Consider the following 57118-nt stretch of genomic DNA (forward strand, 5'->3'; position numbering starts at 1 on the left):
AGATCGGCTGGGACCGCGAGCACATCGGCTCGCACGTGGTCCGCCGCAACACCATCTACGACTGCGGGCAAAACGGCATCGTCGGTCACCTCGGCTGCGTCTTCTCCACCATCGAGGACAACCACATCCACCACATCGCGCTCAAGCGCGAGTTCTACGGCTACGAGATCGCCGGGATCAAACTGCACGCCGCGATCGACGTCGAGATCCGGCACAACCGCATCCACGACTGCTCGCTGGGCACCTGGCTGGACTGGCAGACCCAGGGCACCCGGGTCTCCCGCAACGTCTACCACGACAACAACCGAGACCTGTTCATCGAGGTCAGCCACGGGCCGTACCTGGTCGAGCACAACGTTCTCGGCTCGCCGGCCGCACTGGAGCTGTGGAGCCAGGGCGGGGCGTTCGTCAACAACCTGATCTGCGGGACGCTGTGGCTGATGCCGGTGATGGACCGGGCCACGCCGTACCACCGGCCGCACAGCACCCAGGTGGCCGGCTACGCGTTCATCGTCGGCGGCGACGACCGGTGGGTCGGCAACCTGTTCGTCGGGGGAGAGCCGGCGGCGGCGTACCGGAACGCGCCGCCGGAGGGCTCGACGCCGGCCCACGCGGGCACCGTGGGTTACGACGGCTACCCGGCGTCGTTCGAGGAGTACCTGCGCCGGATCGACGAGCAGCCGGCCGGCGACCACCAGCGGTTCCTCAACGTCAAACAGGCGGTGTACGCGCGGCGCAACGTCTACGCCGCCGGCGCCCGCCCGTTCGCCGGCGAGACCGAGCCGCTGGTCCTGGACGGCGGGTCCGCCGCGGTGGTCGCCGACGGCGACGAGGTGTACCTGGTCAGCGACCTGCCGGCGGGGATCGGCGACGCCGTGCTGAGCCCGGTCGGCGGCCGCGACCTGGAGCGGGTCCGGTTCGTCGACGCCGAGTTCGAGGAGCGCGACGGCGGCCCGGCGGTGCTCGCCACCGACCTGACCGGCGTGGTCAAGGACCTGGGCCGGACCTACCCGGCCGGCCCGCTCGCCGACCTCGCCCCGGGAAGCAGCCGCGTCCGCGTCTGGTGACCGCGGTCAGGCGGACTTGCCCTTGGCCTTGCCCTTCGGCTTGGGCTTGTCCTTTCCCTTGGCCTTGTCCTTGGCCTTCGGTGCTTTCCGGGGCTCGGCCGGGCCCGGCGCGGCCGCCGTTCGCGGCGGCCGCTTCGCCGGGTCCAGCCGGACGGTGCGGGTGACCGGCTGGGCCGGGGTGACCGGGCTCTCCGCCGAGGTCTCGGTCTGGCAGGCGGCGCAGCTGCTCGGGGGAGCCGCGGCCGTCGCCGGTGACGGGGTGCGCGGGTCGTCCGCACTCCACGCCACGAGGCCCGCTGCGACCAGGGCGGCGGCCGCGCCGGCAGCGGCCAGACCGCGCCGGCCGGGCCGCCGGGTCCGGCCGGCGCGCACCGGCTGGGTGGCGGTGCGGTGCGGCCGGCGCGGCCGGTCGCTCACCGGCGCGACCGTGGGCGCCGCCGTGGTGTGCAGCAGCGAGGCGGGCGGCAGACCGGCGATCTCGCCGAGCACGTGCGCCACCTCCGCGGCGGTCGGCCGCTCACCCGGCGCCTTCGCCAGGCAGCGCGGCACCAGCCGGGCCACCGGGGACGGCAGCCCGGGCACGTCCGGCAGCGGGGCGGGCTCGGCGTAGTAGTGCGCCTTCAGCATCTGGGTGGCGGTCGAGGCGTCCCACGGCATCCGCCCGGCCAGGCTCTGGTAGAGCAGCAGGCCCAGGGCGTACACATCGGTCGCCGGACGGACCGGGCCACCCTTGATCCGTTCCGGGGCGAGGTAGGCCGGCGTGCCGAGCAGCTGGCCGTCGGTGCCCTCCATGACGCCGACCGCGGCTGAGATGCCGAAGTCGACCAGCTTCACCCCGCCGGACCCGACCATGACGTTGCCCGGCTTGACGTCGCGGTGCACCACGCCGCGCTCGTGCGCCGCGGCGAGGGCCGCCGCCACCTGGGCGCAGATCAGCACCGCCAGCCGCCACGGCAGGGCGGCGCCGCTGAGCAGCTCGGTCAGGGTCCGGCCGTCGACCAGTTCCATCACGACGTACGGCAGCACCGTGCCGCGGTAGGTGGTCTCGCCGTAGTCGTGCACCGCGACCACCATCGGATGCCGCAGACCGGCCGCCGCGCGGGCCTCGGCGTGCAGCTGGTGCAGCAGGTTCGCGTCGGCGGCCAGCTGCGCCGAGAGCACCTTGACCGCGACCTCCCGGCCCAGCACGTCGTCCTCGGCCCGCCACACCACCGACATGCCGCCCTGGCCCAGGCGTTCGAGAAGCCGATACCGTCCGTCGATCAGCAGTCCGTTCTCCACGACACCTGCCGATGCCCACCGGCCGCCCGCTCAAACCCCGGTGGGGGGCGACCGCCATCGCGATCGAGGCCGGGTTCATGCTGGCCGCCTGCTACGCCGCCACCCGGAACCTGTGGGTCCCGATCGGTCCGCACTTCGGCTGGAACTTCGCCGCCGGCGGCGTCTTCGGCGTCGTGGTCTCGGGTAACGGCGAGTCGAAGGGCCTGCTCGAAGCCTCGACGTCGGGGCCGGTCGCCTCAGCGGTGGCGCCTTCGGGCCGGAGGGCAGCCCGTACACGGTGCTGGCCGGCGTGGTCCTGACCGTGGTGTTCCGGTGGCTGGCCAAACGCCGCGGGCACCTCGTCCCGCGTCGGCGCCGCGCGGCGCAGGCCCCGGCGAGCGCTACAGTCGCCCGGTGATTCCGCTCCGGAGACTCCCGGACCGGTGGCGGCGGTGGCCGGTCACGGCCCGGGATCTGCCACCCCGGGCGAGACCGAGGTGCTCCGGCTCCTCGCGGAGGGCCTGTCCAACAGCGAGATCGCCGCCGCCCTGGTGATCAGCCACGAGACGGTCAAGACGTACGTGTCCCGCATCCTCACCAAACTCGACCTGCGCGACCGGGTGCAGGCCGTGGTGTACGCCTACCGCCGCGGCCTGGTGACCTGACCGGTCAGAGCGCCGCGCGGACCCGGTCGGCGAGGGTGGGCCACAGCGGGGCGGCGGCGCCGATGGTCAGCTCGGTGGAGAAGTCCGCGCCGTGGCCGCCGAGGACCACGCCGGCCTCCCGGGCGATCAGCGCGCCGGCCGCGATGTCCCACAGGTTCGTGTCCAGGGCCACGCCGCCGTCGAGCCGGCCGGCGGCCTGGTAGACCAGATTCAGCGCGGCCGGGACCCGGCGGATGTCGCCGCACACCGGCAGCAGCGCCCGGACCACCTTGGCGGCACGCTCCTTGGTCGCCGGGTTCGGCTGGAAGCTGACCCCGATCAGCGCCCGCTCCAGCGGCGGGCCGGCCGAGGCGGTGATCGGCTCGCCGCCCAGCAGGGCGCCGCCGCCGTCGACCGCGCTGAACGTCTCACCGGCGGCCGGGTCGTGCACCACCGCGAGCCGGGCCTGCTCCTGGTGGTAGAGCGCGATGCAGACCGACCACGGGCCGGTACGGCTGATGTAGTTGCGGGTGCCGTCCAGCGGGTCGATCACCCAGGTCCACCCGCTCGTACCGGAATGGCCGTGTCCCTCCTCGGCCTGCACCGCGTCGGCCGGGAAGGCGGAGCGGACCGCGTCCACGATGAGCCGCTCGCTGGCGATGTCGACATCGGAGACGACGTCGTTGACGTGCGCCTTGGGCGCGCCGACCCGCAGGGTGTCGCGCCGCTCCAGCTGCAGCCGGCCGGCTCGTACCGCGAGGTCGGCGACCAGCTCGCGGGCCGCCGAGAGATCTCGATCAGTCACCGCCGAAGACTAGCCGAATGGGCACTCGGAAGTGCCTTCTGTCCGGCTTCGGCGGGCGGACCTAGCGTCGATCGCATGACCGAGTACCGCGTGCACACCTACACCGCCGCCGAGGCGGGCCTGTTCGTCAACAGCTACCTGGTCGAGTCGGCCGAGGGGGTGGTGCTGGTCGACGCGAGCCTGCTGCTCTCCGACGCCCGCGCGCTCGCCGCCCGCCTCGAAGCGCTGCACAAGCCGCTGCTCGGCGTCTTCGTCACGCACGCGCACCCGGACCACTTCAACGGCCTGCCGACGGTCGCCGGCGACGACGTGCCGGTGTACGCGACCGCCGCGGTGGCCGACACGATCGACCGGATCGCCGAGCCGAAGCGGGCGCAGTGGCAGCCGGTCTACGGCGCGGAGTGGCCGGACAAGCACCGGGTCCCGGACCGCCGGCTCTCCGACGGGGACCTGGTGCAGCTCGGCGGCCTGCGGTTCGAGGTGCACCAGGTCGGCGCGGCGGAGAGCCACGCCGACTCCTATCTCGTCCTGGACGACCAGGCCTTCATCGGTGACCTGGCCTTTCACCGGGTGCATCCGTACACCGCGGACGGGCACACCGGCGACTGGCTGGCGGCGCTCGACCACCTGGAGGCCGAGCTGGCCGGGCGGACGCTGCTGCCCGGGCACGGCGCGCCCGGCGACGCCGGCATGCTGGCCGACCAGCGGCGGTACCTGATGATGTACCGCGAGGTGGTGGCCCGGCTGGCCGGCGGCGCGCCGCGGCTGACCGACGCGCAGCGCGAGGAGCTGACCGCGACGATGTGCCGCTTCCTGCCGGGCGCGCCGCTGACCTGGATGATCGGGCTCGGCGCCGACGCGGTCGCCGCCGAGCTCGCGGCCTGAGCCCGCCGCGCACGGTCCGGCTGGGCCGCACGGGTGTCTCCGAGGTGCCGAGACACCCGTGAGAGCCAGCCGGGACCGTGCGGCTCAGGGGACCGTGACCTGCCGCCACGTCCGGCCGTCGTCGGAGAGGCAGAGCTTCTTCTCGGAGAACACCACGTAGCGGCCCGCCCCGTCGTGGGTGATCCGGTTGGTCAGCGGCTCCTGCAGTTCGTCGGGGAAGCCGGGCAGCGCGACCGCCCAGTACTGCCGGTCGTCGTAGACCTGGAAGGTCCCGCCCGCCCGGACGGCGTGCGCGCCGTCCGCGGTGACCGTGCCGGGCTCGATCGTCTCGGGCAGGGCGAGGCCGGTCACCGGCTGCCAGGTCAGGCCGCCGTCGGTGGTGCGGTAGGGGTCCTGTCGCCGATCGTCGCGGTAGAGCAGCGCGTAGCCGGTCGAGCCGGAATCGGCCGCCACGGTCGGCAGGTAGATCTGGGGGACGAAGTCGGGCTGCGGCTCGATCCGCAGACCCCCGGCGAACACGTGGGTGTGCCAGCTCCGGCCGTTGTCGCCGCTGACCGCGACCGCGGGCTTGCGGGTGACCGGGTCCAGCCCAGGAATCCACATCCGGCCGCCGGCTGGCACGCTGACCGCGTCGGTCCAGCTGTCCTGGAAGGTGAATCCGGCCGGCTGGTGGGCCAGTGGCGCGAACCGGCCGGTCGCCGGGTCGACCGCGTAGACCCGGCAAGAGTCCTCCCGGCCGACCAGGCGACAGTCGACCGGCTTGGTGCCCGCGGGCGCGGCGGCCACCGGTTCCGGATCGACCGTCGCCGGCCGCCAGGTGCGGCCCCCGTCCTTCGAGGTCCAGAGCAGCTCCATGGTGGCCGGGTCGGGGGTGGCCGGCGGCGAGGAGTCCTCCGTCAGGATCCGGGAGTCGCGCCAGGCGAGCAGGCCCTTGCCCAGCACCACCAGGTCGGTGACCAGGTTCGGCGAGGCGGGCACGGCGCGGCGCTGCCAGGTGGCGCCGCCGTCCGGGGAGGCGTACAGCTGCCGGCCGCAGTCGACGCAGCGCTCGACCACGGCGTACAGGTCGTCCGGGCCGGTCGACACCACCTGGGCGAGCCGCGGGAAGTCGGCGGGCGGGCCGGGGTCGACCGGCGGTGGCGGATCGGACGGCGAGCCGGTCGCGACCGCGTACCCGAAACCGGTCGCCAGCAGCACGCTGAGCACCGCCGCCAGGCCCGCCCCGAGCGAGCGGCGGCGGTGGCGCGCCGCGCGCTGCCGGATCACCGCGAAGTCCGGTTGGCGCACCGCCTGCTCGGCGTAGGCGCGCAGGTCGTCGAAGCGGGTGTCAGGCATGGCGGGCCTCCTTCGCGAGCGGGGGTTGGTTGTCGTCCGCGAGCAGGCGGGCCAGCGAGGCCCGGCCGCGCGACAGGCGCGCTTTCACGGTTCCTTCCGGTACGCCCAGCGTGGCCGCCACCTCACCGACCGGCAGATCGGCCAGGTAGTGCAGCACCACCGCCTCCCGGGTCGGCGGGGCGAGCCGGCGCAGCGCCGCGAGCAGCGCCACCCGGTCGGCGGACAACCCGGGCACGCTCGCCGCGGCCGGCTCCACCCGGCCGGCCCGGACCAGCCGGTCGAACAGCCACCGGCGCCGGTACCGGCTGCGGGCCACGTTCAGCGCCACCACCCGCAGCCAGCGCTCGGTGTCGTCGGCGCCGTGGAACGCCCGCGGCGCGCCGAGCGCCCGGGCGAACGCCTCCTGCACCGCGTCCTCCGCCTCGGCCAGGTCCCCGACCAGGCCGAACACCTGCGTCACCAGCCTCCGGTAGAAGACCTGGTACGCCTGGCGCACCGCGTCTTCGGTATCCACACACGCTCCCGGGGTCGATGGTCTTTCCTAGAGGACCGACAGCGCGACCGTACGGTTGCATCCGATCCGGACATCGCCTGGGACATAGGTTGACCGCATGAGCTTCGACGTGACCGCCCTGCGGGGCCACTTCCCCTCCCTCGACCACGGGCTCGCCTTCTTCGACGGCCCGGGCGGCACGCAGACCCCGCGTCCGGTCGCCGACGCGATCGTGGCCACCCTGACCGGGCCGCTCTCCAACCGCGGCTCGGTCAGCGTCTCCGAGCTGAACGCGGAGCGCGCCGTCACCGAGTTCCGGGCCGCCTACGCCGACCTGCTCGGGGTGCCCGCGCAGGGCATCGTGCACGGGCGCAGCGCCACCCAGCTGACCTACGACTTCGCCCGCCACCTGGCGAAGACCTGGCGGCCCGGCGACGAGGTCGTGGTCAGCCGGCTCGACCACGACAGCAACGTGCGCCCGTGGATCCAGCAGGCCGAGCGGGCCGGCGCCACGGTCCGCTGGATCGAGTTCGACACCGTCAGCACCGAGCTGGACCTGGACTCGCTGCGCCGGGTGCTGTCGCCGCGCACCCGGCTGGTCGCGGTGACCGCCGCGTCCAACCTGGTCGGCACGGTGCCGCCGGTCCGCGCGGTGGCCGATCTGGCACACGAGGCCGGCGCGCTGGTCTACGTGGACGGCGTGCACTACGCGGCCCACCACCGGGTGGACGTGGCGGAGCTGGGCGCCGACCTGTTCGTCTGCTCGCCGTACAAGTTCCTCGGCCCGCACTGCGGGGTCCTGGCCGGCGACCCGGAGCTGCTGGAGACCATCCGGCCGGACAAGCTGGTACCGTCGTCGGACTCGGTCCCGGAGCGGTTCGAGTTCGGCACCCTGCCGTACGAGATCCTGGCCGGCGCCACCGCGGCGGTCGACTTCCTGGCGGCGATCGACCCGGGCGCCGGGGCGACCCGGCCGGAGCGGCTGACCAGCTCGCTGGCCGCGGTGCACGGGCACGAGTCGGCGCTGCGCCGCCGGGTCGAGGACGGCCTGCACGACCTCGGCGACGCGGTGACCCGGTACTCGCGGGCGGCCGAGCGCACCCCGACCCTGCTGATGAGTTTCGCCGGCCGGGACGCCCGGGACGCGCAGGTGCACCTGGCCGGCCGTGGGGTGCTGGCGCCGGCCGGGTCGTTCTACGCCTACGAGCCGTTCACCGCGATGAAGCTGGAGGCGCCCGCGCTGCGGGTCGGCCTGGCCCCCTACAGCACCGCCGAGGAGGTGGATCGGCTGCTGGCCGGGCTGGCCGCTTTCCTCTGAGGAACGACGGGTGGAGGATGGGTCGTGATGCTCGCGCCTATGGAAGCCGTCCGCCGGCTGATGGATCTGCGGCACCGCGGCCGGGCGGAGGACCTGCCCCGGGTGCTCGCCGATGCCGCGCCGCTGCTCGACGCCGAACACGCCACCGTGCTGCTGGTCGACTACGGGCAGGTGGCACTGCATCCGCTGCGCGGCACCACGGTCGACACGGCGGTCTCGCTGCCACTGGAGGACTCCCTCGCCGGCCGGGCGTTCACCAGGGCCGAGCCGCAGTGGCTCGACGAACCCGGCGGCGGGCTGCTCTGGCTGCCGCTGCTGCACGGGGCGGAGCGGCTCGGCGTGCTGGAGCTGCGCCTCAAGATCGATCCGGATGACGTCACCCGGCACGACCTGGAGGTGATCGCCGCGCTGGTGGCCGAGCTGATCGCCAGCCGGCGGTTCTACGGCGACGCGGTGGAGCACACCCGGCGGCGGATGCCGATGCAGCTGGCCGCCGAGATCATCTGGAACCAGCTGCCGCCGCTGACCTTCGCGGTCGACGGGACGATGGTCACCGCGGTGCTGGAGCCCTGCTACGACGTCGGCGGGGACGCCTTCGACTACGCGGCCAACGACGACGTGCTGCACGTCGCGCTCTTCGACACGGTGGGCCACGGGATCAGCGCGAGCGCGCTCACGACGCTGACGCTGAACACGTACCGTAATGCTCGTCGCTCGGGATTGTCGCTGACCGACACCTGCCGCTCGATCGACAAGTGGATCCGGGCGCAGTACCCGGGGGCCTTCGTCACCGCGCTGCTGGCCGAGCTGGACATGGCGACCGGCGCCTACCGGCGGATCAGCGCCGGGCACCCGGCCGAGCTGTTCCTGCGCGACGGGCGGGCCCGGCAGCCGCTGCCCACGCCGACCACGCTGCCGCTCGGCCTCGGGCACATGCTGCGCCGTCCGCCGCGGGTGGTCGAGCAGCAGCTGGAGCCGGGCGACACGCTGGTCCTCTACACCGACGGGATCACCGAGGCGCGGGACGCCTCCGGGAGCCTCTTCGGCACCGAGCGGCTCAGCGCGTTCCTGCTGGACGCGCTGAGCCGGGGGACACCGTCGCCGGAGGTGATGCGCCGGCTGATCCAGGCGATCGTCTCCTACGAGGACGGCGAGCTGCGGGACGACGCTACCGCGGCGATGCTGCAGTGGCGGCGGCACTGACCGGCCGGCGGTCGCGGCGGCGCAGCCACGACGCCCAGGTGGGCGCCGCCGAGTAGTGGTGCCACCGGACGAGCATCAGCGCCACCATCGCGACCAGCATCAGCGCGTGCCCGGCGGTCATCAGCGCCGCGCCGCTCACCAGCGGGGCCAGCAGCACGAACGGCGCCACCATCGCCAGCGCCATCTCGCCGATCATGCGCCGGTCGTGGCCGCGCACCGCCATCCACGCGGCCATCCCGGCGGCCATGTCGACGCCCATGGCCAGCGCCATCGCCACCGGCCGGCCGTGGGTCAGCCCATGCCACAGCGGGCCGAGCAGCACCATCCCGGCGACCATCGCGACCAGCATCTCGACCAGGTGCCGCAGCCAGAACCGCAGCCGCGGGCGGCGGGCCAGGCCGGCGCGCAGCAGCACCCAGCCCAGGCCGCCGAGCGCCGCGGCCAGCGCCAGCAGCAGCGCCGGCCACCACGGGACGGCCGGCCCGGACAGCTCACCCGGCCGGTACTCCAGCGACTTCGCCACCCAGCGGGCGGTCGGCACGTCGGTGGTGGCGGCCAGGTCGCGCAGCGTGCCCTCGAACGGGAACTCGTCGCGCTGGTGCACGTAGACCGGCTGCCAGGCCGGGTCGACGCCGCGGGCGGCGGCCTGGTGGCCGGGCACGATCAGCCGGTCGTGGCCGGTGACCTGGCCGGAGCGCGGGACGAAGGTGAGCCCGTGCCGGGACCGGATCGGCCGGCCGTCGGCGGTGACCGGGGTGAGCTGCGCGGTGTAGGACATCTCGGTGTAGGTGCGGAACACCGACGCCAGCTCGATCTCGCCGACGCCCGGGGTGAGCAGCACCCCGGCCTGCACCTGCCGGCGGAAACCGACGTTGAGCAGCGCCACCGTGTCGGCCGGGCCGGGGTGGGCGGCGTCGATCGGCGCCGGGCCGCCCGGGTGGTACGTGCTCCACCGCACCGCCGCCGCGGCCTGCCCGGCCACCGCGGCGCCGTGGTCGCGCTCCAGGATGCGCAGCGCGCCGTCCACCCCGGAGAGCACGCCGGCCGTGGTGATGATCCGGCCGTCGTCGACGTAGCGGGTGCCGCGCTGCCACCGCACGTCCGGGTACTGGCGCTCCAGGCCGTACTGGGCGAGCCAGTGGCTGGTCGCCGGCCGGCCGGTGAGCAGGCCGGTGCGGGCCAGCAGCCCGGCGCCAGCGCAGACGCTCATGATGCCGGCGCCGTCCGCGTACCGCCGCCGCAGCCAGTCCACCGCCGACCGCAGCCGCGGCCCGTCGGTCTCCTGCACGGCCGGCACCACGATCCAGTCGGCCCGGTCCAGGTCGGCGAAGGTCCGGTCGGGGACCACCTCCAGGCCGCCGGTCAGCGGCACCGGGTCGCGGCTCTCGGCCACGGTCAGCACGGTGTAGCGGCCGGCGGACGCCAGCGTCTCGTAGGGCGCGAGCACGTCGGCGGCGTTCGCCCCGGCCGCGCCGAGCAGCACCGCGACGGTCGGCCGGGCGTCGGTGGTGGTGGCCGCGGGCGACGGCACGGCCAGCGAGCGCGGCGCCGGGTAGACGGCGTCGACCACGCCCCGGGCGTGGATCACGCCCACGGCGGTCGCCGAGAACAGCCCGGCGACCAGAACGGCGAGAGTGCGGCGGATTCGCATGCCGACGATGCTCCCGGCCGGCCGGGTCATGCCGCCCGTGCCGAAGGTCATGGTCCCGGTCATGATCCACATTGACTATGTGATCGCCGCAGGTGAAAGTGCAGGCGTGGAGCGTTTCCTGTGGATGCTGACCGCCGGGGCGTACGGCGTCCTGGTCCTGGAATCCGTCGCCCACCCGAACCCCTGGCCGGCGATCGTGACCGGCGCGCTCTTCTCCGCGCTGGTCATCCTCGGCTCGTGGTGGCTGCCCGGCCGCGCCGCGGGCTGGCGGGCCGGCTACCTGGTCCTGCAGGGTGTGCTCGGCCTGCTGATGTTCGGCGCCGCGCACGCCTCCTGGGGCGGCACCCTGCTGCTCATCGTGCTGGTCGTGCAGGCGGTCCTGCTGCTGCCGCTGCCCGCCGCCGCGGTGGTGGCGGTCGCCGTGCCGTTCGGGCACGTCGGCATGGACTGGGGCGCCGGGTTGCGGGAGGGCTCCGGGATGCTCGTGGCCGCGCTGTTCGCGCTGGTGGTGACCTGGTTGCTGCGCCGCGAGCAGCAGACCCGCCTGGCGCTGGCCGCGGCCAACGAGCAGCTCGCCGAGCTGGCCACCACCCGGGAGCGCAACCGGGTCGCCCGCGACATCCACGACGGCCTCGGCCACTACCTGACCACCCTGCAGATGCAGATCCGGGCCGGCCGGGCGCTGCTCGCCCGCGACCCGGACCGCGCCGACGAGATGTTCGCCCGGGCCGAGGAGCAGGCCAGGGAGGCGCTGTCCGAGGTGCGCCGCTCGGTCGCGGCGCTGCGCGCCCCGCGCGCCGACGCCCCGCTGGGGGAGCGGTTGCAGCGTCTGGCCCGGGAGGCCTCCGAGTCCGGTCCGTCCACCCATCTTGAGGTACGCGGTCAGCCCCGTGACTTGTCGCCGCAGGTCGAGGAGGCGCTCTTCCGGGCCGCGCAGGAGGGCCTGACCAACGTCCGGCGGCACGCCCACGCGTCCCGGGCGCACGTCCTGCTCGACTACGCACCGGCCCAGGTGCGGGTGGTGGTCGGCGACGACGGCAGCGGCGGCCCACCCGGCGAGTCCGGCGGGTTCGGGCTGACCGGGCTGCGCGAGCGGGTCGCCGAGCTGGGCGGCGCGGTCGCCCTCGACTCGGTGCCCGGCCAGGGTTCCACGCTGACCGTGACGGCCCCCGCGTGATCCGGGTGCTGCTCGCCGACGACCAGCGGCTGTTCCGGGAGGCGCTGGCGCTGCTCCTGTCGGTGCAGGACGACGTGCGGGTGGTCGGCGAGGCCGCGGACGGCGCGCAGGCGGTCGAGCTGGCCGCCCGGCTGGCCCCGGACGTGGTGCTGATGGACCTGCGGATGCCGGTGATGGACGGCGCCACCGCGACCCGCCGGCTGCGCGACGAGCAGCCGGCGGTCCGGGTGATCGCGCTGACCACGTTCGACGACGACGCCGACGTGTTCGCCGCGATCCAGGCCGGCGCGATCGGCTACCTGCTCAAGGACGCCTCCTCGGAGCGCCTGATGGAGGCGGTCCGGGCCGCGGTGCGCGGCGAGTCGGTGCTGGAGCCGGGCGTCGCCGCCAAGCTGGTGTCCCGGGTGGCCCAGCTGCCGCCGGCCGTGCCGGACCCGCTGGTCGCCCCGCTGACCGGCCGCGAGCTGGACGTGGTCCGGCTGCTGGCCGGCGGCCGCAGCAACAAGGAGATCGCCACCGCGCTGTTCCTGGCCGAGGGCACGGTCAAGAACCACGTCACGAACGCTTTGGCCAAGCTCGGCGCCCGCGACCGCACCCAGGCCGCCCTGCGGGCTCGCGAGCTGGGCCTGCTCTGACCCGGCCCTGCTCAGCGCGGCCCTGCTCAGCCGGTCGTGCTCAGCCCGGCCCTGCTCAGTGCGGCTCAGGCCCGCTCGTCCCGGTATCCGTCGAGGCCGATCTGCACCACCCGCCGCAGCCCCTGGACATCCTCGGCGACCAGGCGCCCGGCCGTCTCCGGACGACCGGTGTCCGGCCGGGCCAGCCCGAACCCGATCATCTGCTCGGCGCACTGCCGGACCCGCTCCCGCCGCCGCGCGTCCGGCCGGATCCCCAGCCGGAGCACCCGCGTACCGAAATCCTCCAGGTCGACCTCCTGGTGCTCGGCGAGCTCGAACGCCAGCCGCCGCCCCACCGACCGCAGCGCCTCCGGCGTGAAGCCGTGCGCGGTCACGTGCCAGGCGAGCCCACCCGGGCACCGGTAGACGCCGGCCGCCTCCTGGAACACGCGCTCGTCCGCCGCGGCGGCGGCCAGCGCGCCGGCCTCGTCGCGGTACCGCTTCTTCCCGCAGGCACAGTTGTAGCGTCTGCCCGGCATGCCGGTCTCACCTCCGCTCTGTCGTCGCGCCCCCGGGATTGCCGGATTGACGAGGGTGGTCAGAATCGTCGGGTGAATTCACCGTCCGCACGCCTTCAGGCGGCCGCCGTTCTGGTGGCCGGCGCCGCCCTGCTCGCCGCCTGCGCCCGGCCCGCACCCGGTAACGGTAGCCCGAGCCCGGAGCCGCGCAGAGGGCTCGGCGATGTTCCGGCGGCCGAGCTCGGCTTCGTCCGGCATGCCGGCGCCGTGCAGTGGGCGTCCGCGAGCGACTGGATTCCCCCGGGCGAGGGTCTGCGGACCCTTCTCCCGATCGGCGGCTGCGCTCTCGGGCTGGGCACCTATCAGAACGGTTTCCGCGCGGTCTCGGCCAACTGGACCGGACCCGGCACCTGCGACCGCCTCGCCCTGGATCCCGCACCGGACGGAAGGACCGGCGGCGACGGGCCACCGGACGCCTCCAGCGGCTGGCCCGGCGGCGGCATCGGGGCGGACCGGGCCGTGGTGGAACGGGACGGGTCGATCCTGACTGCGAACAGTTCCGGCCTGGCCCGCCACCACCCCGGAGGCGAGGTGGAGCAGCTGGCCCGGGGCGACTTCTCCGAGCCCGGCTTCGAGGGGCAGGGCACCCGTACCTCGGTGCGGAACCTGGCCGTGACCGGTGCCGGCACCGTGGTGCTCGACGCCGGGCGCACCACGCCCGACCGGACAGCGCCGGTGCTGCTCGTCTCCCGCAACGGCGGCCGGACACTGACCCCGGTGAGCCTGCCCACCTGGACCTCCGGCGCCGAGCCGCAGCCCACGATCAGCGTTCTCGCGGCATCCGGTGAGACGATCGTCGCCCTCGGCAGCGGCCCGCGGCGTGCGGCCGTGTGGCGTTCCACCGATGGCGCCCGCACCTGGGAAGTGGCGACCGCCGAGGACCTGCCGCAGCATCTGCTCCTCACCCGCCTGGTCCGGGCCGGGCAGCGCTGGCTCGCCTTCGGCGGTGTCGACTACGAGTCCGGTGAACAGGACACCACCCTGGTGCTGAGCAGCAAGGACGGACTGCACTGGGGCACCGGGGCCAGCACCGGCATGGGTGTGGGGCGGCTGCAGGACGTCACTGTCGGCCCGGGTGGCACGCTGGTCGCCGTCGGCGCGATCGACGACGCGAGCCGACGCGACCCGGACCAGCGTCCCGAGTACTGCGGTGTCGTCTGGATCGGCGACGGCGACACACGGTGGAAGCGAGGCGAACTCGGCTGCGGCGACTCGCCGCCGCAGGCGGTCACCACGCTGCGCGACGGGCGGGTGCTGATCGCCGGGAACCGGGACCTGTGGCTGCGAGCCGCCGGCCCGACCGGATAGCCGTCCCACCCGCCCCCGCGCAGACACCGGCCGTGGCAGGAGCCGGGGCAGGATCGCGGGTCATGGCGGGGCCTCGGCGAACACGCTGCCGGCGGCATGCCCGACGATCGATCGGGCCGTCACTCCAGCGCCGCTTGCGCCTCCGCCACGATGGTCGGTGCGACGGTACTGGCCAGGACGTGTTGCAAGGCCATCCGGTAGGCGACGTCGAAGGCTTCCGGGGCGGCTACCGCCACGTCGGGCTCGACGCCGGTGCCCTCCCAGTTGGTGCCGGTGATCGGGTTGATGGCGCGGGCCGCCGGGACCGTGATTTCGAGGGTCGGCGTGATCGGGAAGACATCCGTCGGATGAGCGCCTCCCTTGGTCGTCTCGCCGACCAGGACGGCTCGTTTCTGCGCCTTGAGGTTGTAGCAGATCTCCTCGCCGGCCGAGAAGGTCGATTCGCTGGTCAGCAGGTATACCGGCCGGTCCAGATACCGCTCGCCGGGCAGCCACGCATGGCTCCAGAACTGACGAGTGTGACCGGTTGCACCTTCGTAGATGCTGTTGAGATGCGTTTCCCCGTCCGGGAAGAAATAGCTCGTCCACAACACGGCGCCGTCGGGAGACCCACCCCGGTTCTTACGAAGATCAACTATCAGCGCGTGCGTCGGTGACACCAGCTCCATGGCCGCGACGATCGCGCGCCCACCGACGCCGGCCGAGGTGACGAACCGTAGATCGAGCAACCCGACGTTGCCGTCCAGCCGCTCCACACGCGCGATGCCGTAGTTGGTGAGTCGCTGCTGCTCTCGCCAGACCGCTTCCATCTCCGGCTTGGTGAGCGCCTCGCGCACGTCCTCGGTACGTGTCCGCACCCGCAAATGCTTGTCCTGACAGACTTCGAACAGGTCCGCCGTCAGCCGCTGGCCGAGGGCTTCTTCGTCCAACCGGTCATACTCACCGGCGGCGAGCCGGCTGCGGACGCACTCAGCCGCCTCCTGAGCCCGGTCGGCAAAAATGTAGTTGCCGCACAACAGTTCCAGCGCTTTCTCCACGAGCTTCGCCGACATGGACGCACCATATTCGACATTCAGGTATTCCGGGGTCCCGTCCGCTCGTGGTCCGTGGTGACGTGGAACGTCTCGGGCACGTCTTCCGCAGGCGCGGGCCCGACCGGCAGCGCGGGTTCGCGGTGCTCTGGTCATGCGAGGACTCCCGCGGGCTCAGGTTGTCGCTGAGCCCGCGGGAGCCGGAGGCAAACCGCTATGCGTAGTCCTGCGACTCGGCCAGCACGGCCACGAACATGTCGCGCCTGGTCTCCAGGTCGGCAACGATCCGGATCCCGTAGGTCGCCACCACCATGTCGATGTCGACGTAGTAGTACGGATCCGCCACCTTCGTGTAGCCCAGGATCACGTGCCGCTGGTAGCCGACGTCCCGCTTGCCCTTGGTGAAGAACTCCCAGCGGAGGTTCGGCGAGCGTTTGATCATCGTGTCGCCGAGGAACAGGCTGATGTCGTTCACGACGGCGTACCAGATGTTCTCGAGTCGGTCGACCCGGGCGTCGCCAGCGACGTTGTCGCGGAACCAGTCGTCCAGCCGCTGAATGCCGTCGTCGCTGTCGTCGAGGGTCACGCCGTTGGCAGCCAGGAGCCGACCGAGCGATTCCTTCCGGTCGTCCTTCGCGGCCATCAGCCGGTCGAAGGCTTTGCGTGCCTCGCGCCGGGGCAACTCGTGCAGCGGCCGGGTCACGCCAGGATCAAACGGGGTGTACCCGTCCCATGCGACGCTCATCGGATCACGAAGGGAATCTTGGCGTTGTTGAGGGCGTCGCGCAGCGGGCCGGTCGGCCCCTTCGCCCCGGTGAAGGGGCTGGCCCGGAACTCCCAAAGCACATCATTGACTCGACTCCCCGTCATGTTCAAAAGTTCGACATCCCTGGCGATCTCCTGCTTGATCTCAGGAGTGAGCGAGATGCGGCCGACCTTCGACTCGATCGCGAGACCTCGTGCCGTCAGCACGTCGATGCGCCTGATTCCGCTCGGTGCCCTGAGCGCCACCTCACGCAGCGACCCCGGGTACCGCGCCGCGATGTTGTCCGATGCCGCATCACCGACAGCCTTGTTCTTGGCGACCTGAGAGGCGTTACTGTACCGGACCAGCCCGGCGCGCAGGTTGCTGAGGGCGGCCCGGGCATACCCGGTCGACATGGCGTTGACCCTGGGCAGAAGGGCTTTCCCGGCGGACGCCAGGAGGGACTGGCCGGCTCCGAGCAGCTTGCCGGCGGCTGCCTTGACCGGTGAGGTGAGCTTGCCGATCCCGGACTTGAGAAGGCCACCGGCCTTGCTGGTGAGCCGGTTGACGGCGGGAATCTTGTTGACGTACTTGCCGGCGGCGCCGAGCAGAGCCCCGGTCACGGCGCCGGTCGCCGTCTGCTTGGCCAGTCCCGCCCAGGAGAACTCGCCCTGCTTCTGGACCTTCGTCTTCCAGGCGTACGTGGCGGCTGACGCGGCGGCCCCGCCGACGGCGGCGCAGCCGACCACCCCGGCTCCGCCGGTGGCAACGGTGCACGCGGCGCCGGCGGCGATGCCGGCGGCGACACCGACGATGTCGGCCTGGTGCTTGTCGACGAACTCAGCGGTCGCCTTGTAGGCCGTCGAGACGCCGTCGCCGATCGACTTGAGCGCTCCGCCGATCGACCACAGACCGTTCGGGTCGGTCATGACCGTCGGGGCGCCGTCGGCGTACAGATACGACGAGATGGCCGCCTGGCCGTCCGCACGGGGGGCCGGGTCCTTGGAGTTGAACCGTCCCGTCGACGGGTCGTAGTTGCGGGCCTGCAGGTGATAGGCGTCGCCGAGCGCGGCGGTGTCGGCGTAGCCACCGGCGAAGCGCAGCGGGTTGGCGGTGGCCCCCGGGTCCGGTGCGGTGGTCAGCCCGCCCCGGGTCGGGGAGACTCGCGGCTGGCCGTACGGGTCGTAGTCGTACAGGGCCTGGACCGCGCCGCCGGGTGCGACGAGGGCGGAGGTCCCGTTGAGCCAGTCGTGCACATAGAGCGACGTGACGTTCCGGTCGCCGTCGAGCAGGGCCAGGTTCTCGCCGTCCGGGCCGGTCACGAAGCTACGGACGACCGCGGCCGCGCCGTCACCGGTGGCTTCGCGTTCCGAGGTGATCTGCGGATCGTTGATGTCCCAGTCGGACGTCCGGGTCAGGGCCGTGGCTCCGGTGCCGATGGTCGTGGTGATCCGGTTGCCGTCGGTGTCGTACCCGAAGGTCGCGGTCTTGCCGTTGACCGTGGCGCTCGCTTGGGTGTGGTCCAGGTTGTAGGTGAAGGTGTCGGCGCCGGCGCGGGTCTGATTGCCCTCGTTGTCGTACTGGTACTCGGTGACGCCTGCCCCGGCGCCGGTGACGGTGCGGGTCGTGAGCTGGTCGGTGGTGTCGTACTTGTAGACGGCGCTGTCGGACCCGGCCGAGCCGGTGCGCACCTGGCTGGTGCGGTTGCCGACCAGGTCGTACGCGTAGGAGATCTTGCCGGTGCCGGCCCGCGCGCAGTCGGTGGTGCCGTAGCAGGCCGCGGTCAGCCGGTCGGCGGCGTCGAAGGTGTAGGCGACGTCCTCGGTAACGTCCCCCCGGGTGGTGCTGATCCGGGTCGGGTTGCCCACCGGGTCGAGGGTCAGCTGGAACTTGCCGAGCGCCTTGTCGCCGTCGCGGGTGTCGATCCCGGTGAGCCGACCGGCGTTGTCGAAGGTCCGCTTCTCGACCGCGTCACCGGGCAGTTCGGTGCTGGTGCGGTGCCCGGTGGCGTCGTAGCCGAACGTCCACGTCCGGCCGGCCTGGGTCAGCGACGTCATCCGGTCGTCGCCGTCGTACTCGGCGGACATGGTGGTGCCGTCGGGATTGCCGCGGGACGTCAGGTTGCCATTGCTGTCGTAGGAGTAGCTGTACGTCAGGTTGCCGCGCTTGACCTCGCGCAGCTGGTCGTTGTCGTCGTACTTGCGAGTGCTCGCACCGGCCGGGTCGGTGGTGCTGATGACCCGGCCCTTGCTGTCGTAGCCGAAGGTGTAGACCGGGCCCGTGGTGCCGAGCTGGCGCTTCACCATGCGCCCGAGCTGGTCGAACTCCTGGGTGATGGTGCGCTTGGCGCGCTCCGGGTCGGCCGACGGGTTGAGCGGGTTCGGTTCGGTGCGGGCGGTGACGATCGCGGTGAGGTTGCTCTCGGCGTCGTAGCCGTACTCCCGCAACCGGCCCAGGGAGTCGAAGGTGGAGGTCACCCGGTCGAGCCGGTCGTACGTGGCGGACTGGGCGTTCCCGTGGGGATCCGTGCGGGACAGCACGTTGTCGTTGGCGTCGTACTTGTAGATCGTGGAGCGGTTGTTGATCGAGTCCGGCGCGGTCACCGAGACGACGCGGTCCAGGTCGTCGAACGTGTAGCTGGTGACGTGCTGATTGGCGTCGACATGGGAGACGATCCTGTTGTTGGCGTCGAAGACGTCCTTGGTGACGTTGCCCAACGGGTCGGTGACCGTGGTCCGGTTGCCGGCCACGTCGTAGCCGAACTTCGTGGTGAAGTCGCCGGCGTCAGCACCGTCGACGTGCCCGCGCGGCTCGACGGCGGTGATCAGCCGGTCGTCGTCGTCGTAGGTCATCGTGGTGACGCCGCCGGTGGCGTTGACCTGCTTGACCACATTGCCGGAGTCGTCGTACTCGACCTTGACGACGTTGCCGTTCGGGCCGCTCTGACTGGTCGGCTCGCCGTTGTCGTCGTACTCGAAGCTGGTGGATCCCTTGTTCGGGTCCTCGACGGTCGTCAGATTGTCACCGTTGTCGAACGTCCCGCTCGTCTGACTGCCGTCCGGTTCGATCGCGGTGGTGTTGCGGTCCAGTTCGTCGTAGCGGAGGTCCTGGGTGACCGTGCCGCCGCCCGGGGCGGGATGCCGCGATCGCAGCAGGTTGTCGTTCTGGTCGTAGAAGTAGGTGGTGGTGAAGTCCGCCTTCGTCGCGCCGGCCTGATTGCCTCGCGGCGAGACGCTGGTCTCCAGCAGGCCCTTCTTGTTGTACGAGAGGGTGGTCAGCCCGCCGAGGGCGTCGGTCTGCGAGGCGCGCCGCCCGGCGTCGGTGTAGCCGAACTTGGTGATGTTGCCGAGCTTGTCGCTCCGCTCGACGAGCCGATTGGCGACGTCGTAGGTGTAGTGGAGCTTCTCGCCGAAGGGGTCGATGTCGTCCGAGAGCCGTCCGAGCTCGTCGTAGCGCTTGTAGGCGGTCTTCTTGCCCGGCATGGTGACGCTGGTCTGCCGGTCGGACTCGTCGAACGTGTACGTCGTGGTGTATTTCGCCTTGTCGGCGCCCCCGTTGACGGTGCCTCGGGGATCGGTTGTCGAGATCTTGCGGCTGGACTTGTCGTACCCGAACTCGTACCGCCGGCCGCTGGGAGTGATCTTCGCGATCTGGTTTCCGTCGTTGTCGTACTCCCAGGTCGTGGTCTTGTCACGAGGGTCGGTCTCGGAGATCTTCAGACCGCGGTTGTCGTACTTGTACGTCCACGAGTTCTTCTTCGCGTCCGTCTTCTTGGTGATCTCGTGGAACTCGTTGTACTCGGCCTTCCAGGTCTTGCCGTTGCCATCGGTGAACGACGTCGGCTCGTTGTCCTGGTAGGTGGCCTTCTCGGTGAACGAGAACGGTTCCGGAGCCGTGCGCCCGGTCGCGTTGCCGTCGGCGTCGTAAGCCGACTCGTCCTGGTTCCCGTTGCCGTCGACGGTCAGGTTGGTGCCACCGTTGGCGTCGTAGCGCACGTGGTGCACGTCGCCGTTGCCGTTCTGGGTGTACACGAGATGGTTGTTCTTGTATCCGTCGTGGTAGACGATCCCGTCGGCGTCGGTGGTGGTCGCCTCACCCTTGGCCGCGTCCCATCCGAAGGTGGTGGCCTTGCCGAAGACGTCGGTCTGCTTGGTCACCCGGCCGGTGGCGGGGTCGTAGGTGGTGGTCGCCTGCACCTGCCCGCGCGGGTCCACCACCTGCCAGAGCCGGCCGGTGGCGTCGTAGCGGTACTGGGTGGTGCGCCCGTTGGGCGCCTGCGCGGTGATCATGCGCCGGCCGTCGTAGTCGAACTGCACGAAGCGGCCGTCCGGGAGGTCGACCCGGCGGATCAGGCCGATGTCGGTGCGGTACGTCACCTTGATCACGCGGCCCGCCGCGTCGGTGATGGTCGACAGGAAGCCCCCGCTGTACGCCAGCTTCAGGCCGTGGCCGCGGGCGTCCAGGATCGAGAGCGGCTTGCCGGCGGAGTCGAAGGTGAGCGTGTTGTGCTCCGGGGTCGTCAGCTTCCACCCCGAACCCGACCGCGCCAGCTTCGACCGCACACCGGCGGGCCGCCGATAGGTGCCGTCGTCCTGACGGGTGTAGACGGCTTGGGCGCCGTCCTCGGCGCGTACCACCGCGCCGTCGTCTGTGCTCGCGACCGAGACGTCGTACTGCCAGGACCAGCCCAGCCCCAAGTGGCCGGCCGTCTGGTTGGCGGAGTTGTACCACCGGCCACCCGAGAACGGGACCGCGTACGACTCCAGGGAGAGATCGGCCTCCGTGCGCGAGTACGCGCCGGTGCCGGTGTTGACGCCGAACCCGCGCACCTGCTGCCCAGCCGACGAGCGACCCAGGACGTCCTCGCAGGCGCACGCCGAGGCCTGCGCGGCCGGGATGGCCGGCGGCAACTCCACGCGGCGGGGCTGGGACTGGTTCGACGGCGGTGAGGTCACGCTCGTGCCGTCCGGATACGTCGCCGTGATCGACACGAAGTACTTCTTGTCCGCGTCGAGGGTCCACCCGTCGGCGGACCCGAACGCCCGGCAGTACCGCCGCGGCGAACCACACACCGCCAGGTCGCTCGGAGTCAGCGTGGTGGACTTCTGCTCCGTGCCGGTCTCCGCGTCGAACACCGACGCCTGCCACGACGTCAGCGACGCGTCCTGCACGTCGAAGTACACGATCAGCGACGTGTCACCCATGGTGAAACCGCGCCGCAGCACGAGACTGTCGGCGCCCACCACCGCAGCCGAGGCGCCGGACACCTTCGCGGTGGCGGTCTTGGCCGACTGTCCGAACTTCGCCTTCGCGTCCGGCCGGGCGACCGCCCGCCAGGCCGCGTCGGTCAGTGGGATCGCCGGTCCGCCGGGTCGGACGTGCGGCGGCTCCACCGGAGGCCGTTGCCCTTGCGGCAAACCGTGGTTCGGCTCAGCGGAGGCCGGCAGCGGCCGTTCCGCGGCCGCCGGGCCGTTTGTGGCCACCGGCGGGACGGCAGGTGTCTGTGCCGCCTGCGCTTGATCGATCGGTGCTGCCGCCACCGCCAGCACGACGGCCAGCAAGCCCGCCGCGATTCTGTTTCCGGGCAGCACTTTTCCCGATGCCAACATGATTTCCCCCGTAGGAATTGGCGACATGGCATGCCGGCCGCTCCGGGCCACCAGCCACCGCTTACGTCCAAATAGGACAGTCGCAAGAGAAATGGACAAATGCCGAATGGCGCCTACAGCAAGTGGAGCGGTGGTGAGCCAGCGTCCTCGCGGTCAGCTTGTCGGCTTGCGGAGGCGGGTCTTCTTACTGGCCCGTGGCGGCTTGCTGATCGGCTCGTTCGCAGAAACCCCCGTTTCCGCGACGTCCGTGAGTCGGACGTGCGTAGCGAAAGGTAGCGAAACATTTAAGATCATTCATACCGTGCCGGGTGGGGTGAACGGATGAAACTTGCGGCCCGTCGACTGGTGTTGGGAGCGCTCCCACCTCGGTTACACTGCCGCCCGCCGGCACCGCCGGTACCGCCGGCACCCCGACAGATCCGCTCTACCTCGAGTGCGAGGCCGACTTCGACCCGGTCCGCGTCGCCGCAGCGCTCGGCGACGTCGGTGAGGCACCGGCCGGGAATTCCGGGGGCGCCGACTGGGCGTACCCGCCCACCGAAGTGCTGCTCGTGCCGGCGGCGGCTGGGCACGAGGTGCTGGCGCTGGTCCCTGCCGAGATCATCGCCATCATCAACAACTGGAGCGGTGGCCCGTCCCACCCCGATCTTGAGTACCTTGACCACATCCTGGTTCTGCAGCACTGGGAGCGGCGCTGGGATGCCCAGCTTTACGGCCGGGTCGGGGGCACGCTGGAGCTCGCCGTCGAGCGCCCGCCGCGCGACCCGTTTTCCGGCGCGGTCTGCACGATCGAACAGTCCTCCTACTGCTACGACTTGGCGCAGACTCTCGGCGACGTATACGACGTGGCCCGTCGGCAGGCGTCGGCCGCGCGCTCGACGTTCTGGTGGGATTGACCTAGGCCACCCGTAGCCCGGGAACCCGAGACGCGACCGGAGGGCTGAGGCTAGCGTCCGGCATGCCGGCGGCGGCGATTAGATCGGCCGCCGGCCACGCGCGGCCGGCACCGTCTGGGTCCCGTCAACGAGAAAGAGATCCGGTCTTGCGCTCGGGTCCGGACGCCACGGCGCCCGGACCCCTCCTGCGGCACGGCTGCCGGTCCGACGGGAGAGCGGCAGCCGCAACCGTGTTCACCGGCCTGGCCCGTCGCTGGGCAGGCCGTGGTGGTCAGTCGGGCGACTGCCCGATGGACAGCTCCTCATCGACAGGATCATCGCCGGCGGTCATGCACGAAGTGGCTCCGGCAGCGGTCTTCTCTCGCAGCAGGTAGGTGATCGACGAGGCAGCGGAGGTCGGTTATGGTGCGGTCCGGCAAGAAACGATCGACGAACGGGCGCGGCCGCGATCTGGGTGTCACGACCGTACTGATCAACGCGGTGTTCGCCGGCGTGGGCGGCCTGTACGCGCTGACCCACTCCACCGCGGTCACCCTCGCCGCCCTCGTGGCGGTCGTCGTCCTGGTAGGACTGACACTGCTGCTGACACATCGGGTACCGGCCAGAAAATCGCCGGCGGCCATGCACGGTTCGGCGCCTGCCGCAGTCCTACTGTCATCGGGGCAACGGAAGCCCCGCCGACCAGCGGAGGGACCTTTGGAAGCGGAGGCCCGGCCAGGAGGTTTGCCGGATTGGTTCGACGATTTCTACCGGACCAACTTTCGTGCCCTGGTCTACACCGCGCGCTTCGCGCTGTGGACCAGAGGACTCGACGAGAGTGAGGCGGAGGACATCGTCCAGGAAGTGCTCACTCGGAAGATCAAGAACGGGAGTTGGTCCGACATCGAGAAGCCGCTGCCGTACTTCCGCCGCGCCGTGGTGCTGCGGGTGATCAGCGAGGCGGAGTCGGGCAGCCGCAAGGCGCAGCCGTCCGACGCGATTCACGACCTGCCCGGAGATCGTCCGCCGGGCCAGGACGCCTGGATGGACGAGGAGTGGATCAGAGATCTGCTGAGCACCCTGACACCGGCTGAACGTGAGGTCATGAGCCTCGTCCTGGACGGTTTCAGAGGCCCGGACATCGCCGCTCTGCTGGGTGCCAAGGAAACAACCGTCCGGTCCACGACCCGCAACGCACGTAACAAGCTCAAGGCGCAGGTGCCGCCACAGTCGCACCGTACGGCGATCGCGGATCCGGTCGACGCTAAGGAGGAACGGCCGTGAACAGTGACGAGCGACGGAACGCCGCCGACGCGGTGCGTCACGCGCTGCGGCGCATCGGCGACGAAGTCGAGGCGATCACACCCGACCACATCGAAGACCGGCTGGCCGAGCTGCACGCCGCGGCGGCACCCATGGAGGACCTCGATCTCGTCCGGCTGCAGTGGCAGGCCGAGTTCGCCACGGCGAGCGCCGGCCTGCGCGGTGATCTCGAGGAGCGGACGCACCGGTTCGAGCTGCCGGAAGAGGCGTTCGAGATGTTGCACGGCACGAGCCGGCCGGACCACGCCCCGCCGGTGAAGATCAACGTTGTCGTGGACGAGTCCGTCCGGACGCTCGCGGTGACCGTGGTGGTAGCTGGCCAGCTCGTCGGCGCGGTGCAAAGCCTCGCGGTGCTGGTGCCGACCACCGGGGCGGGCACGGTCGAGGTCCCGGTCGCGATCGACCGTACGGATGCCCGGCTGACCGGTGTCTGCGAACTGGTCGGCAGCGTCGGCGAGGTCCTGGCGCCGACCGTCGTCGCGGAGGTGCGCCGTCATGACCGCTGACCTGCCGGGCCGGGACACCGGCCGCGCCGCGTGGCGCACCCTCGTCGACCGGCTGACCGCCGAGGGCGACCCGGAGACGTCGCCGTTCGTACTGGCCCAGGTCTGCTTCGTGGCGAGCACGATCGTCTCCACCCCGGAGGACCGGGAGATCCCCGGCCTGCCCGTAGGCAAGCCCGACCTGGCCACCAGATACGACGCCGGCCGGGCGTTGCTGACCCACGCGGCCCGCCGTGACGACCTGATCGGCCGCGTCTGGACCTTCCTCGGCGCGAACCAGATGTACTCCAACTACAAGCGGGTCGCGGCCGGTGTCCACTCCGCCGAGGACGCCCGCGCCGGACTGCGGCGAGCCGCCGAGGGAGGTGCCGCCGGCGGACCCGACTTCGAGGCCTGGGCCCTGCTGGCGCAGGCGACCTGGCTCCGGACCGCGCTGTGCGACGCGGAATCGCTGGAGGCCGCCGAGCGGGCGCTCACCGTCCTGACGGCCGCGACCGCTCCGGATTCCGGCGAGCAACCCCATCCGGCGCTCGCGGCGGCCACGGGCGGTGTGTCCTGGCTTCCGTCCGCCGGGCAGATGAGGACGATCCTGGAGTTCCGGGCCCACTCCCGGATCGCCGTGGCGGCACGCATGCTGCGCAAGTACGACCTCGCCATCGCGCATCGGGAGTCGGCGATCACGGCGGCCGAGCGGCTTTCCGACCAGCCGATGATCCGGGTTCAGGCGTACGGTGAGCGGTCTGCCCTGGCCCGGCTCCTCGGTGACTTCCCGACCGCGCTGCGGCTGCTCAGCAAGCAACGGGATTTCGTCGCTGGCATCGGCAACCGGCGCGCCTACCTGCGGCACCTGACCACCGCCGCCGAGACGGCGGTGGTCCTCGACGACTGGGACCAGGCGACCCGGCTGCGGCATGAACGCATCACCGGCCGGTTCGAGCTGCTCGGCACCCCGGTCGCCGGCGACGACGTGGCCGCGGTACTGGCCGCCGTCCCCGCGTTGCGCGACGGGGCCCGGCACACCGACGCCACCGCCATCGGCAACGACGCCTACGAGCTGGCGCGCTACATCCTGGAGTCCGGCCGGGCACAGTTCGATCCCGAGGCCCGGGCGAGGGCTACGGCGTGGCTGGACGTCGCCGACGCGGCGTGGGCCGAGATCGGGGTGAACGGCAAGGTGGCGACCGGATTCCGTCGTACCGAACTGGACGCGCTCAACGAGGTCCGTGACGCCCGGACGATCGGCCGTGAGCTGCTCGCGTGCAGCACTCAGTTCCGCCGTGCCGCGGGCCGGCGGCGCACCGCGATCAAGGCGGCCAAGTACGGCGACCCCGCCGATGCGGCGACCCTGGATCGTCTGCGGGAGCTCCAGGACGGTGCGCCACCCATCGATGTCGCCCACCTGGACATCGGCATCGCGCACTGGCACCTGCGGTACGGCGAGGTAGCCCACGCCGTCGGCGACCTCGCTGAGGCACGCCGTGCCTGGTCGGAGGCGGCAACCCGGGCGGCCCAGGCGGCGGCCGGCCTGACCCTGTCCGAGCCGGATCGGCCGGACGTGCCGCTCGACAGCGCGGCAGTGGTCGACGCCTACCAGGTGCACGATTACGCGCTGCGCAATCTGGGTGACCGGCAGGCCGAGCTCCAGGTCCGGCTGGCGTCGCTACCGGTGGTCGCCCGCCGGTTCACCGCGTGCGGAAGCCCGAACCAGCGCGCGGTCCTGGACCGCCTCTACCGCGGCTGGCTGACCGAAACCGTCGAACTCGCGGTCCAGCTGCAGGATCATCGCGCGGTCGACGCCACGGTCGAGGTGATCCGGCGTGACCTGGTCGGCACCGTGCTTTACGCGATGCGCAGCGACCACCACACCCCGGAGGAGATCAAGCGGCTCGCCGATGAACTGCTTCTTGCCATCGGGGCACGGGTGACCGAGGTGGACAGCTCGCCGGACAACGACACCGGCAGCGCACCGCCGCCGGATGACGAGCGGGGTGAGCCGCAGGTGGATGCCACGACGCGCGGCCGCAACCTCGGTGAGCAGCTGCGCGGGACGCTCGACGTGGTCGGCCGGGTCCTCGGCCCGGTGGCGCGCGAGCTGTTCGACCCGGAGACGGTCACCAGGCACACCATCGAGGCCGCCGCCGACTCGCTCTACGGCGACGGTCCCGGCGCGGTTCTGTCCCTGGTGCTGCTCGACGACGGCGACCACCCGCGGGTCCTGCGGCACCTCGCGCTGCGCGCCGCCGTTGGTGGGCCGCTACGCCGGTATCTGGACATCGTGGACGCGCCGGTCTGGCTGCCCGAGTTGTCCCCGGAGCCCGATCCGGACGCTTACTTCGGGCGGGTAGCCCGGCTGGGTGACGTCCTGCTGCCGGCACCACTGGTGGCGGCGCTGGCGTCGGCGGCTGAGGACAAGCCACTGCGGCTGGCGGTCGTGCCGACCGGGCTGATGGCGGTGCCGTTCGCCGCGCTGCGAGCGGCGGGCACGCTCGTGCTGGAGCGTGCCGCGGTCGCTGTCGCCCAGTCGCTGCAGACCCTGGAGAACCTGGCCACCGCCCGGGCCACCGGCGACGGCGGGGTCGAGCTCGGCGTCTACGACACCCAGCGTCTGGCGCACACCGAAGCCGAGTGGCAGGCGCTGTTGCGGTTCCGGCCGGCGGTCCGGCAGGCGCGGACCCTGAGCGAGATCGACCGGGTGCTGGCCGACCCGGCGATCGGGAGGTCACCCGGGCTGCTTGCGCTCGCCGTACACGGAAGTCGCGGCCAGGACGGCTGGACCCAGGCCAAGATGCTACCCAGCGGTGAGGGTCTGACCACCGGGCACGTCCTGCGGTGGTACATCCCGGCGCTGGTCGTCGGGGCGTCGTGCAACACCGACATCCGGACCGACTCGGGCGGCGAGCTCGGTGGCTTCCCGCTGGCGTTCCAGCTGCGCGGGGCGGTCAACATCGTGGGTTCGCTGCACTACATCGACGACGCCGCCACCAGCGAGATCATGGCGCGCTTCTACGAGGCGACGAGCACCGGCACACCCACCGCGGAGGCGTTGCGCGCCGCGCAACGGGCCTGGATCGCCGAGGACCGCCGCGGCCGCTTCCCGCTCTACCACCTTTGGGCATATCTATTGACGTACGGCGTACCGATCTAGTCCCCATGCCGGGTAGTCATGGTCCGGGCTGGTCGTCAAGATTGGCCCGGTCAGGACGTTGAGGCTGATGGTGGCCTGATAGGTGCATCGGTCGATATGGGGGCTGCGGGCATTGTATTGGGAGACCGACCCGCACTATCCGACCATCCAGCTCTACCTGATCCGGCGCGCCGCCAGTATTACGCCCGCGTCGATCAACGCAGATCCGCCGAGATGTGCCGCAGGCTGCATAATCAGTCAGACAGCAAGAAGGGCCACCCGCGTTTCCGCAGCCCCTAACCTTCTGGTCCGTAGTCCGATGCGTCGTCGACGAGGCGGCGCAACGCTGCCCGGGCGATCGGGAGATAGGCCAGGACGACCGGGGCGGGGCCCTCGACGGTCAGGCCGGTCCGGGTGCCGGTGCGGAACGGCTCGACCGTGTGCCGCAGGGTGAGGTGGAGACCGGCCGCCGACACCGACCAGGTCCAGCTGCGGAGCGGGACGGCCGGGTCGACGGCGATGATCTGGAATCGGGCTCGGAGACCGGCCGGGCCGTGCACGACGCCGGTGGTGCCCGGGTGCAGCGTCTCGCCGGGATAGTCCACCGACCTGATCTGCGGGGCCCACCGCGGCCAGCACCGCGGGCGCACGTAGCGGTCCCACACGTCGTCCGCGGCGCGGGGCCCGCACACCACCACACCGCGGCTCAGCACCATGACCTCGGGATGCCCCCGGGAGACCGGGTCAATCCGTTCTCAGCCGGCCGCCTTCGTGTACGGCGTGGTGACGCCCAGCGCGGTGAAACCGAGCCGCTGCAGGATCGGGCGGCTCTGGTCGGACGCGTCCACCTGCAGATACTCGTAGCCGAGCTGGGCGGCGATCCGGGCCCGGTGGGCGACCAGCGCGCGGTAGATGCCGCGGCCGCGCCAGTCGTGCACGGTGCCGCCGCCCCACAGGCTGGCGAAGGCGGTGCCCTCGTTGAGTTCCATCCGGGCCGAGCAGACCGGCCGGTCACCGGCCATCACGACGAACACCCGGATGTGCTCCGGGTCCTCGGCCAGCTTCTTCAGCACCTGGTGGCGCAGCCAGTCGCGGGACTCGCCGAACGCCTCCTCGGCGGCCCGGACCATCAGGTCCACCCCGGCCTCGTCGGTGACCGGCTCCAGGCGGACCCCGTCCGGCCAGGTCACCGCCAGGTCCAGGTCGCGGACCTCGGCGACCACCAGGGTCTCCGGCTCCTCCGGGACGAAGCCGGCGGCGAGCAGCCGGTCCCCGAGGTCGGCGGGCCGGTCGTAGTCGTACAGCTTCCACTCGAACTCGGCGCCGCGCGCGCCGAAGTACCGCACCTGCTCGGCGATCGCCGCGTCGGCGGTGTCCTCGTCCAGGCGGGACCAGAGGACCGCGTTCCAGTCGCCGTCGGCGCCGACGTGCCGGACGACGCGGTCGTCACGCTCGATCCGGGCGGACGGGCCGTCCGGGCGGGCCTCGCGGCGCATCTGCTGGTCGAAGAGGGCGAGCACTTTTTCGGAATCCACCGGCGAACCCCAGCAGCGATGGGACTGCGGCGCAACCCGTTTTCTGGCGCGGGTGCTCACGGCGTACCGAAGGAGCGACGGCGGGGGAGCCAGAATTCGACCTCGGTGCCGGCCCCTGGAGCGCTGTCGATCGTGGTGGTGCCGCCGAGATCGCTGATCCGGCCGCGCATCGACTGGGCGACCCCGAGCCGCCCGGCACGGGCCGCCTCGGCCAGCCGGTCCGAGCCGAAGCCGGCGCCGTCGTCGCGGACCGTGACCCGCACCCCGTCGCCCTCGTCCTCCAGCAGCAGCCACGCGCGGGCGCCGGCACCGGCGTGCCGGCGGACGTTGTCCAGGGCCGCCTGCACCGCGGCGGTGACCTCGGCGACGGCCGTCGCGGGCAGCACCACCGGGGTGGCCGGCGCGGCCACCTCGACCGCCGGGCCGGAGAGCGCGAGCAGCGTCGCCCGCAGATCGCCGCCGGACGCCGACCGGCTCGGCGAGCCACTGGACGCCGGCCCGGCCAGCGAGCCGCCGCTGCTGAGCAGGTTGCGTAACGCCGCTTCCTGCTCGGCGGCGAGGGCCGCCAGCCGGGCGCCGTTGCCGCCCAGGTCGGCGCCTTCGCGCTGGACCAGAGCCAGCACTTGGAGTACGCCGTCGTGGATCGGCCGGGCCAGCCGCTCCCGTTCCGCGGCCGCCGCCTCCTGCCGGATCTGCTCGGCGCGCTTGCGTTCGGCCCAGCGTTCGGCCATGTGCTGGGCGACGCCCAGCCCGCCGATCGCCGCGGCGGCGGCGATCAGCACATAGCCGGCGGTGACCATGTGCGGCACCGGGTTGCCGGTGAAGTCGACCGGCGTACGGCCCCGCACGAAGCTGACCTGGGTGGTGAACATCCCGGCGAGCGCCAGCACCCCGGCCAGCGGGCCGAGCACCGCCGGGACCGTGCCGTGCGGCGCGAGCACCGGCGCGGTCGCCCCGGCCACCGCGGTCACCGCCGCGCTGACCAGCACGAGCAGCAGCATCGCCGGGACCACCCGGTGCTGCTGGACCATCTTCTCCGGGTGGCCGCCGGCCGCCTCGTAGACGATGAACAGCGCGGTCGCCGCGCCCAGGGTGAGCGACACGGCGGCCGCGACGCGCCACCGGCTCGCGGCGAGCGTCGCGCCGAGCAGCGCGCCGGCGAGCGCGGCCGGCCAGCGGATCGGCTCGTCGTGGTGCAGCGCGGCGAACGCCAGCATCAGCGGCGTGGACGCCCCGACCTGGGCGGCGCCGGCGGTGAGCGCGCCGGCCAGCGCCCACTTGCCGGTGACGGCGGCGAGGGCGGTGCCCAGCACGAGCACGGCCGCGCCGATGATGGCGAGCCGGGCCAGCGGGTAGCGGGCGAAGGTGCCCGGGTCGACGCCCAGCCACGACCCGAGCCGCTCGGCGGAGATCGTCTGCGAGGTGGCGACGAGCAGAACCGCCGCGCCGGCCACGACTGCCGGCCGCAGCCGTGCCCAGGTCCAGCCGTCCTGGTCGGCCCGCCGCCACCGGGGGAGCGCGACGGCGATACCGACCAGGCCGGCGGCCAGCAGCGCGCCGTGCCAGAGGGGCGCGTCGCGCGGCCCGGCCGGGACGGGCTCGCCGGTCACCGCGGCGCCGAGCAGGGCGACGGTGGTCGCCAGCCCGGCCACGGCCGTGCCCAGACCCGGGGCGCCGCGGCCCGGCAGGCTTTGCGCGCCGCGTCGCGGCAGGCCCGGGACGCCGCCGCGCACCAGCTCCTGTGCGCCGCCCAGCACCCCGGCGGCCACCATCGGGAACGCCGCGGCGGCCAGGGGATGACCGGCGCCCGGCAGGCTCAGCGCCACGCCCACTACGAGCAGGTAGGGCCACCAGGGCAGCAGGCAGAGGGCGAGCACGGTGGCGAAGGCCGGCACCGGGGCCGGAGCGGGCGACGCGTAGCCGCCACCGTCGGCGGCGTCGGCCAGCAGCACCAGCAGGCCGCCGCCGAGCCCGGCGAGCGCGGGCCACCGCTGTGCTGCTCCTCCACCCATGACGATGATCATCGTAGGGACCACGATTCCCGGTGCGGTGGTGGGCGGCCTGAGTACTCGTACTCAAAACGGGTCTTGATCTGGAGCGCGCTCCAGGTGCCAGGGTCGAGGCATGAGCGACAACACGCACAGCCCGCTCGTGCTCGGGGCGATGATGTTCGGCACCACCGTGGACGAGGAGACCTCGTTCGCGCTGCTGGACCGGTTCGTCGAGCGCGGCGGCGTCTGGATCGACACGGCCAATTGCTACTCCTTCTGGGCCAGCGACACCGGTCATGGCGGTGACAGCGAGCGGGTCCTCGGCCGCTGGCTGGCCGCCCGCCCCGGGGTCCGCGACCGGGTCCGGATCGCCACCAAGCTGGGCGCCGAGCCGCTGCGGCCCGGCTCCTGGCCGGACGGCCGGGAGGGGCTGTCCCCGGACGCGGTGCGCCGCGCCTTCGCCGGCAGCCTGGAACGGCTCGGCGTGGACCGGGTCGACCTGCTCTGGCTGCACCAGGAGGACCGTTCGACACCGATCGAGGAGACCGTCGGCGCGCTGGCCGAGCTGGCCGCCGACCGGTTCGGCGTCTCCAACCACCCGGCCTGGCTGGTCGAGCGCGGCCGGGCGCACGCCCGCGCGATCGGGGCGCGGCCGTTCGACGCGCTCCAGCTCAACGCCACCTACCTGCGGCCGCGGCCGGGCACGCTGCCGCCCGGCGTGGCGCACCGCTTCGGGGTGCTCAGTGACGAGCAGGCCGACTACGCGGCCGAGCACGGGATCGACCTGTGGGCCTACACGCCGCTGCTCTCCGGCGCCTACGACAACCCGGCCAAGGCGATCCCCGAGGTGTACGACCACCCGGGCAACGCCGGCCGGCTGAAGGCGCTCGACGAGGTGGCCGCCGAGACCGGCGCGGCCCGCGGCCAGGTGGTGCTGGCCTGGCTGCTCAGCCGCGGCATCCGGCCGATGCTCGGCGGCAGCAAGGTGCACCAGCTGGACAGCGCTTTCGACGGCGTCGCGCTGCGGCTCAGCGAGGAGCAGGTGCGGCGGCTCGACGAGGTCGACCACTCGCCGTGGGGCAGCCCTTACCCGACCCGCTGACCGGCCTGCTCGGGGTGATGCCGCGGGTGCATAGCCCTCGGTGGTGTCGGCGCTTAGCTCCGGCCGGGCATCGATCGTGGGTCGCCGCCGGGAGGTGTCCATCGGCCCACCCTGGCAGCAACCCGAGCCGGGTCAAACTGCCGCCTAACTTCCTGGTGACCGAGGCGCCCGGTCCTGACGATGGACGGCATGGTCGCCACCACCGGTCACCCCGTCGAGGCGCCGGCGCAGGCCGTCGGCGGCCGGGTCGCCGAGCTCGTCGAAGATGCGCACGGCGGTCCGCCACGCGTCGGCGGCCGCCGGGTGGTCGCCGGTCGCCAGCCGGATGTCGCCGAGCCGGCCCAGCGTCTCCGCCTCGTGGTACCGGTCGCCCGACTCGCGGAAGAGGCGGATCGCCTCCTCGGCGGCCCCGGCCGCGCGGTCCGGCAGGTCCAGGCGGTGGTAGGCGAAGGCCAGGCTGTCCAGGGTGGCCGCCTGCCCGTTGCGGTCGCCACGTTCCCGCTGCACCGCCAGCGCCGCGGTGCAGCAGGCGATCGTCTCGGAGTAGCGGGCGGCCAGCGCGTGCAGCCAGCCCAGCGCGTTGAGCGAGCGGGCCTCGCCGTCCCGGTGCCCGGCCCGCCGGTAGAGCGCGACCGCCTCCCCGGTGGCCGCGACGGCCTGCTCGGACCGGCCGGTCATCTGCAGTACCTCGGCCAGGTTGTGCAGGGTCTGCGCCTGCCCGCCGGCATCGGCCAGCTCGCGATAGAGGCGGAGGGCGTCGTGCAGGTGCGCCTCGGCGTCACCGAGCCGGTCCAGCCGGGTCTCGGCACGGGCCAGCATGCGGCTCGCGGTCGCCGTACCGACCGGGTCCGCGCGGCGGCGGGCCGCCTCCAGCGCGACGCGCTGCACCGCGGCGTTGTCCCGCCACCGGCCGCTGGGCGCGAACCAGGCCGCCAGGCACCAGGCCAACTGCCAGGGGTACGCCGGGAGGTCCCGCTCCGCGGCCTGGCGTACGGCGGCGGCGAGCACCTGCTGCTCGGCGGTGAAGAACCGGCGGGCGGCGTCCATCGGGGGAGTGCTCGCCGGGCTCGGCACCGGGGCCAGCCACTGCGGTTGCAGCGCGGCCGCGGCGGCGCCGGCCTCGGCGAGCAGATGCCGGTAGAGCCGGTCGCTCGCCTCCGGATCCGGTGCGGCGATCGCGGCGGCGTAGTCGCGGACCAGGTCGTGCAGCAGGAACCGGCCCGGCCGGTGCTCGATCACCAGGTGCAGCCGGGCCAGCTCGGCCAGCAGCGGGGCGGTGGCGGCGACCGGCCGGCCGGCGAGCGCGGCCCCGGCCGGGACCGTCACATCCGGACCGGGATGCAGTCCGAGCAGGCGGAACAGTTGTGCGGCCGGTTCCGGCAGCGCCCCGTAGGACCAGGAGAAGACCCGCTGCAGGTCGGCGGTGACGCCCAGGTCGTCGGCGAAGGCGGCGAGTGGGAACGCCGGGTGGCTGGCCACCCGGGCGGCCACCATGGTCAGGGCCAGTGGCAGCCCGGCGGTCGCGGTGACGATCCGGGACGCCGCCGCCGCGTCGGTGGCCAGCCGCCCGGCGCCGACCCGGGCGGCGAGCAGCGCCCGCGCCTCCGCCTCGACCAGCACGTCCAGGGTGAGCGGGCGTGCCCCGGTCAGGGCGACCAGCCCGGTCAGCCGGTCCCGGCTGGTCACCAGCACCGCGCTGGGGCCGGCGCCGGGCAGCAACGGGCGTACCTGGTCGTCGTCGCGGGCGTTGTCCAGCACCACCAGCATCCGCCGGGTGGCGAGCAGGCCGCGGTAGAGCGCGGACCGCGCATCCGGACCGTCCGGAATCCGCGCCGGCGGCACGTCGAGGGCCTCCAGGAAGGCGCGCAGCACCTCGGCCGGGTCGGCGATCGCCCCGGTCGGGCCGAACCCGCGCAGGTCCGCGTAGAGCTGGCCGTCCGGGAACCGGCCGCTGACCCGATGCGCCCAGTGCACGGCCAGCGCCGTCTTGCCCACCCCGGCGAGCCCGGTCAGCACCGCGATCCGCACGGCGCCGGTCGCCAGGGTGTCGAGCGCGGCCAGTTGCGGGCCGCGGCCGGCGAAGCCGGGCACGTCCAGCGGCAGCTGCCGCGGGGTGGCCGGTTCCGGGCGGGCGGCCGCCAGCAGCCGCTCCCGCTCGGCGGCGGTCAGCCGTAGCGCCTCGGCCAGCAGCCGCAGCGTGGACGGCCGCGGCCGGGCGACCCGCCCGTTCTCCAGATCGCGGATGCTGCGCACGCTCAGGCCGGTGCGCTCCGCCAGGCCTTCCTGGGTGAGGTTGGCGCGCCGGCGGTGGCCGGCCAGCAGCGTACCGAACACCCCGTTCACGGTACGGACATCCATCGATGAGCAGGAGGGGCAGTTCATGAGAAGTCGAGTACGAACGATCCTGGCGGCGGCCGTCGTCGGCTTGGTCGCCGTGTCCCTGCCGCCCGGCGCGTCCTGGGCCGGCCCGGCTCCGGCGACACCGGCGGTGCCACCGGCGATGCTGGACGCGGGGCTGGTACGCACCTGGCTGACGCCGTTGCCGCCGCCCGGACAGTCGCTGCTCGCGTTCACCAGGGAGCAGCGGGTCCGCTGGGGTTTCCGGTCGGACGCGAGCTACGTCAGCGCGTTGGGCACCGGCAAGGCGGCCGGCCTCAACTTCGACTACGGACTGTGGCTCACCGCGGCCGAACGGGATGAGCTCAACTTCCGCCAGCAGGTCATGAACGTCGACGTGCCGTCGGTCAAGAAGGTCCTCGCCGGCCGCGCCTCGGCCGCCGGTCACTATCTCGATCCGGCCACCGGCCGGCTGACCGTGCTGCTGGCCGGCGCGGACGCGACGGCCGAGGCGGACATCCGGGCCACCGCGCACTACTCGGACCGCCTGGCCTTCCGCCAGGTGAAGTACTCCGAGAGCCAGCTGGCCGGTTTCGACAAGGCGGTGGGCGCCCTGCGCGACAGCACCGACTCCAGCATCCGCGGCGTCATGGTGAGCATTCCGCTGAACGCGCTGATCGTGGATCTGGACGACACCAACCCCAACCCGTCGGCGGCCGGTCGCCGCCGGGTGGACGACGCCGGGATCCGGGCCGAGCTGGCAAAGCTCGTTCCCCCCGACGCGTTGATCGTCCGGCAGGCGGATGTGGCAACCTCGGGGACCAACAACGAGACCGGACCGCCGTGGCGGGGCGGCATGCGGATCGTCAGCTCGGACGGTCATGGTTGTCAGGCCGGTTTCGTGGTGCAGAAGGACGAGCCGGTCGCGCCGGACTCGTACTGGATCATGACGGCCGGGCACTGCGCGAACGGTGTGATCAACATGGAGTGGCGCAACGCCGCGACCGGGGCCGGATACAGCACCGGCTACGGCATCGGCTGGACCCGCGGGGCCTGCAACCATCAGGGATGCGCGGCCGACGTGCAGGTGATCAACATGAACCAGAACTACGACACCCGCGAGGTATGGCAGAACTCCACCACCAAGTTCGCCATCCTGGGGCAACAGGCCGCAGCCGGCGACAACGTCGGTGACACGGTGTGCGGGAGCACGGTGATGCGCAGGCCGGGCACCTTCTACTGCGGGCAGCTCACGGCTCTCTCCTACGACATGACGGTTGATGGATGGACCAGGCCGTACCAGCGCGTCACCAACCTGGGCAGCACGGTCCTGATCGACGGGGACAGCGGCGGACCGTGGTTCCGCAACTTCAACCTGGCGGTGGGCATCCACACCGGCCGGTGCGGTGGAGCCCTCTGTTACAGCCACATTCACGATGCGATCCGGGCCAGCGGCATGCGTGCGGTGAAGAGCCAGCCCTAACCCGTCGCCGCCGGTCCGCCGGTGCCCGGCGTGAGCGCGGGCGGCGGCGGGCCGGCGGTGGCCAGTTCGGCCAGGGTCGGCGCGCTGGTGGCGCCGCTGGTCGCGGCCTCGGTGGCCAGGGTGGGCAGCCAGAGGCGGTAGGTGGCGGTCTCGGTGTGCCAGCGGATCGGCATCGCGCGCTCCGGGCGCATCCGCTGCAGCACCGCCCGGCGGCGGGCGTCGGCGAACCAGGCCAGCACCCGGGCGGCGCACGGCACCGGCAGGTGCGCCAGCACGTCGCCGAGCGGGCGCGGCGACAGCGGGGCGAGCCGCTCGGCGGCCTGCCGGTCGGTCATCCCGAGCAGCCGGGCCGCGGCCTGCTCGGCGGGCATCTGCTTGAGCATCGCCGCGGCGTCCCGGGCGGGCAGCTCGGCGAGCAGCCCGGCGGCCGGGTCGGCCGGCAGCGCGGTCAGCAGCCGGGCGGCGACCCGGGCGCCGGCCGCGCGCAGCAGCGCGAGGGAGCCGTCGAAGCCGAGGCTGAACAGCAGTTCGCCGGTGACCGCCGGGGGCAGCGGCGCACCGGTCAGCAGCGCCGTCCGCTGCTCCACCGGCATCGTCCGGGCCGTCCGCCGGACCAGGTCGACGTCCAGGTGCGGCAACCGGGCGGCGAGCGCGGTGCCCGGCATGACGGCGAGCGCGCGGGCGGCCGCCTCCGGGTTCATCGCGGTCAGGTGCGCGACCGCGGCGGTGACCGGGGTCAGCGTCAGCAGCCGGGCGGCCGTGCCCGGGTCGGTCGCATCCAGGCAGGCCACCGCGTGCTGCGGCGACAGTCCGCTGAGGTGTCCGGTGGCCAGCACCGGGTCCATGGTGGCGAGCAGTTTCGCCACCAGGGCCGGGTGCAGCCGCTGCAGGAACGCGACGACCGACTCCGGGGCCCGGCCGGCGAGCAGCTCGGCGGCCTTGTCGACGGCGGTGCCGCCGAGCTCCAGCAGCAGGTCGTCGGCGAGGATCGGCTGGTCGGGCACCGGCTCGGCACGGCGCTCCCGCGGGGGAGGCGGGGGTGCCGGGTGCGGCGCCCGGCGGCGCCGGCCGGCCACCCGGTTGCGGGCCGCCGTCCACCACGGCAGCTGATCGTCCGGCACCCCGCACGCCTGCGCGATCCGGTAGACCACCTCGACGCGCGGCAGCACCCGGCCGGACTCGGCGTTGCCGAGGGTGCTGTGCGGCAGCCCGGTCAGCACGGCCAGCTGCCGCAGGGTCAGCGGGTTGTCGGTGGGCGCCGGCCGGTGCGCGGCCAGCCGCAGCTGGCGCAGCTGGTCGGCCAGGTCGGCGACGGTCTCGGTGGCGCGCGGATCCGGCACCGACGCCGGCGTCACGATGCTCGATGCCGGGTCCATCGGCCCATCGTGTCCTACCCCGTCCGGTGGTGTCCCACGTAACACCCGATCGGGTGACGGGCAGGTGACGCACACCGGGTCCGGTCCGGACGCTCACCGGTGCGGGATAGTCAGCTGCCGATCCTCGACGGCTCACCTGCCCTGAGCCCCGGTGGATCGGCGGGGTGCGGCCGCCGCCGCACCCGGACGTGTTCGGAAAGCACGAAACGCTCATCACCCGGTGGGTGATGAGCGTTCACGCGGACATGTCACCGGGAGCGGGTCCGTGGCAGCGGGCCCGCTCCGCCTGCCGCTATCAGGTGCAACGAGCGGCGCGGCGAAACGTTGTCGGCGGCTGCGGTTGAATCGACGGCATGTCATCGATACGGCACCTGTGGCAGCTGTTCGAGCCGCTGCACGCGGTCACCTACTTCGCGCCGGAGGCCCGGGCCGGGTTCGAGAGCGCCGGCCTGCGCGGGTTCTGGCGCGGCTACTTCGCCGGGCGGGCGGCGCCGCTGGGCGCGGTGACCGCGGCCCCGGTCACCGCGCTGTTCTTCTCGTTCGCGCCGGCCATGGTGGCCCGGGCGCTGCCCGACGTCTGGCAGCGGGCAACGCCGGAGGAGGCGCTGACCGCACGGCTCGACGGCGCGGTGGCCGCCCTGCGCGCGGTGCTGCCGGCCGAGCCGTCGCGCTGGGCGGAGGCCGCCGACCTGCTGGCGGCCGCGGCCCGGGCGGCCGGCACCGACGGCCGGGCGCTCGGCGCGGCCAACGCCGCCCTGCCGACGCCGGCCGACCCGCTGGCCCGGCTGTGGCAGGCCGCCACCGTGCTGCGCGAGCACCGGGGTGACGGGCACATCGCCGCGCTGGTCGACGCCGAGCTCACCGGGTGTCAGGCGCTGGTGCTGCGCGACGCCCTGTACGGCGGCCGGGAGCAGCTGCAACCGAACCGCGGCTGGACCGACGACGAGTGGGACGCCGCGGCCCGGGCGCTGACCGGCCGCGGCTGGCTGGACCGGGACGGCCGGCCCACCGCCGCCGGCGAGGCGGCGCACCGCGAGGTGGAGAGCCGGACCGACCGGCTGGCCGCGCAGCCGTGGACGGCGGTCGGTGCTGCCGACCGGGACCGGCTGGCCCGGCTGCTGGAGCCGCTGGCCGGCGCGGCCGCCACGGTCGTGCCGTTCCCCAACCCGATGGGCCTGCCCCGCCCCTGACATCATCGGCCGGTGGAGCTGCGCCAGCTGAGGTACTTCGTCACGGTGGCCGAGGAGCTGCATTTCGGCCGGGCCGCCGAGCGGCTGACGATCGTCCAGTCGGCGGTGAGCCAGCAGATCGGCCGGCTGGAGCGGGAGCTGGGCGTGACGTTGTTCGACCGGACCCCGCGCCGGGTGCGGCTGACCGAGGCGGGGGCCGCGTTCCTGCCGGCCGCCCACCGGGTCCTGGACGCCGAGCGGGACGCGCTGGCCACCGTCGCCGGGTTCGTCGCCGGCCGGGAGTCGGTGCTGCGCGTCGGCACCAGCCGCGGGCTGGGCGACCGGCTGGAACGCATCCTCGAGGAGCTGGCCCGGCTGGCCCCGGACACCCGCGCCGAGCTGGTCTCGGCGGCCACCCAGGAGCGGCTGCGCCGGGTCGCGGACCGGGAGTGGGATGCCGCGTTCGTGCGCGGGACGGTCCAGCTGCCGGACGGGCTCCGGCAGGTCCCGGTGTGGCAGGACCGGCTGGTGGTGGCGGTCTCGGCCCGGCACCGCCCGCCCCCGGACGATGCCCGCCCGGGTCCGTCCGGCGTGGAGCTCGCCGGGCTGGCCGGGATGCCGCTCTACCTGACGCCGCGGCGCACCAATCCGCCGCTGGTCGACCTGGTGCTGCGGGCCTGCCGGGACGCCGGGTTCGAGCCGCTGCCCGGCCCGCCGGCCAGCAGTCTGGAGGACACCCTGGCGGCGTTCGCTGCGGGCGCCCGGGGCTGGACGGTGGTGTACGCGGCGGCCGCCCGGCAGGTGCACCGGCCGCGGGTGGCGTTCCTGCCGGTCCCGCTGGCGCTGCCCACCTCGCTGGTGCTGCCGGCCACCGGCGGCCGGGCCGCCGCGCTGCTGGCGGCCTGCCAGCGGGTGGCAAGCGACGATCCCGATCAGTGAACCGGGGCAGGCCAGCCTGCCGGCGGGTGGCAAGCGACGATCCCGATCAGTAACCCGGGGCATGCCGGCCGGCCGGCGCGGATCGCGATCGGTCACCGTCGCGCGCGGCGGGCCAAGTGGGCGAGGTGCCGGACGATCTCGATCGGTGATCGCTGTGTGCGCGGAGTGCTTCTGGTTCCCGGCCGCCCGCCGGAGTGGACTGAAGGCCAGATCCACTTCACCGGACAGGAGGAGAAATCATGCCCATCGTCACCATCCAGCAGGGCCCCCGCGACGCGGAACTCAAGCGCGACCTGGTCGCCCGGATCACCGACGCGTTCGTCGACGCCTACCGGATCCCGGCCGAGTCGGTCCAGGTCTGGATCCACGAGGTCGGCCCGGAGAGCTGGGGCGCGGCCGGCAAGTTGACCGCCGACCGCTGAGACATCCCTGACCCTGCTGGTCAGCGGCGCGTTGTCCACATCAGCGCGTTGTCCACAGCCCACCCTGGGGAGATCGTCCTCTGCCGCCACACTGTTCTCGGGGAGGCTCCCCCTGGGCGGGCGGGGACTGGCACGTGGCCGGGCCATCCCACCGCCCCCACCGAGCCGACCGGCAGTGTCACCTTCGAGCACCAGCCAAGACCCGCAGCGGCGGCGCGGCCCGGCACCCCCGCGCCGCCGCCCGCGGGCTCAGACGAGGCTGCGCAACTGGGCCACGTCGATCGCGCCGGCCATCGCGAGGAACCCGGCCCGGTTCGGGTGCAGGTGGTCACCGGGCCCACCGGCGCTGCTGTTGGTGTCGAAGGCGGGCAGCAGATGCCCGGGGTTGGCCGGATCCTCGGTGACCGCGGCGAAGTCGGCGACCCCGTCGAACAGGCCACCTGTACGGATGAAGTCGTTGATCGTCCGTCGCTTGGCGTCGGTCTCCGGGGTCCCGTAGAGCCCGAACGCGGTGCCCGCCGACGGCGTCAGCGTGGCGCCGATGATCTTGATGCCGCGGGCGTGCACCCGCCGGACGATCTCCCGGTACCCGGTGATCACCTGCTCCGCGGTGGCACCGCCGCCACCCAGGTCGTTGATGCCCTCGAGCAGGATCACCACCCGGACGCCGGGCCGGTCCAGCACGTCGCGGTCCAGCCGGTCGAGCGCGGGCGGCCCGTCGCACGGGGTGCAGCCGCCGGGTGTGCGGCCGATCCGGGTGACCATGTTGCCGCCGATCGCCTCGGTGACCACGGAGATCGGGCGCTTGCCCGGCCGGCCCTGGTCGAGCCGGCGTTGCAGCACGTCGGGCCACCGGTCGTCGCCGTTGATCGTGGAGAAGAACCCGTCGGTGATCGAGTCGCCGAACGCCACCACGGTGGCGGCGTCGCGGCGCTGCGCCTGCACCGCGGAGACGAAGAACCACGACGTGGTGGAGTACGGGAACGCGGTGTCGGCGAGGTCCCCGGTGTGGTCGCCGGTGTCCGGCCCGGCCAGGTACGACGTGGTGAACGCCGCCGCGTGCCAGGTCATCGGCCCGCTGGCGCCGGTCACGTGCAGGCTCACCGCGAGGCGCTGCGACGCCGCGTCGGTGATCGGCACGGCGACCGGGTCGCTCAGCACGGTCCGGCCCGCCGGGACGGTGACCGACCGCCGGCCGGCGAAGGTGAGCGCCCGGTTGGTGCCGGCCGCGACGTTGCCGCCGGTGGACTGCCGGCCCGCGGCCGCCCGCCCGAAGGTCACCGGCCGGGTGCCGAACTCGTTGGACAGCCGGATCCGCCAGCCGGTGCCGGCGACGTTCGGGTGCACGATCATGCGCAGTGTCTGGTTGCGCGCCTGGTTGTCCGGGAAGGCGGCGGTCAGCAGCGGCGCGGTGTTCCCGGGGCCGGCCGGGCCGGGCGTCCCGGGCTGGGCGACCGAGTAGCCGACCGGGTAGACGCCCTGGATCGAGCCGGTCCACGCGTCGGTCCAGGCGCCCGGGGAGCCGCCGGCGCCGGCGATCGGTTCCTGCGCCACCGCGACCGCGGGCGTCAGCACCGCCCAGGCGAAGACGGCGATGACGGCCCGGGTCAGACGTTCTCTTCGCATGACACTCCCTCGTGCGTCGCGAAATCCATCGATAGATATCGCTACCACGGGAGATGTGGCGCGCTCAATGGGCTAGCTGCTGGCGGCCACCTGCGCCTGCCAGATGGCTATCTGGACGCCGACCACGAAGATCTGCAGCGGCAACGGCAGCCCCGGCAGGTCCGCCTCGATGTTGCCGCTCCAGGCGCTGGTGCGGCGCAGCGACCCGGCCGGCATCCCGCCGACCAGCAGCTCCTGCCGGTTGCCGAAGAAGGAGGCGCGGCGGAACTCGTAGACCCGCCCGGACGCCTGCACGCTCCAGTACTTGCGCCCGGCCCGCTCGACCAGCGCGACCTCGCGGCCGGCCTGGTCGATCATCCGGTACTTGGTGCCCCAGCCGTTGGCCCGCACCTGGTACTGCCGGCCGTCGATCGTGAACGTCCCGCCGGTGCGCCACCACGACGAATCCCAGGTGGTGACCGGGTGCCCGTCGACCGCGAACTCGTACCGGGCCGTCCACGTGCTCGTCTTCCTGGCCGTCAACATGGGCCCGAGCGTATCGGCGGCGGGCGAGCGGTCAGGCCGCGTCGGCCTGCAGGGCCAGGGCGCCGCGGGTCTCCCGGTACTCGGCCAGCCAGGCCGGGAAGTCGCCGACCGGGATCGGGCGGGTCAGGTAGTAGCCCTGGATCAGCGTGCAGCCCATCTGGCGCAGGATCCGCCAGATCCGCTCGTTCTCCACGCCCTCGGCCACCACGTGCAGGCCCAGGTTGAGGCCGAGGTCGACGACCGAGCGGACGATCGTCTCGTCGTCGGCGTTGCCCTCCAGCCCCATCACGAACGACTTGTCGATCTTGATTTCGTCGAGCGGCAGCCGGCGCAGCGTGGACAGCGACGAGTAGCCGGTGCCGAAGTCGTCGATGGAGAGCCGGACGCCCATCGCGTTCAGCTGCGCCAGCAGCGCGGCGACGCCCCGCGGGTCGGTCATCATCGAGCTCTCGGTCAGCTCCAGGGTGAGCAGGCCGGCCGGCAGCTGCCGGCCGGCGAGCAGCGCGGCCACCTGACCGGCCAGGTCGGTGCCGAGCAGGCTGCGGGCGGACAGGTTCACCGCGATCGACACCGGATCGCCGGCCGCGGCCCAGCCGGCCGCCGCGGTGACCGCGAGGTCCAGCACCTCCGCGGTGAGCGCGTTGATCAGCCCGTTGCGCTCGGCGATCGGGATGAACTCGTCCGGCATGATCAGCCCGTGCCGCGGGTGCTGCCAGCGCACCAGGGCCTCCACGCCGACCACCTCGCCGGTGCGCGCGTCGGCCTTCGGCTGCACGTACAGCCGCAGCTCGCCGCGGCCCAGCCCGGACCGCAACTCGCCGACCAGCGCCAGCTGCGCCGGGCTCTCCGGGGCCGGGCCGGCCGGGTCGAAGACCGCGGTGCCGCGGTGGGTGTTCTTCGCCTGGTACATCGCCATGTCCGCGTGCCGCAGCAGGCCGGCCACGTCGTCGCCGTGCTCCGGGGCGACCGCGACGCCCAGCGACGCGCCCACCTCCAGCCGGATGCCGTCGACGGTGGCCGGGGTGCGCAGCGCCACCCGCAGCCGGTCGCCGATCTCGACCGCTTCCCGCGGATTGGCCACCCGGGGCACGACGACCGCGAACTCGTCACCGCCCAGCCGGGCCACGACCACCTCCTCCGGTACGGCGTCCCGCAGCAACCGGGCGACGTGCTGCAGCACCGCGTCACCGTGGTGGTGCCCGAGGGTGTCGTTGATCTTCTTGAAGTCGTCCAGGTCCATCAGCAGCACCGCCACCCCGGCGTCGGCGCGGGCGGCGAGCAGCTCGTCGAGCCGGCGGTGCAGGGCGGTCCGGTTCGGCAGCCCGGTCAGCGCGTCGTGCGCCGCCTGATGTTCGAGCCGGTCGGCGAGGCGACCCTTGCCCAGCGCGATCGCCGCCTGGTTGGCCACCGTCTGCAGCAGCGTCACGTCGGCCTCGTCGAAGGCCCGCACGTCGCCGAGCCGGTCGGCGACCATCAGCGCCCCGATCAGCCCGGCGTCCCCGCGCAGCGGCACGATGATGACGTCCCGGACCGCCTCGCCGGTCAGGTATTCGCGCTCCTCCGGGTCCCGGGTGAGCCGGGTGATCAGCACCGGTTCGCCGCCGTCCACCGCCCGCTCCCACGGGCCGGTCACCGCGCTCGCGGCGCGCTGCAGGCGCCCGTGCCGCCCGGCCCGGATCCGGACCGCCTCGCTGCCCGGCGTGCCGGGCAGGAAGAGCACCTCGGCGCGGGCGGCGTGCAGCACCTGGGTGGCCTGCGCCAGCACGGTGCGCAGCACGTCGTCGATCTCCGGGTGGTCGCCGACCGCTTGGCTGAACCGGTGCAGCCGTTCCAGCGCGAGGTGCCGTTCGGCCAGCCCGGCGTAGGCGCGGTAGGCGACCATCAGGCCGGTCAGCGCGATCGCGGCGAGCAGCGCGTTCCACGGGTTCTGCTGCAGCAGGGCGACCACGATCAGGCCGGCGATCGCGGTGACCATCGAGGTGAGCGCGCCGCGGGCGGGTTCGCGCAGCAGGTCGCCGGGCCGCACCGAGCCGTCGGCCAGGGAGACCACCGCGGTGGTGCTCAGCGCGCTGACCGCGCCGACCGTGCCGGCCATGGCGAAGGCGGCCGTCCAGCGGCCCAGGGTGCCGTCGCCGGCCAGGCCGAGGACGCCGTGGAAGACCAGCAGCGCCACCGCCGACTCGAGCGCGACCTCGACCGTGTTGAAAGCGGTTTTGATCGGGTTGGCCCGGCGCAGCAGCACGCAGGTCGCGAGCATCCCCAGGGTGCGCCCGACGCCGAACTGGGCCGGCGTGGTCAGGAACAGCCCGAGCAGCAGCGGCACCTCGCTGAGCGAGATCCCCTGCGCCTCCCGGCCCAGCTGGATGTGCAGCACGAACCGTTCCGCGACCGCCGACAGCACGGCCACGACCAGCCACATGAAAGGACCGGTTGACTGTACGGCCGGCAGCCGGCCGGCGAAGAACCACAGCACCGTGGCGAGCCCGGCGAGCACGACGATCAGCCCGCAGACCCGGCGCATCCCGGTGCGATCCACGACGCCGCCCCCTCCTCGAAGGGGGACGGCCCGGCGCGCAGCCGGGCCGTCCCCTATCTCGTTAGTCGGCGCGCGGCCGGGAGGAGTTGAGCGTTTTCAGCTCCAGGAGGCGTCCGCCCACCCGTCCGACACCCAGCTGCGGCTGTACCAGACGCCGCTGACCCAGCTGCGGCTGTCCCAGCTGCCGGAGACCCAGCTGCGGCTCACCCAGCTGCGGCTCGACCAGGTGCCACCGGTCCCGTCCGAGCCGGTCCACTTGACCGCGGTCCAGTCGGTGCCGACCCCGCTGAAGGCCGTGCCGGTCCAGGTGCTGCCGTTGAAGTCGCCGCCGCTCCAGGCGGTGCCGGCGGCGGTCGCCGCGGACATGGCGGTGGCGTTCCAGGTCCGGCCGAAGATGTCCTTCTCACCGGTCAGCGCCTTGCCGCCGAGCAGCACGTGGTCGCTGCCGCGGGCACCCTCCAGGGTGCCCGCACCGGTCGACGTGGTGAACTTCTGCACCGGCGCGTCGGCCGGCTTGAGGCTCAGCGACTGCCGCACGTCGACCAGGCCGGTGCCCTGCCAGATCTGCCGGGCCAGCGGGAACGCCGCGGCCTTCGCGGTGATCAGGTACTTGACCTGGTCCGGGGTGGCGGCGGGGTTCTTCTGCAGCAGCAGCGCGGCGACTCCGGAGACCACCGCGGTGGCCTGCGAGGTGCCGCTGCCCCGGAGGAACCGGCTGCCCACCCGGCCGAGCGGATTGAGCTGGTCGACGAAGCTGTTCGGCACCCGCAGGCCGAGGATGTGCACGCCGGGCGCCACCACGTCGACGTGCCGGGCGGCGGTGCCGCGCTGGGCGAACAGCGGCACCGTGTCGTTGCCGGAGGCGAGCGTGTAGTTCGGGTCCTCGGCGCCGACCGCGAGCACGTACGGGTTGGCCGCCGGGTTGGCCAGCTCCTGCCGCAGGGTGCCGTCGTTGCCGGCCGCGACCACCACCACGATGCCCTTGCGCCAGGCCTGCTCGACGGCGTACGAGAGCGGGTCGAGCACCGACGACTGGACGCTGTCCGTGCCGTACGAGAGGTTCAGGACCTTGATGTTGAGCCCGTAGTCGTGCGCGTGCTGGGTGACCCAGTCGATCCCGGCGATCACCTGGGACACGTCCGCGGAGCCGTCCGCCGCGGCCACCTTGACGCTGACGATCCGGGCGTCCGGCGCGATGCCGGTGTACCCCTTGCCGGTGGTGTAGCCGGCCGGGGTTCCGGCGGCGTCCCGGCCGGCGATGATCGACGCCATGTGCGTGCCGTGCCCGAAGGTGTCCCGGTAGCGCACGTCGGCGTACTGCGACTCGAACGACAGGTCCGGCCCGTTCACCACGGTGCCCGAGGTGAGCCCGGCGACCGGGGCCACCCCGGAGTCGATCAGCGCGACGTCCACGCCCTTGCCGGTGTACCCCGCCTTCCAGGCGTCGGTCGCGTGCACCACGTCCCGGACGAACGACAGCGACCCCTCGTCGCTGACCGGGTCGTAGCCCAGCGCCGGGTCCACCACCATCAGGTGGCCGGACCCGTCCGGGGTCACCGACCGCACGCCGGCCAGCGTCCGCAGCGCGGCGACCGCCGAGCCCGGCACCGTCGCCGCGAACCCGTTGACGATCGGCAGCTCCCGCCGGACCGTGCCGCCCTTGCGCACCACGACGGCCTCGGCGCCGGCGACGTTCGCGCCCGCGTCGAGCGCGACGATCACCCCGACCGGTGCGCCCGGTGGCGTCGCGGGGGCGGCCAGCGCCGCAGCCGGCAGGCATCCGGTCCCGACCGCGAGCGCCACCACCGGCCCGGCGGTGAGCGCCGCACGCCGCCATCTCCTTGCCGAACTCACGCTCTTCGCCGAACTCACGTGATCCCTCCCCGGACGGCCGGCGGCCGCTCTCAGCAGGCGATCTTCGGCAACGCGACGGCAACCATGAGGGTTTCCGGGCTCAGAGTGTGATGACGATGCCGATCCCGGCCGGGCGCTTGATGCGCAGCAGCCGGCTGACGAAGCCGCCGATCCGCGCCGTCACGTAGCGGGTCTCCATCAGGCGCCGGGTCTTCTCGGTCTCCGACGGCGGCAGCAGCACCGCGGTGCCGCGCACCGGCTGCGCTCCCGGCGCCACCTTGCCGCGCAGGTCGCAGGCCACCACCTCGACCCGTGGATTGTTCCGGATCCGCTTGACCTTCCCGGCGTCCGCGGCGGACACCGTGGTCAGGGTGTCACCCCGGGCCACGTGCCAGACCGGCGTCGCCACCGGCCGTCCGTCCTTGCGGAACGTGATCAGACTGATCTGCTTGCTGGCGGCGATCTCCGTGGGCACGCTCATCCGGCGATCGTAGAGCCGCGAGATGAAGACCGGCTTTCGGTACGGCCGGAGCACCGTGGCGCCGCCCGCCGGCCGGCCGGTGCCCGGCTCAGGGCACCCGGTCCCCGGTCGCCTGGTCGATCACCGCCCGGCCGGCCAGCGGCGCGGCCAGCTCGACCGGCACCAGGTAGACCGTCGCCCCGCCGGTGACCGGCACCGCCGAGCAGGCCCCGGCGCAGGCGCCGAACACCCCGACGGTGATCGCGCCGGCCGCCTCCCGGACCGTGACCGAGACCGGCGGGGAGTCGCCGCGCACGCCGAGGAGCAGCCAGTTGCCACCGCCGGGCAGCGTGCTCCTGGGCAGGTAGGGCGGCGGGAAGGCGGCGTCGACCGCGCGCCGCCGGACGACCGCGACCGGCTGGGCGGTGTCCGGTCCGGGCGGCGCGGACAGCCGCGGCACCGTGACGACCGTGGCCTGCTGGACGCCGAAATCCACCAGCAGGGCGGCTGGGGTGGTGTAGTCGAACGTCGTGGTCGCGGTCGCCGCCGGGGTCGGGCCGGCCCCGGGCCCGCGGTCCCGGCTCGCGTCGGCCAGGCCGATCCCGGCGCAGACCAGCAGCACCACACCGAGGATGTTGGAGGCCCGGGTCCAGGCGTAGGCGGCGTCGCTCGGCTCGTTCGCCTCGGGATGCCGGAACCGCCAGGCGCTGAGCGTCAGCCACTGCGACCGCGGCGAGATCGCCCCCCACAGCAGCAGCGCGAGGAACGGGACCAGGCACAGCAACCGAGCCATGCCCATCGATGGTAGAGAGGATCCGGGCCGCCGGCCGGTCCGGAATCCGTCAGTCGCCGGGGCGCTGCGCCTCGAAATACTCCTTCTGCGACGGGTAGTAGTCGTCGAAGTCCGGCATCGGCGCGCCGTCGCGGGCGGCGACCAGCGCGTCCAGGTAGAACTCCCAGCCCGGGCCGATCTCGCCGACCGCGCCGAGACCGGTCAGGTGCTGGGTGAAACGCAGCTCGGTGACGCCGTCCGCCTCGGTCAGCGCCAGCTCCAGCACCCAGCGGTCGCCGCCCTCGTCGGCGGAGAGCGCCAGCCGGCGCGGCGGCTCGCAGGCGTCGATGGTCATGTCCATCCACGGCCGGCCCTCCTCGTGGGCCATCTGCACCTTGATGATCCGGCCCGGCCCGGCGTCGCCCTCCCACGGCCCGTACCAGCGCGCGGTCCGCTCCGGGTCGGTGAGGCTGGCCCAGACGTCGTCGACCGGGGCGCGGAAGGTGCGGGTCAGCACCAGGTCGGTGCCGGCAAGCCGGCCGGTGGGTGTCGGACTCATGCGATCTCCTCCTCGGAACTCTGCTGCCCGGCGGCCCGGCGCCGCTCGCGGCGGGTGCGGTAGACCTCGGTCTCCAGCGCGTCGAAGCGGTGCTCCCAGCCGGACGGCCGGGTCAGCCGCTCCAGCCACCCGGCCAGCTCGTCGAGCGGCGCGGTGACCAGCGCGTAGACCCGGCGCCGCCCGTCCGCGGTGTCGCGCACCAGCCCGGCCTCGCGCAGCACCCGCAGGTGCCGGCTGACGGCCGGCCGGCTGATCGCGAACCGGTCGGCTATCTGCCCGGCGGACCGCGACCCGTCCCGCAGCATCAGCAGGATCTCCCGCCGCACCGGGTCCGCGATCGCCCCCGCCACCTCGTCCACCCCGGAAGCGTAACCGACAGGTTACGCATCTGCCAGGCCCCGGGCGGCGGTCCCGGCCGGTCGCGTCGTTAGAGTTCCCGTGTGCGGGTGGTGGTGACGGGAGCGGCGGGGTTCATCGGCAGTCACCTCGCCGAGGCACTCGTGGCCGCTGGGCACGACGTGCTGGCCGTGGACGTGACCGGGGGCGGCGCCGTCCAGCACCGGGCTGAGCTGGCCCTCGCCGGGATGACGGTGACGGAGTGCGACCTGGCCGCCGACGATCTCGCGCCGCTGGCCGACAGCGACGTGATCCTGCATCTGGCCGGGCGGCCCGGGGTGCGTGACTCCGGCGGGCCGCGGACCTGGCGGGACAACGTGACCGCCACCGAGCGGCTGGTCGAGGCGTGCGCCGGGCGGGGGACGCGGATCGTGCTGGCGTCGAGTTCGAGCGTGTACGGCAGCGCGGAACGGCCGTGCGACGAGGACGAGGTCACGGCGCCGCTCAGTCCGTACGCCACATCGAAGCTCGCGGCGGAACAGGTCGTGCGGCGAGGGAGCTGCGACGGGGTTGTGCTCCGGTATTTCTCGGTCTACGGGCCTCGGCAGCGGCCGGACATGGCGTTCCACCGGTTCATCGAGGCGGGGCTGGCCGGGGTGCCGGCGCCGCTGTTCGGCGACGGCGGGCAGAGCCGGTCGTTCACCTATGTCGGGGACGTGGTGGCGGCGACGGTCCGGGCCGCGGAGACGCCGCTGCCGAGCGGGACGGTGCTGAACATCGGCAATCCGGCGACGGTCACCGTCGGTGACGCGCTGGAGCGGATCGGGCGGCTGCTCGGGACCATGCCGCCGACCGTGGTCAAGGACGAGGCGCCCGGTGACGTCGCCCGCACCTGGGCCGGCACCGGCCGGGCGGCCCGGTTGCTCGGCTGGACCGCGAGCACGGGACTGGACGACGGGCTGGCCCGGCAGATCGCCTGGCATCGGGAGCGGCGCGAGCGTGGCTGACGGACATCGGGCGGCCTACCTCGCCTTCGACCGGTTCCCCTCCAGCAAGGGCTCCGCGGTGCACATCCGGCACATGGCGGCCGAGCTGTTCGACCGCTACGGCGGCGGGCTGCTCTGCGTGCTCGGCGGTGGCGGGCTGCCCGCCTACCAGCGGGAAGGCGCCGTCGAGATTGTCCGGTTCGACGCCGTCGTGCCGAACCTGCTGGACCGCGCCGAGGCCTTCTCGGCCTGGGCCGCCGAGCAGCTCGCGCCGCACCGGGACACCCTGGAGCTGTGCCACGTGCGGGACCCGTGGGGTGCGCTGCCCGCCCTGGACACCGGGGCCACGCTGGTCTACGAGGCGAACGGGCTGCCGTCGGTCGAGCTGCCCTACGCCTGGCCGCTGGTCGCGCCCAGCACCCTCGGGAAGCTCCGCGAGCTGGAGCGGCACTGCCTGAGCCGGGCCGCGGCGGTGGTCGTCCCGTCGTACGTCATCCAGCGCGCCGTGCTCGACCGCGGCGCCGCACCGGACCGCGTGCATCTCGTGCCGAACGGAGCGGACCCGCCGCCGGCCGGACTGCCACGACCGGACACGGCCCCGGACCGCTACCTGATCTACGTCGGCGCGTTGCAGCCGTGGCAGGGCGTCGACGTGCTGCTGCGCGCCTTCGCCCGGCTGGCCGACCTGACCGACCTGGCCCTGGTGGTCTGCTCGTCGGTGTCGGCGAACCGGGCCCGGCCGCTGCGCCGGCTCGCCGAGCGTCTCGGGGTCGCCGACCGGGTGCGCTGGCAGCACATGCTGCCGCACGCCGAGGTCGCGGCCTGGCTGGCGCACGCCGAGCTGTCCGTGGCACCGCTCACCGCCACCCCGCGCAACCTGGAGCAGGGCTGCAGCCCGATCAAGGTGTGGGAGTCGATGGCGGCCGGCACCGCGGTGGTCGCCTCCGACCTGCCGGTGATCCGCGAGGTGCTCGGCGAGCACGGCCGGCTGGTACCGCCGGACCGGCCGGCCGAGCTGGCCCGCGCCATCCGGGTGCTGCTCGAATACCCGGACGTCCGCCGGGAGCTCGGCGAGCGGGCCCGGCGGCACGTCGAAACCGGCTTCACCTGGCGGCACGCCCGGGGCAGACTGGCCGTCGTCTACGAAACCGTCGCGGGTCGCTGATACGGTCCCGGTCATGTTCTGGCGCGATCAGAAGGCCGCCATGGCCGGCTTCCACCCGCTGCACCAGGCGCTGATCTCGCAGCGCGGGTTCTCCGCGACCCAGCCGGCCGACGGGTGGACGGCGCTGATCGCCAGCCTCTACCAGCATGCCGGCCTGGTCCGCCGGCGGAAATGGGCGCTGCCGCCGCGCACCCTCGACGTGCTGGTGCCGCTGGTCATCGAGCTCTGCTCCGACCTCGGGCCGACCGGCACCCTGAGCGTGGTGGCCGACCTGCGCGGCAAGGACGCGCCCGGCAAGACCGGCCCGGCCCGCGACCTGCCGGTGCACAAGCCGATCCGGTCGGCCACCGAGGCGTGGACCGTCGACCCGTGGCTGCGGCTGCGCGCCGAGCTGCGCGACGGCAGCGTCCTGGAGATCCTGGTCGTCGACCGGGAGCGGACCCGGCGGATCTCCAAGCGCAACCCGCGCGGCAAGATCAAATGGAAGAAGAAGAGCAAGCTGACCCAGACCATCCGGGTCCGCCGCCGGCTGCCCAAGGACACCGCCGGCCAGGTCCCGCCGACCCCGCCGCCGGCCTGGATCGGGGTGTTCGTCCGGGAGGGGCGGCGGCGCAGCGTGCTCGCCACCGCCAAGCTGCCCCGGCTGCCGCAGAGCGGCCAGGAGCAGGTCGACCGGATCCTGAGCGTGGCCACCGAGCCGTTCCGCTGGACCCCGCAGAGAGGTGCGGCCCGATGACGCCCTGCACGGTCACCACCGGTTTCTTCACCCTGGGCAAATGCGGGGTGATGGCGGTCGCCGGCTGCCCCGCCTGCCAGCGGCCGCTGTGCGCCGGCCACATCACCGAGAGCGGCCTGTGCCCGGAGTGCGCCGCCGCCCGCAACCAGGTCGGGCATCCCGCCGCCGCGGCCGCCTACCGGCGCCGCATGCACCGGCACCGGACCGCGGGGGAGTATCAGGACGCGGGGTGGTACGCCGGCTTCGATGCGTACGACCGGTCCGCCTTCGACCCGGGCGCCGGCGCCCAGCAGGACTACCTCGACGACGGCGACGACGCCCTGGTGGACAGCTGATGCGGCTGCTCTGGCTCACCGAGAACTATCCGCCCAGCCAGGGCGGCATGGCCACCTCGTGCGACCGGATCGTCCGCGGCCTGCGCGCGGCCGGCGTCGGCGTCGAGGTGGTGCACCTGGGCCGGCGCGGCGCGGTCCCGCTGGCCGAGGACCCGGAGCACGCGCTGCGCTCGCTCTGGACCACGCTGGCCCCGACCATCGGACAGTTCACCCACGTGGTCGCCTTCGGCGGGACGTATCCACTGCTCAGCGCCCCGGTCTACGCCGCCTGGGGCGGGCTGCCGCTGATCACCCTGCTGCGCGGCAACGACTTCGACACCGGGATGTTCTCGCTGCGCCGCCAGCCGGTGGTCCTGGAGGCGCTGCGCTCGTCGGCGCACGTCTGCGTGGTGGCCAGCAGCACCGCGCCGCTGGTGTCCCGGCTGGCCCCGTCGACCCCGGTCACCTGGGTGGCCAACGGCATCGACACCGCCGACTGGCAGCTCCTGCCGTCCGAGCGGCAGAAGGCCGCGGCGTGGCGCGCCGAGCACGTCGAGCCGGGCCGCCGCACGCTCGGCCTGGTCGGCCAGCTGAAGAACAAGAAGGGCGTCCGCCTCCTGCTGGACGCCCTGGCCGCGGGCCGGCACGCGGACCGGTTCCACGTCGTGCTCGCCGGTGACCTGGAGCCGGGCATCGAGCAGTGGCTGGCCGCGCACCCCGAGGTGGCGTTCACCGCGCTGCCCTTCCAGGACCGCTACCAGTTGCTCACCGTCTACGCCGCCTGCGACCTGATCGCGCTGCCGTCGTTCTACGACGGCCTGCCCAACGTCGCCCTGGAAGCCGCCGCGCTCGGCATCCCGCTGCTCGCCTCGGACGCCGGCGGGCTCGCCGACCTGGTCGACCCGTCGATCGGCTTCGCCTTCCCGGCCGGCGACCCGCACGGCTGCCGGGCCGCCCTGCACCACGCCGCCCTGGCCGACGACGATCAGCTGGCGGCACTCGGCGCGGCGGGCGCGCGGCGGGTCCGGGAGCGCTTCGGGGTGGCCGCCGAGACCGAGGGCTACCGGAAAGTGCTGGCATCCGTGCGGTGATCGTCTGCTACGCGCCGGGCGGCGGGCTCGGGCACCTGACCCGGATCCGGGCCTACCTGCACACCGTCCACGGCGACGAGCCCGCGACGATCCTGACCGGGTCGCCGTTCGCGGCCGACCCGCGGGTGCTCGGGCCGCACCGGGTGCTGCCGGTCGCGGCGCTGCCGTCGCTGCGGCCGTCGGAGCTGGTGGTGGACGCTTTCCCGGCCGGCATCGACGGAGAGCTGAGGTCCCTGCCGCGCGGTGCCCGCACGGTGCATCTGGCCCGGCTGTTGCGCTGGGACGCCTATGCGGCGTTGCTGCCTTCGGTGCCGATCCGGTTCGACCAGACCTGGATCCTGGAGGACCTGCGCCCCGCGCACGCGGCGCACCTGGCGCGGACGTCGGCGGCGTGCGGCCCGCTCCACCTCACCGACCCGCCTGACCTCGTCGACCCGCCTTACCTCATCGACCAGCTGTCCGACTCTGCCCATCCCCAGGCCGTCTGGCTGGTCGCGCATTCCGGCCCGGACCCCGAGATTCACGAGCTTCTCGCGTACGCCCGGGAGTGCGCGTCGCTGGAAGGCTGCCGGCCGCGGCTCCTGGTGGCCGCCCCGCACCGCCCGGCCGGCCTGCCGGACGATGTCGAGCACACCGACCGCTACCCGGTGTGGCCGCTGTTCGCGGACGTGGAGCGGATCGTGACCGCGGCCGGCTTCAACGTGGTCCGCCAGCTGGCCCCGTGGCGCGCCAAGCACCGGATGCTCCCGTTCCCGCGCCGCTGGGACGACCAGTTCACCCGAGCGGCCCGGGCCCGCCTTGCCGGATCACCCGCCCCGACGGCGACCACCGCCTGAACCACAGCCGACCGGTTGTGCCAGACCGTGATCCCGTGCGCACCTGGAGCGTCCGAGCGGGGCTGCCGACGTCCGGTTCAAGCCCTACGATCACGGCGTGCTGGGTGTGCATTTCGCGATCACGGGCGAACAGGAGCGGGCGCTGCTCGCGGCTGACGACGCCGATGACAGCGACCGGGTGGGCGAGCTCCTCGAGGAGCTCGAGGAGTCGTGGGACGACGACCGGCTCAAGGTCGACACCGACAAGGCCTGGGATGCCATCCACCGCTGCCTCGGTGGCGGCACGCTCGACCCGGACGGCGGCGACTATCCGCTGTCCCATGCGGTGCTCGGCGGTCGCCACCTGCACGACGACTACTACGTCGTGCACCTGACCGCGGCGGAGACCCGCGACGTCGCCGCTGCCCTCCAATCGGTGGACCAGACCTGGCTGCGCAGCCGGTTCGAGGCGATCGATCTGACCGACTATGACGGCGCCCACGACGACGAGGACTTCACGTACACGTGGGACGGCTTCGTCGACGTCCGGGATTTCTATCAGCGGGCGGCGGCGGCCGGCCGCGCGGTCCTCTTCACCGCGACCTGACCCGATCAGGTCTCGGCCATGGCAGTCATTCCGGACCGTCGTGGGCGTCGGCATCGCGCGGCGACGCTGGACTTGTGCTGTCGCCGCCGGCGGCCAGCAGCTGCAGCAGGTCGGGTGAGGGTGGTGGCGACGAGCGGCATCTCGCCGGGGACGCCGTAGGTGTCCCCGGACGCGGCGTGGCAGTGGCCCGTCCGCGCCGGTGACAGGTCGATGACCACATGCGGCTCGGTGGACAGTCCGTGGCCGCCGTCCACGATGACGTGGCAGTGGTTGGTCACGTCGTCGGGGCCGTCGTCGGCGACCTGGCGGGCGATCTCCGGCGTTAGAGGGCGGGGCTGGCCGGCACGAACGCGCCGGGGCCGCAGACTAGGGCAGGAGGGTGAGGCACTGCTCCGGGTTCTCCACGTGGGCGTTGTGGCCCAGGCCGGGCAGGGTCAGGGTGGCGACGCCGAGGGAGGCGAACTGGGCGTCGGTGTTCATCGGGTCGTGTTCGCCGCGGGCGAGGGTGACCGGGGACGGGGACTGGGCGATCAGCGCGGGCATGTCCGGGGCGCCGACGGCGAAGGCGCGCGGGTCGAGGGCGAGGCGCCAGCGGCCGTCCTCCTCGCGGATGCCGTTGCGGGCCGCGGGATGGCCGGGTGGGAGCAGGCCGGCCAGGCCCGAGATGCGCAGGTGCCGGGCCGCCGCCTCGTCCGGGGAGTCGAACCAGGTGACCGGGCGGGCGGCCAGCGACCGGGCGCGGTCCAGTTCCTCGGCGGTCCAGGCGACCTTGACGCCCAGGCCGGCCACGGCGGTGACCGGGGTGCGGGCGGCCAGGGCCAGGGCGACCACGCCGCCGAGGGAATGGCCGAGCACGACGGTGCGGCCGCCGGCCGGGACGAGCGGGACCAGGGCGTCGGCGAAGGCGTCGAAGGTGTACTCCGGCAGCGGCGCCGAACCGCCGTGCCCCGGCAGGTCCGGGGCCAGCCAGCGGCCCGGCCAGTGGCGCTCCAGCAGCGGCGCCCAGCCGGACCAGACGTCGCCGGTGGCGCCCAGCCCGTGCAGCAGCAACAACAGGGGCTCGCCGGTGCCGCCGCCGGTCACCCGGATCTTCTGGTCCATGCGGGGAGTGTGCCATCCGTGCTGGCGAATGCGGGGACGCGCTTGGCGGGGCGGAGGGCGTACCGGAAATGGCGGATCGGAACGCGCAGCGGACCGGCGACTTCCCGGCGGACCGGCGCCGATGATCGATGTGAATATCTCTCGGAGAAACGGGTAGCCACAGTGGACCGGCGGCGCGGGGGCTGAGCTTGGCGGCCAGACACCGTTGCCGCCGGCCCCCGATCGTGGCCGGTCAGCGGCGGCCGGCGGCCACCAGTTCGCGCTCGCGTGTCGCCGGGCGGCGCTTCTCGATCAGGGCGCAGACGCCGGCCAGGGCCATGCCGACGACCACGCCGAAGGCCGCGCCGAGCAGCGGCGAATGGGCGAACGTCGCCCCGCCCAACCGGCCCAGCGCGATCACATAGACCGCCCAGACGGTGCTCGCCAGCGCGCTGAACAGGCGGAACCGGGCGGGCGGCAGGGACACCGAGCCGGCGGTCAGGGTGGTGGCGGTGCGGCCGTACGGAAGGAAGCGGCCGATCAGGATCGGCAGGCCGCCGTGCCGCAGCAGCATCCGCTTCGCGCGGGTGATCGCCTCGGCCAGCCGGCCGTCGCGGACCCGGCCGCCGACCCGGCGCCCCAACCGGTAGGAGATCTGGTCGCCGGCCATGCCGCCGGCAGTGGCGGCCGCGCCCAGCGCGATCAGGCTCGGCGAGCCGGTGGCCGACAGGGCGGCCGCGCCGATGACGATCGCCTCGGACGGCATGAACGGCAGGAAACCGTCGATCGCCACGGCCAGGAACACCACCACATACAGCCACGGCGACGACAGCAGCGGCATCAGGTGGTCCAGCATTCCGCATTCCTCCCTCGATCCGACCCCATCGACGGTACGGATCACGCCGGCGCCGTTCGATGGTGCCAGCCAGCCCGGTCGAGGTAGGGCTAACACCACCGGGATGATGAAGCCATGGCCTCCGCCCGCACCCTCGCCGACCACCAGATCTGCCGGGTCCACGTCCACGACGTGCTCACCGGCGCGACCACGCTCGTGCACACCGGCGCGACGGTGCTGTTCGAGGCGCCGAACTGGACTCCCGCCGGCGACCTGATCCTGAACGGGGACGGCGTGCTGTGGCGCCTCCCGGCCGACGGGTCCGGTCCGCCGCGGCAGATCGCCCTCGACGGCCTGCCCGGGCTGAACAACGACCACGTGCTGGACCCGGCCGGCGACGCGATCTTCGTGTCCGCCGACGACGGGCACATCCATCACGCGAGCCTGACCGACGGCCGGGTGCGCCGGGTGACGCACGAGGACCGGATGCACTTCCTGCACGGGGTCAGCCCGGACGGCGCGACCCTGGCCTACGTGGGCATCGAGCAGCAGCGGTGGAACGCCGGGACGCTCTGGACCATCGGCCGGGACGGCGGGCCGTCGACCCGGGTCACCCCGGCGGGCGGTCCGGACGACGGGCCGGAGTACACGCCGGACGGCGCCTGGATCTACTGCAACACCGAGCGGTTCACGCCGGGGCAGGCGCAGATCGCCCGGATCCGGCCGGACGGGAGCGGGCTGGAGCAGCTCACCTTCGACGACCGGGTGAACTGGTTCCCGCACTTCGCGCCGGACGGCAGCCGGGCCGTCTACCTGAGCTATCCGCCCGGCACCCAGGGGCACCCGGCGGACCTGCCGGTCGAGCTGCGGCTGGTCGAGGGCGACGACTGGGCGAAGCCGCGGACGGTGGTCGCGCTGC

48 protein-coding genes and 2 pseudogenes (2 of these 50 cut by a window edge) are annotated in these 57118 nt (G+C 73.3%); 26 read left to right on the forward strand and 24 right to left on the reverse strand.

Features of this window, described 5'->3' with window-relative positions; genetic code table 11:
• On the forward strand, positions 1-1067 hold the 3' portion of the coding sequence (locus BJY16_RS25330) for a right-handed parallel beta-helix repeat-containing protein (protein ID WP_185042060.1). The gene continues 901 nt to the left of window position 1, outside the view; the window shows 1067 of its 1968 coding nt (coding positions 902-1968); its start codon lies off the left edge, out of view; the stop codon is at positions 1065-1067.
• 6 nt (positions 1068-1073) lie between these two features.
• Here BJY16_RS25330 and BJY16_RS25335 read toward each other — a convergent pair whose 3' ends face one another.
• Positions 1074-2348 carry a serine/threonine-protein kinase gene (locus BJY16_RS25335; RefSeq protein WP_239177030.1) on the reverse strand — a complete coding sequence of 425 codons (1275 nt, stop codon included), beginning with the start codon at positions 2346-2348 and terminating at the stop codon, positions 1074-1076.
• Positions 2349-2389: 41 nt separating this feature from the next.
• Here BJY16_RS25335 and BJY16_RS25340 point away from each other — a divergent pair.
• Together BJY16_RS25340 and BJY16_RS25345 are read left to right on the forward strand one after the other, a co-directional pair.
• Positions 2390-2745: pseudogene (locus BJY16_RS25340) on the forward strand (CPBP family glutamic-type intramembrane protease); the annotation flags it as partial.
• A gap of 61 nt (positions 2746-2806) precedes the next feature.
• Positions 2807-2992, forward strand: a pseudogene (locus BJY16_RS25345) (response regulator transcription factor); the annotation flags it as partial.
• Between the two features lie 4 nt (positions 2993-2996).
• On the opposite strand, the gene BJY16_RS25350 reads toward BJY16_RS25345, so the two are convergent.
• The gene (locus tag BJY16_RS25350) at positions 2997-3776 is read right to left on the reverse strand and encodes an inositol monophosphatase family protein (protein WP_185042061.1); all 780 of its coding nucleotides are present in this window, start codon (positions 3774-3776) and stop codon (positions 2997-2999) included.
• Between the two features lie 75 nt (positions 3777-3851).
• On the opposite strand from BJY16_RS25350, the gene BJY16_RS25355 reads away from it, so the two are divergent.
• Positions 3852-4661, forward strand: a complete 810-nt coding sequence (locus BJY16_RS25355) for an MBL fold metallo-hydrolase (protein ID WP_185042062.1) — start codon at positions 3852-3854, stop codon at positions 4659-4661.
• An 84-nt stretch (positions 4662-4745) separates the two neighbouring features.
• Here the strand turns inward: BJY16_RS25355 and BJY16_RS25360 are convergent, their stop codons facing one another.
• Together BJY16_RS25360 and BJY16_RS25365 are read right to left on the reverse strand one after the other, a co-directional pair.
• Positions 4746-5996 (reverse strand): sialidase/neuraminidase family protein, encoded by a 1251-nt coding sequence (locus tag BJY16_RS25360; protein WP_185042063.1) that lies wholly within the window; start codon positions 5994-5996, stop codon positions 4746-4748.
• Positions 5989-6510 carry a sigma-70 family RNA polymerase sigma factor gene (locus BJY16_RS25365; protein ID WP_185042064.1) on the reverse strand — a complete coding sequence of 174 codons (522 nt, stop codon included), beginning with the start codon at positions 6508-6510 and terminating at the stop codon, positions 5989-5991. The genes BJY16_RS25360 and BJY16_RS25365 overlap by 8 nt, the downstream gene beginning before the upstream one ends.
• Positions 6511-6607: 97 nt before the next feature.
• Between BJY16_RS25365 and BJY16_RS25370 the strand changes: the two genes are divergently transcribed.
• Positions 6608-7807, forward strand: a complete 1200-nt coding sequence (locus BJY16_RS25370) for a cysteine desulfurase-like protein (protein ID WP_185042065.1) — start codon at positions 6608-6610, stop codon at positions 7805-7807.
• 39 nt (positions 7808-7846) lie between these two features.
• Complete coding sequence (locus BJY16_RS25375; RefSeq protein ID WP_239177032.1) at positions 7847-9010, forward strand: PP2C family protein-serine/threonine phosphatase; 1164 nt, start codon at positions 7847-7849, stop codon at positions 9008-9010.
• Here BJY16_RS25375 and BJY16_RS25380 read toward each other — a convergent pair.
• Positions 8976-10724: a DJ-1/PfpI family protein gene (locus tag BJY16_RS25380; protein WP_185042066.1), complete on the reverse strand. Its 1749-nt coding sequence runs from the start codon at positions 10722-10724 to the stop codon at positions 8976-8978. The genes BJY16_RS25375 and BJY16_RS25380 overlap by 35 nt on opposite strands.
• A 43-nt stretch (positions 10725-10767) precedes the next feature.
• On the opposite strand from BJY16_RS25380, the gene BJY16_RS25385 reads away from it, so the two are divergent.
• Entirely contained in the window at positions 10768-11838 is a 1071-nt protein-coding gene (locus BJY16_RS25385) for a sensor histidine kinase (RefSeq protein ID WP_203758926.1), read from the forward strand.
• Positions 11835-12473, forward strand: a complete 639-nt coding sequence (locus tag BJY16_RS25390; protein WP_185042067.1) for a response regulator — start codon at positions 11835-11837, stop codon at positions 12471-12473. The genes BJY16_RS25385 and BJY16_RS25390 overlap by 4 nt, the downstream gene beginning before the upstream one ends.
• Positions 12474-12538: 65 nt before the next feature.
• Here BJY16_RS25390 and BJY16_RS25395 read toward each other — a convergent pair whose 3' ends face one another.
• Entirely contained in the window at positions 12539-12991 is a 453-nt protein-coding gene (locus BJY16_RS25395) for a hypothetical protein (RefSeq protein WP_185042068.1), read from the reverse strand.
• Positions 12992-13063: 72 nt separating this feature from the next.
• Between BJY16_RS25395 and BJY16_RS25400 the strand changes: the two genes are divergently transcribed.
• Entirely contained in the window at positions 13064-14338 is a 1275-nt protein-coding gene (locus tag BJY16_RS25400; RefSeq protein WP_185042069.1) for a WD40/YVTN/BNR-like repeat-containing protein, read from the forward strand.
• Positions 14339-14457: 119 nt separating this feature from the next.
• On the opposite strand, the gene BJY16_RS25405 is transcribed toward BJY16_RS25400, so the two are convergent.
• The 3 genes from BJY16_RS25405 to BJY16_RS25415 form a co-directional block, all read right to left on the reverse strand.
• Positions 14458-15390, reverse strand: coding sequence for a S41 family peptidase (locus BJY16_RS25405; protein ID WP_185042070.1), 933 nt, complete (start codon positions 15388-15390; stop codon positions 14458-14460).
• Positions 15391-15583: 193 nt separating this feature from the next.
• Positions 15584-16114: a hypothetical protein gene (locus BJY16_RS25410; protein ID WP_185042071.1), complete on the reverse strand. Its 531-nt coding sequence runs from the start codon at positions 16112-16114 to the stop codon at positions 15584-15586.
• A complete protein-coding gene (locus tag BJY16_RS25415) occupies positions 16111-21507 on the reverse strand; it encodes an RHS repeat-associated core domain-containing protein (protein ID WP_185042072.1) in 5397 nt (1798 codons plus the stop codon). Before BJY16_RS25415 ends, BJY16_RS25410 begins: the two co-directional genes overlap by 4 nt.
• A 758-nt stretch (positions 21508-22265) precedes the next feature.
• On the opposite strand from BJY16_RS25415, the gene BJY16_RS25420 reads away from it, so the two are divergent.
• From BJY16_RS25420 to BJY16_RS25435, 4 genes are all read left to right on the forward strand, one after another.
• Positions 22266-22619: a DUF4253 domain-containing protein gene (locus tag BJY16_RS25420; protein ID WP_185042073.1), complete on the forward strand. Its 354-nt coding sequence runs from the start codon at positions 22266-22268 to the stop codon at positions 22617-22619.
• Between the two features lie 402 nt (positions 22620-23021).
• Positions 23022-23882 (forward strand): RNA polymerase sigma factor, encoded by an 861-nt coding sequence (locus BJY16_RS25425; protein WP_185042074.1) that lies wholly within the window; start codon positions 23022-23024, stop codon positions 23880-23882.
• Complete coding sequence (locus BJY16_RS25430; RefSeq protein ID WP_185042075.1) at positions 23879-24427, forward strand: hypothetical protein; 549 nt, start codon at positions 23879-23881, stop codon at positions 24425-24427. Before BJY16_RS25425 ends, BJY16_RS25430 begins: the two co-directional genes overlap by 4 nt.
• Positions 24417-27569 (forward strand): CHAT domain-containing protein, encoded by a 3153-nt coding sequence (locus tag BJY16_RS25435; RefSeq protein ID WP_185042076.1) that lies wholly within the window; start codon positions 24417-24419, stop codon positions 27567-27569. The genes BJY16_RS25430 and BJY16_RS25435 overlap by 11 nt, the downstream gene beginning before the upstream one ends.
• 275 nt (positions 27570-27844) lie before the next feature.
• Here the strand turns inward: BJY16_RS25435 and BJY16_RS25440 are convergent, their stop codons facing one another.
• From BJY16_RS25440 to BJY16_RS25450, 3 genes are read right to left on the reverse strand one after another with little or no spacing between them, the layout of a single operon-like run.
• On the reverse strand, positions 27845-28264 hold the full coding sequence (locus BJY16_RS25440) for an SRPBCC family protein (protein ID WP_185042077.1): 420 nt from the start codon (positions 28262-28264) through the stop codon (positions 27845-27847).
• Positions 28265-28303: 39 nt separating this feature from the next.
• On the reverse strand, positions 28304-29083 hold the full coding sequence (locus tag BJY16_RS25445; RefSeq protein ID WP_185042078.1) for a GNAT family N-acetyltransferase: 780 nt from the start codon (positions 29081-29083) through the stop codon (positions 28304-28306).
• A 56-nt stretch (positions 29084-29139) separates the two neighbouring features.
• Positions 29140-31107, reverse strand: a complete 1968-nt coding sequence (locus BJY16_RS25450; protein WP_185042079.1) for a sensor histidine kinase — start codon at positions 31105-31107, stop codon at positions 29140-29142.
• Between the two features lie 100 nt (positions 31108-31207).
• On the opposite strand from BJY16_RS25450, the gene BJY16_RS25455 reads away from it, so the two are divergent.
• Positions 31208-32176 carry an aldo/keto reductase gene (locus BJY16_RS25455; RefSeq protein ID WP_185042080.1) on the forward strand — a complete coding sequence of 323 codons (969 nt, stop codon included), beginning with the start codon at positions 31208-31210 and terminating at the stop codon, positions 32174-32176.
• Between the two features lie 144 nt (positions 32177-32320).
• Here the strand turns inward: BJY16_RS25455 and BJY16_RS25460 are convergent, their stop codons facing one another.
• A complete protein-coding gene (locus BJY16_RS25460) occupies positions 32321-34534 on the reverse strand; it encodes an ATP-binding protein (protein ID WP_185042081.1) in 2214 nt (737 codons plus the stop codon).
• Positions 34535-34556: 22 nt separating this feature from the next.
• On the opposite strand from BJY16_RS25460, the gene BJY16_RS25465 reads away from it, so the two are divergent.
• Positions 34557-35996, forward strand: coding sequence for a trypsin-like serine protease (locus BJY16_RS25465; RefSeq protein ID WP_185042082.1), 1440 nt, complete (start codon positions 34557-34559; stop codon positions 35994-35996).
• Here BJY16_RS25465 and BJY16_RS25470 read toward each other — a convergent pair.
• Entirely contained in the window at positions 35993-37372 is a 1380-nt protein-coding gene (locus BJY16_RS25470; RefSeq protein ID WP_185042083.1) for a magnesium transporter MgtE N-terminal domain-containing protein, read from the reverse strand. The two genes, BJY16_RS25465 and BJY16_RS25470, sit on opposite strands and share 4 nt — an antisense overlap.
• Positions 37373-37725: 353 nt before the next feature.
• On the opposite strand from BJY16_RS25470, the gene BJY16_RS25475 reads away from it, so the two are divergent.
• The 3 genes from BJY16_RS25475 to dmpI all read left to right on the forward strand — a co-directional run bounded on the left by BJY16_RS25475 (position 37726) and on the right by dmpI (position 39902).
• Positions 37726-38562 carry an SCO6745 family protein gene (locus BJY16_RS25475; RefSeq protein WP_185042084.1) on the forward strand — a complete coding sequence of 279 codons (837 nt, stop codon included), beginning with the start codon at positions 37726-37728 and terminating at the stop codon, positions 38560-38562.
• A 12-nt stretch (positions 38563-38574) separates the two neighbouring features.
• On the forward strand, positions 38575-39480 hold the full coding sequence (locus BJY16_RS25480; protein ID WP_185042085.1) for a LysR family transcriptional regulator: 906 nt from the start codon (positions 38575-38577) through the stop codon (positions 39478-39480).
• A gap of 239 nt (positions 39481-39719) precedes the next feature.
• A complete protein-coding gene (gene dmpI, locus BJY16_RS25485) occupies positions 39720-39902 on the forward strand; it encodes a 4-oxalocrotonate tautomerase DmpI (protein WP_185042086.1) in 183 nt (60 codons plus the stop codon).
• A gap of 249 nt (positions 39903-40151) precedes the next feature.
• Here the strand turns inward: dmpI and BJY16_RS25490 are convergent, their stop codons facing one another.
• The 8 genes from BJY16_RS25490 to BJY16_RS25525 form a co-directional block, all read right to left on the reverse strand.
• Positions 40152-41528 carry an SGNH/GDSL hydrolase family protein gene (locus BJY16_RS25490; RefSeq protein ID WP_185042087.1) on the reverse strand — a complete coding sequence of 459 codons (1377 nt, stop codon included), beginning with the start codon at positions 41526-41528 and terminating at the stop codon, positions 40152-40154.
• A 72-nt stretch (positions 41529-41600) separates the two neighbouring features.
• On the reverse strand, positions 41601-42053 hold the full coding sequence (locus BJY16_RS25495) for a hypothetical protein (protein WP_185042088.1): 453 nt from the start codon (positions 42051-42053) through the stop codon (positions 41601-41603).
• Positions 42054-42084: 31 nt separating this feature from the next.
• Positions 42085-44589 (reverse strand): putative bifunctional diguanylate cyclase/phosphodiesterase, encoded by a 2505-nt coding sequence (locus tag BJY16_RS25500; protein WP_185042089.1) that lies wholly within the window; start codon positions 44587-44589, stop codon positions 42085-42087.
• Positions 44590-44685: 96 nt separating this feature from the next.
• A complete protein-coding gene (locus tag BJY16_RS25505) occupies positions 44686-46461 on the reverse strand; it encodes a S8 family serine peptidase (protein ID WP_239177034.1) in 1776 nt (591 codons plus the stop codon).
• Between the two features lie 82 nt (positions 46462-46543).
• Positions 46544-46924 (reverse strand): PPOX class F420-dependent oxidoreductase, encoded by a 381-nt coding sequence (locus BJY16_RS25510; protein ID WP_185042090.1) that lies wholly within the window; start codon positions 46922-46924, stop codon positions 46544-46546.
• An 88-nt stretch (positions 46925-47012) separates the two neighbouring features.
• The gene (locus tag BJY16_RS25515) at positions 47013-47696 is read right to left on the reverse strand and encodes a DUF6199 family natural product biosynthesis protein (protein WP_185042091.1); all 684 of its coding nucleotides are present in this window, start codon (positions 47694-47696) and stop codon (positions 47013-47015) included.
• A 49-nt stretch (positions 47697-47745) separates the two neighbouring features.
• On the reverse strand, positions 47746-48234 hold the full coding sequence (locus BJY16_RS25520; RefSeq protein WP_185042092.1) for an SRPBCC family protein: 489 nt from the start codon (positions 48232-48234) through the stop codon (positions 47746-47748).
• Positions 48231-48593, reverse strand: a complete 363-nt coding sequence (locus tag BJY16_RS25525; protein ID WP_185042093.1) for a metalloregulator ArsR/SmtB family transcription factor — start codon at positions 48591-48593, stop codon at positions 48231-48233. Before BJY16_RS25525 ends, BJY16_RS25520 begins: the two co-directional genes overlap by 4 nt.
• Positions 48594-48674: 81 nt before the next feature.
• On the opposite strand from BJY16_RS25525, the gene BJY16_RS25530 reads away from it, so the two are divergent.
• The 7 genes from BJY16_RS25530 to BJY16_RS25560 all read left to right on the forward strand — a co-directional run bounded on the left by BJY16_RS25530 (position 48675) and on the right by BJY16_RS25560 (position 54284).
• On the forward strand, positions 48675-49577 hold the full coding sequence (locus BJY16_RS25530; RefSeq protein ID WP_185042094.1) for an NAD-dependent epimerase/dehydratase family protein: 903 nt from the start codon (positions 48675-48677) through the stop codon (positions 49575-49577).
• Complete coding sequence (locus BJY16_RS48565; protein WP_275408054.1) at positions 49570-50721, forward strand: glycosyltransferase; 1152 nt, start codon at positions 49570-49572, stop codon at positions 50719-50721. Before BJY16_RS25530 ends, BJY16_RS48565 begins: the two co-directional genes overlap by 8 nt.
• 13 nt (positions 50722-50734) lie before the next feature.
• A complete protein-coding gene (locus BJY16_RS25540) occupies positions 50735-51457 on the forward strand; it encodes a hypothetical protein (protein ID WP_185042095.1) in 723 nt (240 codons plus the stop codon).
• Positions 51454-51792 carry a hypothetical protein gene (locus BJY16_RS25545; protein ID WP_185042096.1) on the forward strand — a complete coding sequence of 113 codons (339 nt, stop codon included), beginning with the start codon at positions 51454-51456 and terminating at the stop codon, positions 51790-51792. The genes BJY16_RS25540 and BJY16_RS25545 overlap by 4 nt, the downstream gene beginning before the upstream one ends.
• Positions 51792-52862, forward strand: coding sequence for a glycosyltransferase family 4 protein (locus BJY16_RS25550; RefSeq protein ID WP_185042097.1), 1071 nt, complete (start codon positions 51792-51794; stop codon positions 52860-52862). Before BJY16_RS25545 ends, BJY16_RS25550 begins: the two co-directional genes overlap by 1 nt.
• Positions 52859-53698: a hypothetical protein gene (locus BJY16_RS25555; RefSeq protein WP_185042098.1), complete on the forward strand. Its 840-nt coding sequence runs from the start codon at positions 52859-52861 to the stop codon at positions 53696-53698. The genes BJY16_RS25550 and BJY16_RS25555 overlap by 4 nt, the downstream gene beginning before the upstream one ends.
• A 97-nt stretch (positions 53699-53795) precedes the next feature.
• Positions 53796-54284: a YfbM family protein gene (locus tag BJY16_RS25560; protein ID WP_185042099.1), complete on the forward strand. Its 489-nt coding sequence runs from the start codon at positions 53796-53798 to the stop codon at positions 54282-54284.
• A 366-nt stretch (positions 54285-54650) separates the two neighbouring features.
• Here BJY16_RS25560 and BJY16_RS25565 read toward each other — a convergent pair whose 3' ends face one another.
• Together BJY16_RS25565 and BJY16_RS25570 are read right to left on the reverse strand one after the other, a co-directional pair.
• Entirely contained in the window at positions 54651-55385 is a 735-nt protein-coding gene (locus tag BJY16_RS25565) for an alpha/beta fold hydrolase (protein WP_185042100.1), read from the reverse strand.
• Between the two features lie 232 nt (positions 55386-55617).
• Positions 55618-56220, reverse strand: a complete 603-nt coding sequence (locus BJY16_RS25570) for a DedA family protein (RefSeq protein WP_185042101.1) — start codon at positions 56218-56220, stop codon at positions 55618-55620.
• A gap of 114 nt (positions 56221-56334) precedes the next feature.
• Between BJY16_RS25570 and BJY16_RS25575 the strand changes: the two genes are divergently transcribed.
• A protein-coding gene (locus BJY16_RS25575; RefSeq protein WP_185042102.1) for a TolB family protein crosses the window boundary here: on the forward strand, positions 56335-57118 show its 5' portion. Its footprint extends 86 nt past the window's final position; 784 of the gene's 870 nt are visible here — the first part of the coding sequence; it begins with the start codon at positions 56335-56337; the stop codon falls past the right edge of the window.

The sequence above is a fragment of the Actinoplanes octamycinicus genome (assembly GCF_014205225.1).
In the GTDB taxonomy this organism is placed as follows: domain Bacteria; phylum Actinomycetota; class Actinomycetes; order Mycobacteriales; family Micromonosporaceae; genus Actinoplanes; species Actinoplanes octamycinicus.

Bases quoted from the DNA above. Each gene is read 5' to 3' on its own strand.
- BJY16_RS25355 (WP_185042062.1), top strand. From the start codon at position 3,852: ATGACCGAGTACCGCGTGCACACCTACACCGCCGCCGAGGCGGGCCTG.
- BJY16_RS25360 (WP_185042063.1), bottom strand. From the start codon at position 5,996: ATGCCTGACACCCGCTTCGACGACCTGCGCGCCTACGCCGAGCAGGCG.
- BJY16_RS25370 (WP_185042065.1), top strand. From the start codon at position 6,608: ATGAGCTTCGACGTGACCGCCCTGCGGGGCCACTTCCCCTCCCTCGAC.
- BJY16_RS25375 (WP_239177032.1), top strand. From the start codon at position 7,847: ATGGAAGCCGTCCGCCGGCTGATGGATCTGCGGCACCGCGGCCGGGCG.
- BJY16_RS25380 (WP_185042066.1), bottom strand. From the start codon at position 10,724: ATGACCGGGACCATGACCTTCGGCACGGGCGGCATGACCCGGCCGGCC.
- BJY16_RS25395 (WP_185042068.1), bottom strand. From the start codon at position 12,991: ATGCCGGGCAGACGCTACAACTGTGCCTGCGGGAAGAAGCGGTACCGC.
- BJY16_RS25405 (WP_185042070.1), bottom strand. From the start codon at position 15,390: ATGTCGGCGAAGCTCGTGGAGAAAGCGCTGGAACTGTTGTGCGGCAAC.
- BJY16_RS25410 (WP_185042071.1), bottom strand. From the start codon at position 16,114: ATGAGCGTCGCATGGGACGGGTACACCCCGTTTGATCCTGGCGTGACC.
- BJY16_RS25425 (WP_185042074.1), top strand. From the start codon at position 23,022: ATGGTGCGGTCCGGCAAGAAACGATCGACGAACGGGCGCGGCCGCGAT.
- BJY16_RS25435 (WP_185042076.1), top strand. From the start codon at position 24,417: ATGACCGCTGACCTGCCGGGCCGGGACACCGGCCGCGCCGCGTGGCGC.
- BJY16_RS25440 (WP_185042077.1), bottom strand. From the start codon at position 28,264: ATGGTGCTGAGCCGCGGTGTGGTGGTGTGCGGGCCCCGCGCCGCGGAC.
- BJY16_RS25450 (WP_185042079.1), bottom strand. From the start codon at position 31,107: ATGATCATCGTCATGGGTGGAGGAGCAGCACAGCGGTGGCCCGCGCTC.
- BJY16_RS25455 (WP_185042080.1), top strand. From the start codon at position 31,208: ATGAGCGACAACACGCACAGCCCGCTCGTGCTCGGGGCGATGATGTTC.
- BJY16_RS25460 (WP_185042081.1), bottom strand. From the start codon at position 34,534: ATGGATGTCCGTACCGTGAACGGGGTGTTCGGTACGCTGCTGGCCGGC.
- BJY16_RS25465 (WP_185042082.1), top strand. From the start codon at position 34,557: ATGAGAAGTCGAGTACGAACGATCCTGGCGGCGGCCGTCGTCGGCTTG.
- BJY16_RS25470 (WP_185042083.1), bottom strand. From the start codon at position 37,372: ATGGACCCGGCATCGAGCATCGTGACGCCGGCGTCGGTGCCGGATCCG.
- BJY16_RS25475 (WP_185042084.1), top strand. From the start codon at position 37,726: ATGTCATCGATACGGCACCTGTGGCAGCTGTTCGAGCCGCTGCACGCG.
- dmpI (WP_185042086.1), top strand. From the start codon at position 39,720: ATGCCCATCGTCACCATCCAGCAGGGCCCCCGCGACGCGGAACTCAAG.
- BJY16_RS25490 (WP_185042087.1), bottom strand. From the start codon at position 41,528: ATGCGAAGAGAACGTCTGACCCGGGCCGTCATCGCCGTCTTCGCCTGG.
- BJY16_RS25495 (WP_185042088.1), bottom strand. From the start codon at position 42,053: ATGTTGACGGCCAGGAAGACGAGCACGTGGACGGCCCGGTACGAGTTC.
- BJY16_RS25510 (WP_185042090.1), bottom strand. From the start codon at position 46,924: ATGAGCGTGCCCACGGAGATCGCCGCCAGCAAGCAGATCAGTCTGATC.
- BJY16_RS25515 (WP_185042091.1), bottom strand. From the start codon at position 47,696: ATGGCTCGGTTGCTGTGCCTGGTCCCGTTCCTCGCGCTGCTGCTGTGG.
- BJY16_RS25520 (WP_185042092.1), bottom strand. From the start codon at position 48,234: ATGAGTCCGACACCCACCGGCCGGCTTGCCGGCACCGACCTGGTGCTG.
- BJY16_RS25540 (WP_185042095.1), top strand. From the start codon at position 50,735: ATGTTCTGGCGCGATCAGAAGGCCGCCATGGCCGGCTTCCACCCGCTG.
- BJY16_RS25545 (WP_185042096.1), top strand. From the start codon at position 51,454: ATGACGCCCTGCACGGTCACCACCGGTTTCTTCACCCTGGGCAAATGC.
- BJY16_RS25550 (WP_185042097.1), top strand. From the start codon at position 51,792: ATGCGGCTGCTCTGGCTCACCGAGAACTATCCGCCCAGCCAGGGCGGC.
- BJY16_RS25565 (WP_185042100.1), bottom strand. From the start codon at position 55,385: ATGGACCAGAAGATCCGGGTGACCGGCGGCGGCACCGGCGAGCCCCTG.
- BJY16_RS25570 (WP_185042101.1), bottom strand. From the start codon at position 56,220: ATGCTGGACCACCTGATGCCGCTGCTGTCGTCGCCGTGGCTGTATGTG.